Annotated in this window: 50 protein-coding genes and 1 other RNA gene (2 of these 51 cut by a window edge); 22 read left to right on the forward strand and 29 right to left on the reverse strand. The window is 64.6% G+C overall.

The genetic code is table 11. From position 1 onward, the window contains the following. The 5 genes from ABQJ48_RS02725 to ABQJ48_RS02745 all read right to left on the reverse strand — a co-directional run. Nucleotides 1-285, reverse strand: the beginning of a protein-coding gene (locus ABQJ48_RS02725) for a 3-ketoacyl-ACP reductase (RefSeq protein ID WP_367835775.1). 456 nt of this gene lie to the left of the window's left edge; 285 of the gene's 741 nt are visible here — the first part of the coding sequence; its start codon is at nt 283-285; its stop codon lies off the left edge, out of view. A gap of 209 nt (nt 286-494) precedes the next feature. Then, nucleotides 495-1,676 carry an acetyl-CoA C-acetyltransferase gene (locus tag ABQJ48_RS02730; RefSeq protein WP_367835776.1) on the reverse strand — a complete coding sequence of 394 codons (1,182 nt, stop codon included), beginning with the start codon at nt 1,674-1,676 and terminating at the stop codon, nt 495-497. A 132-nt stretch (nt 1,677-1,808) separates the two neighbouring features. Then, nucleotides 1,809-3,608 carry a class I poly(R)-hydroxyalkanoic acid synthase gene (gene phaC / locus ABQJ48_RS02735; protein WP_367835988.1) on the reverse strand — a complete coding sequence of 600 codons (1,800 nt, stop codon included), beginning with the start codon at nt 3,606-3,608 and terminating at the stop codon, nt 1,809-1,811. Nucleotides 3,609-4,226: 618 nt separating this feature from the next. Further along, nucleotides 4,227-5,090: a peptidoglycan editing factor PgeF gene (gene pgeF, locus ABQJ48_RS02740; RefSeq protein WP_367835778.1), complete on the reverse strand. Its 864-nt coding sequence runs from the start codon at nt 5,088-5,090 to the stop codon at nt 4,227-4,229. Further along, a complete protein-coding gene (locus tag ABQJ48_RS02745) occupies nt 5,087-6,361 on the reverse strand; it encodes an RluA family pseudouridine synthase (RefSeq protein WP_367835779.1) in 1,275 nt (424 codons plus the stop codon). Before ABQJ48_RS02745 ends, pgeF begins: the two co-directional genes overlap by 4 nt. A 38-nt stretch (nt 6,362-6,399) precedes the next feature. On the opposite strand from ABQJ48_RS02745, the gene ABQJ48_RS02750 reads away from it, so the two are divergent. Further along, nucleotides 6,400-7,260: an outer membrane protein assembly factor BamD gene (locus ABQJ48_RS02750; RefSeq protein WP_367835781.1), complete on the forward strand. Its 861-nt coding sequence runs from the start codon at nt 6,400-6,402 to the stop codon at nt 7,258-7,260. Between the two features lie 98 nt (nt 7,261-7,358). Here the strand turns inward: ABQJ48_RS02750 and rlmD are convergent, their stop codons facing one another. The 6 genes from rlmD to surE form a co-directional block, all read right to left on the reverse strand. Next, nucleotides 7,359-8,789: a 23S rRNA (uracil(1939)-C(5))-methyltransferase RlmD gene (rlmD, locus tag ABQJ48_RS02755; RefSeq protein WP_367835782.1), complete on the reverse strand. Its 1,431-nt coding sequence runs from the start codon at nt 8,787-8,789 to the stop codon at nt 7,359-7,361. A 131-nt stretch (nt 8,790-8,920) separates the two neighbouring features. Then, nucleotides 8,921-9,697 carry a 3'-5' exonuclease gene (locus ABQJ48_RS02760; protein WP_367835784.1) on the reverse strand — a complete coding sequence of 259 codons (777 nt, stop codon included), beginning with the start codon at nt 9,695-9,697 and terminating at the stop codon, nt 8,921-8,923. Nucleotides 9,698-9,701: 4 nt separating this feature from the next. Further along, nucleotides 9,702-10,781 (reverse strand): RNA polymerase sigma factor RpoS, encoded by a 1,080-nt coding sequence (gene rpoS / locus ABQJ48_RS02765; protein ID WP_367835785.1) that lies wholly within the window; start codon nt 10,779-10,781, stop codon nt 9,702-9,704. Nucleotides 10,782-10,792: 11 nt separating this feature from the next. Further along, complete coding sequence (locus tag ABQJ48_RS02770) at nt 10,793-11,728, reverse strand: peptidoglycan DD-metalloendopeptidase family protein (protein WP_367835786.1); 936 nt, start codon at nt 11,726-11,728, stop codon at nt 10,793-10,795. A gap of 5 nt (nt 11,729-11,733) precedes the next feature. Continuing rightward, entirely contained in the window at nt 11,734-12,843 is a 1,110-nt protein-coding gene (locus tag ABQJ48_RS02775) for a protein-L-isoaspartate(D-aspartate) O-methyltransferase (RefSeq protein ID WP_367835788.1), read from the reverse strand. Then, a complete protein-coding gene (gene surE / locus ABQJ48_RS02780) occupies nt 12,840-13,598 on the reverse strand; it encodes a 5'/3'-nucleotidase SurE (protein WP_367835789.1) in 759 nt (252 codons plus the stop codon). Before surE ends, ABQJ48_RS02775 begins: the two co-directional genes overlap by 4 nt. 364 nt (nt 13,599-13,962) lie before the next feature. Between surE and ABQJ48_RS02785 the strand changes: the two genes are divergently transcribed. Further along, on the forward strand, nt 13,963-14,937 hold the full coding sequence (locus tag ABQJ48_RS02785; protein ID WP_367835791.1) for an NADPH:quinone oxidoreductase family protein: 975 nt from the start codon (nt 13,963-13,965) through the stop codon (nt 14,935-14,937). A gap of 121 nt (nt 14,938-15,058) precedes the next feature. Here ABQJ48_RS02785 and ABQJ48_RS02790 read toward each other — a convergent pair whose 3' ends face one another. The 8 genes from ABQJ48_RS02790 to ffs all read right to left on the reverse strand — a co-directional run bounded on the left by ABQJ48_RS02790 (nt 15,059) and on the right by ffs (nt 23,530). Next, complete coding sequence (locus ABQJ48_RS02790) at nt 15,059-15,883, reverse strand: ABC transporter permease (protein WP_367835792.1); 825 nt, start codon at nt 15,881-15,883, stop codon at nt 15,059-15,061. 35 nt (nt 15,884-15,918) lie between these two features. Beyond that, a complete protein-coding gene (locus tag ABQJ48_RS02795) occupies nt 15,919-16,731 on the reverse strand; it encodes an ABC transporter ATP-binding protein (RefSeq protein ID WP_367835793.1) in 813 nt (270 codons plus the stop codon). Nucleotides 16,732-16,866: 135 nt separating this feature from the next. Next, nucleotides 16,867-17,904: an ABC transporter substrate-binding protein gene (locus ABQJ48_RS02800; protein WP_367835794.1), complete on the reverse strand. Its 1,038-nt coding sequence runs from the start codon at nt 17,902-17,904 to the stop codon at nt 16,867-16,869. A 101-nt stretch (nt 17,905-18,005) separates the two neighbouring features. After that, nucleotides 18,006-19,238, reverse strand: coding sequence for a CaiB/BaiF CoA transferase family protein (locus ABQJ48_RS02805; protein ID WP_367835795.1), 1,233 nt, complete (start codon nt 19,236-19,238; stop codon nt 18,006-18,008). Between the two features lie 91 nt (nt 19,239-19,329). Further along, on the reverse strand, nt 19,330-19,926 hold the full coding sequence (gene recR, locus ABQJ48_RS02810) for a recombination mediator RecR (protein WP_367835797.1): 597 nt from the start codon (nt 19,924-19,926) through the stop codon (nt 19,330-19,332). Between the two features lie 251 nt (nt 19,927-20,177). Continuing rightward, on the reverse strand, nt 20,178-20,504 hold the full coding sequence (locus ABQJ48_RS02815; RefSeq protein ID WP_007182071.1) for a YbaB/EbfC family nucleoid-associated protein: 327 nt from the start codon (nt 20,502-20,504) through the stop codon (nt 20,178-20,180). 66 nt (nt 20,505-20,570) lie between these two features. Continuing rightward, complete coding sequence (locus tag ABQJ48_RS02820; protein ID WP_367835798.1) at nt 20,571-23,171, reverse strand: DNA polymerase III subunit gamma/tau; 2,601 nt, start codon at nt 23,169-23,171, stop codon at nt 20,571-20,573. Nucleotides 23,172-23,431: 260 nt separating this feature from the next. After that, nucleotides 23,432-23,530, reverse strand: an RNA gene (ffs, locus tag ABQJ48_RS02825) — signal recognition particle sRNA small type. 441 nt (nt 23,531-23,971) lie between these two features. Between ffs and trxA the strand changes: the two genes are divergently transcribed. The 6 genes from trxA (at nt 23,972) to ABQJ48_RS02855 (ending at nt 31,265) form a co-directional block, all read left to right on the forward strand. Next, nucleotides 23,972-24,298, forward strand: a complete 327-nt coding sequence (trxA, locus tag ABQJ48_RS02830; RefSeq protein WP_006048864.1) for a thioredoxin TrxA — start codon at nt 23,972-23,974, stop codon at nt 24,296-24,298. Nucleotides 24,299-24,546: 248 nt separating this feature from the next. Continuing rightward, nucleotides 24,547-25,815 carry a transcription termination factor Rho gene (rho, locus tag ABQJ48_RS02835; RefSeq protein WP_006048863.1) on the forward strand — a complete coding sequence of 423 codons (1,269 nt, stop codon included), beginning with the start codon at nt 24,547-24,549 and terminating at the stop codon, nt 25,813-25,815. Between the two features lie 465 nt (nt 25,816-26,280). Beyond that, nucleotides 26,281-27,114 (forward strand): M90 family metallopeptidase, encoded by an 834-nt coding sequence (locus tag ABQJ48_RS02840; RefSeq protein WP_367835799.1) that lies wholly within the window; start codon nt 26,281-26,283, stop codon nt 27,112-27,114. A 261-nt stretch (nt 27,115-27,375) separates the two neighbouring features. After that, nucleotides 27,376-27,642, forward strand: a complete 267-nt coding sequence (locus ABQJ48_RS02845; protein ID WP_367835800.1) for a type B 50S ribosomal protein L31 — start codon at nt 27,376-27,378, stop codon at nt 27,640-27,642. Between the two features lie 483 nt (nt 27,643-28,125). Further along, nucleotides 28,126-29,883, forward strand: coding sequence for an ArnT family glycosyltransferase (locus ABQJ48_RS02850; RefSeq protein WP_367835801.1), 1,758 nt, complete (start codon nt 28,126-28,128; stop codon nt 29,881-29,883). Nucleotides 29,884-29,885: 2 nt separating this feature from the next. Beyond that, nucleotides 29,886-31,265: an MATE family efflux transporter gene (locus ABQJ48_RS02855; RefSeq protein ID WP_367835802.1), complete on the forward strand. Its 1,380-nt coding sequence runs from the start codon at nt 29,886-29,888 to the stop codon at nt 31,263-31,265. Nucleotides 31,266-31,293: 28 nt separating this feature from the next. Here ABQJ48_RS02855 and ABQJ48_RS02860 read toward each other — a convergent pair whose 3' ends face one another. Together ABQJ48_RS02860 and ABQJ48_RS02865 are read right to left on the reverse strand one after the other, a co-directional pair. Beyond that, nucleotides 31,294-31,740, reverse strand: a complete 447-nt coding sequence (locus ABQJ48_RS02860) for a carboxymuconolactone decarboxylase family protein (RefSeq protein ID WP_367835803.1) — start codon at nt 31,738-31,740, stop codon at nt 31,294-31,296. Continuing rightward, complete coding sequence (locus ABQJ48_RS02865) at nt 31,692-32,195, reverse strand: MerR family transcriptional regulator (RefSeq protein ID WP_367835804.1); 504 nt, start codon at nt 32,193-32,195, stop codon at nt 31,692-31,694. The genes ABQJ48_RS02860 and ABQJ48_RS02865 overlap by 49 nt, the downstream gene beginning before the upstream one ends. A gap of 297 nt (nt 32,196-32,492) precedes the next feature. Between ABQJ48_RS02865 and ABQJ48_RS02870 the strand changes: the two genes are divergently transcribed. Together ABQJ48_RS02870 and ABQJ48_RS02875 are read left to right on the forward strand one after the other, a co-directional pair. Then, entirely contained in the window at nt 32,493-33,065 is a 573-nt protein-coding gene (locus tag ABQJ48_RS02870) for a ComEA family DNA-binding protein (protein ID WP_367835806.1), read from the forward strand. A gap of 90 nt (nt 33,066-33,155) precedes the next feature. Further along, entirely contained in the window at nt 33,156-33,695 is a 540-nt protein-coding gene (locus ABQJ48_RS02875; protein ID WP_473094087.1) for a YidB family protein, read from the forward strand. A gap of 215 nt (nt 33,696-33,910) precedes the next feature. Here the strand turns inward: ABQJ48_RS02875 and clpB are convergent, their stop codons facing one another. Further along, nucleotides 33,911-36,508 carry an ATP-dependent chaperone ClpB gene (clpB, locus tag ABQJ48_RS02880; RefSeq protein ID WP_367835810.1) on the reverse strand — a complete coding sequence of 866 codons (2,598 nt, stop codon included), beginning with the start codon at nt 36,506-36,508 and terminating at the stop codon, nt 33,911-33,913. Between the two features lie 331 nt (nt 36,509-36,839). Between clpB and ABQJ48_RS02885 the strand changes: the two genes are divergently transcribed. Further along, nucleotides 36,840-37,382: a group III truncated hemoglobin gene (locus ABQJ48_RS02885; RefSeq protein ID WP_367835812.1), complete on the forward strand. Its 543-nt coding sequence runs from the start codon at nt 36,840-36,842 to the stop codon at nt 37,380-37,382. Between the two features lie 175 nt (nt 37,383-37,557). On the opposite strand, the gene ABQJ48_RS02890 is transcribed toward ABQJ48_RS02885, so the two are convergent. From ABQJ48_RS02890 to ABQJ48_RS02915, 6 genes are all read right to left on the reverse strand, one after another. Then, nucleotides 37,558-38,034: a molybdenum cofactor biosynthesis protein MoaE gene (locus ABQJ48_RS02890; protein ID WP_367835814.1), complete on the reverse strand. Its 477-nt coding sequence runs from the start codon at nt 38,032-38,034 to the stop codon at nt 37,558-37,560. A 37-nt stretch (nt 38,035-38,071) separates the two neighbouring features. Beyond that, a complete protein-coding gene (moaD, locus tag ABQJ48_RS02895) occupies nt 38,072-38,329 on the reverse strand; it encodes a molybdopterin converting factor subunit 1 (RefSeq protein WP_367835816.1) in 258 nt (85 codons plus the stop codon). A 26-nt stretch (nt 38,330-38,355) separates the two neighbouring features. Further along, nucleotides 38,356-39,654 (reverse strand): molybdopterin molybdotransferase MoeA, encoded by a 1,299-nt coding sequence (locus ABQJ48_RS02900; protein WP_473094088.1) that lies wholly within the window; start codon nt 39,652-39,654, stop codon nt 38,356-38,358. A 281-nt stretch (nt 39,655-39,935) separates the two neighbouring features. Next, entirely contained in the window at nt 39,936-41,387 is a 1,452-nt protein-coding gene (gene thrC, locus ABQJ48_RS02905) for a threonine synthase (protein WP_367835820.1), read from the reverse strand. A gap of 8 nt (nt 41,388-41,395) precedes the next feature. After that, on the reverse strand, nt 41,396-42,727 hold the full coding sequence (locus ABQJ48_RS02910) for a homoserine dehydrogenase (protein ID WP_367835822.1): 1,332 nt from the start codon (nt 42,725-42,727) through the stop codon (nt 41,396-41,398). Between the two features lie 95 nt (nt 42,728-42,822). Next, nucleotides 42,823-44,070 carry a pyridoxal phosphate-dependent aminotransferase gene (locus ABQJ48_RS02915; protein ID WP_367835824.1) on the reverse strand — a complete coding sequence of 416 codons (1,248 nt, stop codon included), beginning with the start codon at nt 44,068-44,070 and terminating at the stop codon, nt 42,823-42,825. A 645-nt stretch (nt 44,071-44,715) separates the two neighbouring features. On the opposite strand from ABQJ48_RS02915, the gene ABQJ48_RS02920 reads away from it, so the two are divergent. Next, nucleotides 44,716-45,090 (forward strand): Mth938-like domain-containing protein, encoded by a 375-nt coding sequence (locus ABQJ48_RS02920; protein WP_367835826.1) that lies wholly within the window; start codon nt 44,716-44,718, stop codon nt 45,088-45,090. 337 nt (nt 45,091-45,427) lie between these two features. Here the strand turns inward: ABQJ48_RS02920 and ABQJ48_RS02925 are convergent, their stop codons facing one another. After that, entirely contained in the window at nt 45,428-45,568 is a 141-nt protein-coding gene (locus tag ABQJ48_RS02925; protein ID WP_367835828.1) for a hypothetical protein, read from the reverse strand. Here ABQJ48_RS02925 and ABQJ48_RS02930 point away from each other — a divergent pair. The 10 genes from ABQJ48_RS02930 to ABQJ48_RS02975 form a co-directional block, all read left to right on the forward strand. Beyond that, nucleotides 45,567-47,288, forward strand: coding sequence for a glycosyltransferase family 39 protein (locus ABQJ48_RS02930; RefSeq protein WP_367835830.1), 1,722 nt, complete (start codon nt 45,567-45,569; stop codon nt 47,286-47,288). The genes ABQJ48_RS02925 and ABQJ48_RS02930 overlap by 2 nt on opposite strands. A 25-nt stretch (nt 47,289-47,313) precedes the next feature. Further along, entirely contained in the window at nt 47,314-47,685 is a 372-nt protein-coding gene (locus tag ABQJ48_RS02935; protein ID WP_367835832.1) for an SMR family transporter, read from the forward strand. Nucleotides 47,686-47,905: 220 nt separating this feature from the next. Further along, nucleotides 47,906-49,057, forward strand: a complete 1,152-nt coding sequence (locus ABQJ48_RS02940; RefSeq protein WP_367835834.1) for a DegT/DnrJ/EryC1/StrS family aminotransferase — start codon at nt 47,906-47,908, stop codon at nt 49,055-49,057. 6 nt (nt 49,058-49,063) lie between these two features. Then, nucleotides 49,064-50,107: a glycosyltransferase gene (locus ABQJ48_RS02945; RefSeq protein ID WP_367835836.1), complete on the forward strand. Its 1,044-nt coding sequence runs from the start codon at nt 49,064-49,066 to the stop codon at nt 50,105-50,107. Beyond that, nucleotides 50,104-51,039, forward strand: a complete 936-nt coding sequence (locus tag ABQJ48_RS02950; protein WP_367835838.1) for a formyltransferase — start codon at nt 50,104-50,106, stop codon at nt 51,037-51,039. The genes ABQJ48_RS02945 and ABQJ48_RS02950 overlap by 4 nt, the downstream gene beginning before the upstream one ends. Then, a complete protein-coding gene (locus ABQJ48_RS02955) occupies nt 51,036-52,082 on the forward strand; it encodes a bifunctional UDP-4-keto-pentose/UDP-xylose synthase (protein ID WP_367835840.1) in 1,047 nt (348 codons plus the stop codon). Before ABQJ48_RS02950 ends, ABQJ48_RS02955 begins: the two co-directional genes overlap by 4 nt. Nucleotides 52,083-52,092: 10 nt before the next feature. Then, nucleotides 52,093-52,986, forward strand: coding sequence for a polysaccharide deacetylase family protein (locus ABQJ48_RS02960; RefSeq protein ID WP_367835842.1), 894 nt, complete (start codon nt 52,093-52,095; stop codon nt 52,984-52,986). A 141-nt stretch (nt 52,987-53,127) separates the two neighbouring features. After that, nucleotides 53,128-53,589 carry a peroxiredoxin gene (locus ABQJ48_RS02965; RefSeq protein WP_367835844.1) on the forward strand — a complete coding sequence of 154 codons (462 nt, stop codon included), beginning with the start codon at nt 53,128-53,130 and terminating at the stop codon, nt 53,587-53,589. Between the two features lie 353 nt (nt 53,590-53,942). After that, complete coding sequence (locus ABQJ48_RS02970; protein ID WP_367835845.1) at nt 53,943-55,829, forward strand: PhoH family protein; 1,887 nt, start codon at nt 53,943-53,945, stop codon at nt 55,827-55,829. A 202-nt stretch (nt 55,830-56,031) separates the two neighbouring features. Then, nucleotides 56,032-57,201 carry the 5' portion of a C40 family peptidase gene (locus ABQJ48_RS02975; protein ID WP_367835846.1) on the forward strand. Its footprint extends 84 nt past the window's final position, so only the first 1,170 of its 1,254 coding nucleotides appear in the window; the start codon lies at nt 56,032-56,034; its stop codon lies off the right edge, out of view.

Below are 57,201 nucleotides of genomic sequence, written 5' to 3' on the forward strand. Positions count from 1 at the left end.
GACGTCGCGCGTGATGCCGGCGTTGTTCACCAGCACGTCGATCTCACCCACTTCGGACTTGACCTTTTCGAACGCGGCCTTGGTCGATTCCCAATCGCCGACATTGCCTTCGGATGCGATGAAATCGAAGCCCAGCGCCTTCTGCTCTTCGAGCCACTTCACGCGGCGCGGCGAGTTGGGGCCGCAGCCCGCGACCACCTTGTAACCTTCTTTATGCAGCCGCTGGCAAATGCTCGTGCCGATGCCACCCATGCCGCCCGTTACGTACGCAATTCGCTGTGTCATAAACCACACTCCATTATCGTTTTCGAGGTGCCGACCGGCCACCCCGGCCGGCCACCTCTTCCTCGCCTGTTGCCTGCTCTTCGCTACCGCCGGGCGAGCGGCCGTCGAGGCCGCTGCTCACACCACCCGCCGCCAGCCTCGATGCGGCGCGCGACAACCTGCCCGATGCCGGTTCTGCGCCGCCCGGCGACGCCGGATCGGCGGCGTGCTCAGGCGCGCTCGAGCGCCAGCGCGACACCCATCCCGCCGCCGATACACAGCGACGCCAGGCCTTTCTTCGCATCGCGCTTCTGCATTTCGTGCAGCAGCGTGACGAGAACCCGGCAACCGGATGCGCCGATCGGATGGCCGATCGCGATCGCGCCGCCGTTCACGTTGATCTTCGACGTGTCCCAGCCCATCTGCTGATTCACGGCGCACGCCTGCGCGGCGAACGCTTCGTTGATTTCCATCAGGTCCAGTTCGGCCGGCGTCCAGCCCGCGCGCTCCAGACAGCGGCGCGAAGCCGGCACCGGGCCCATGCCCATGACCTTCGGGTCCAGACCCGAGGTCGCGTAAGCCGTGACGCGCGCAAGCGGCGTGAGGCCGAGCGCCTCGGCTTTTTTCGCCGACATCACCAGCACGGCCGCCGCGCCGTCGTTCAGACCCGACGCGTTGGCCGCCGTGACCGAGCCTTCCTTCGAAAAGGCCGGCTTCAGGCCCGCCAGCGATTCAGCGGTGACGCCGTGGCGCACGAACTCGTCCGTCGCGAAGCGCAGCGGCTCGCCCTTGCGCTGCGGGATCTCGACCGGCACGATCTCGTCGTCGAAACGGCCGGACTTCTGCGCGGCTTCCGCCTTGTTCTGCGACAGTGCCGCGAACGCGTCCTGCTGCTCGCGCGTGATGCCGTATTCCTTCGCGACGTTTTCCGCCGTCACGCCCATGTGATACTGGTTGTAGACGTCCCACAGGCCGTCGACGATCATCGAGTCGATCAGCTTCGCGTCGCCCATGCGAAAGCCGTCGCGCGAGCCGGGCAGCACGTGCGGCGCGGCGCTCATGTTTTCCTGACCACCCGCCACCACGATGTCCGCATCGCCCGCAATGATCGCGTTGGCCGCGAGCATCACGGCCTTCAGACCCGAGCCGCACACCACGTTGATCGTCATGCCGGGCACGGCCGTGGGCAGGCCCGCCTTGATCAGCGCCTGGCGCGCAGGATTCTGGCCGGAGCCGGCCGTCAGCACCTGGCCCATGATCACTTCGCTCACCTGCTCCGGCTTCAGACCGGCCCGCTCCAGCACGGCACGGATCACCGTGGCGCCGAGTTCGGGCGCGGCGAGCTTCGCCAGCGATCCACCGAATTTACCTACTGCCGTACGGGCGGCCGATACGATCACTACATCAGTCATTTCGATATCCTCCGGGCACGTCGGCCGAATGCGCCGCAGCCCGTCAAGTTAAAAATTTCGTTGTTCCAACGCTCTTGCCAATCAGACGCCCACTTACCTATTGCCAACCAGTGCACTTCAAGCGCGTTCGAGCTACTCCCGTTGCCGGACGTAACGTCCCGGCGCCGGCTCGATCACCGGAAACTCCGCCGAGCCCGCCGTGGCGCGCGGCTTCACCTTCTTGCCGCCGTACTGATCGAGCCATCGGGTCCACTCAGGCCACCAGCTGCCGGGCACCTCGGTCGCGGCGCCAAACCATTCGTCGGGGCTCGCTGGCAACGACTTGACGTCGCCTTCCAGCGTCCAGTAACTGCGCTTATTCTTCGCGGGCGGATTGATCACGCCGGCAATATGGCCCGACGCGCCGAGCACGAACTTCATCGACCCGCTCAAGAGCGATGCCGACGCATACGCGGTTTGCCACGGCACGATATGGTCCTCGCGTGACCCATAGATGAAGGTCGGCACGTCGATCTTCGACAGGTCGATCGGCTCGCCGCAGGTGGTCAACGCACCGGGCTCGCGCAGACGGTTCTCCAGATACGTGTTGCGCAGATACCAGCAATACATCGGGCCCGGCAGGCTGGTCGAGTCGCTGTTCCAGTACAGCAGATCGAACGGCATCGGCGTGCGGCCCTTGAGGTAATTGTCGACGACGTAGTTCCACACCAGATCGTTCGGGCGCAGGAACGAGAACGTGTTGGCGAACTCGATGCCGCGCATCAATCCGGGCGGCACACCGTTCTTGCCGCCGATGGTCTGCTCGCGCATCTGCACATGCGCCTCGTCGACGAATATGTCGAGCACGCCGGTGTCGGAAAAGTCGAGCATTGCCGTGAGCAATGTCATTGACGCCGCCGGGTGTTGACCGCGCGCCGCGGCCACCGCCAGCGCGGTGGCGAGCATCGTGCCGCCGACGCAAAAGCCGAGCGTGTTGATCTGGTCGCGCCCGCTGATCTGGCTGACGGTGTCGATCGCGGTGAGCACGCCCTCGCCGATGTAGTCGTCCCACGTCTTGTGCGCGATCGACTGATCCGCGTTGCGCCACGAGATGAGGAACACCTGGTGGCCCGAATCGAGCGCATGCGCGACGAGTGAATTCTCCGGCTGCAGGTCGAGGATGTAGAACTTGTTGATGCACGGCGGCACGATCAACAGCGGCCGCTCGCGCACGGTCGCCGTGCGCGGCTTGTACTGGATCAGTTGCAGCAGGTCGTTCTCGAACACCACTGAGCCTTCGGTAGTGGCGAGGTTCTCGCCGACCACGAAGCGCGATTCGTCGGTCTGCGAAATCTTGCCGCGCTGCATGTCGGCGAGCAGGTTCATCACGCCTTGCCGCAGGCTGTCGCCCTTGCTCTCCAGCAAGGTCTTTTGCGCTTCCGGATTCAACGCGAAAAAGTTGCTCGGCGAAGCGGCCGCCGTCCATTGCTGGACCGCGAAGCGGATGCGCTCGCGCATCTTCGGTTCGGTGTCGAGCGCGTCGACCATCTCCTGCAGATAGCGCGCATTCAGCAAATACCACGCGGCGGTGAACGCGTAGGCCGGCGTCGCGCTCCATGCTTCGGAACTGAAGCGGCGGTCCTTGAGTTCGGGCGGCTTGGTGGCCGATGTGGCGGCCTGCTGGATCAGCTGCATCGCGTCGCGCGAATAGTCGGTCTGCAGTTTCTGCAGACGTTCAGCGGGAATCGCGGCAGCGGGTAGATTAAGACTGCCGAGCGAAGGCATGGAAGGCAGCGCCCCGGCGGTCAGTTTGGTGAAGTCCGGCATACCGGGAAACGACGGCATCTGCGGCATGGGTGGCGTCTGCGGCATCTGAAAAGGCAGGCCGGTGACGCCGGGAGGCGTGCCGAGCGAACGCCACGCGTTCATCCAGGCGTCGAAGAATTGCTGCATGCCGGGGGCGGATGTCGCGCCGCTCGCACCGGCCTGCTGCGTTTGCTCCGTCGAGGAGTCCGTGCTGGGGGAAGCTGAGGAAGATGAAGCTGCCATACCTGCTTTTGACCGGTAAGTCCTTGCGGACGGGTTGGAGAGGCAGGTTAGTGCGCACGCGCGCGATTGCTCGCGACCTCGTCACGCCCTGTCCCAAGTACGAGGAGCGAGTGAGGAACATTCTTGCTCCCCCTCGCAAGGCATGTCAATGCTTGTTCCCGATTTTGCCGCAGTGCGATAGTTTTTTAATTATCGTTTTCCCTGTGCAGCAGATCGCGCTTCTAAGCCCGTATGACGAATGCATGGCGCGGGGCGAAAAAGCGCCCCTGTTCCAGCGGCTTATGTGCGTTCCTCGGTGCGCGCGCCGACAGTTTTCGCGGCCGGTTTGCGCTAGCGCCAGCGGTTCGGCAGCGCAGCAAAAACGCGTTGTGGGTGTCGGAACAAACCCGTACACGAACTCGCATACGAGCTCCAACACTACCCGTCCGTTGCGTGCCGGCGCGTGCACCATCCACGCGTCGGACGAAGCGTGGCGATGCAGGCGCGCGCATCCTGCGACGCTGCATCGCGCCGCGCGCTGCGCTAGTCCGCGAGCGTCTGCGCCTGAGCGTCGATCCAGATCAGCGCGGCCATGCGGCCAGTCTCGCGGTCGCGCCGATAGGAATAGAAACGTTCGCGTTGCGAGACCGTGCACAGATCGCCGCCGACGATCCGCGTCACGCCCAGCGCGTGCAGACGCAAGCGCGCCAGCGCCGGCAGATCGGCGAGATACTTGCCTGGGTTGTGCGCATGTGCGACGAAGGCGTTGGCAGTGGCATCGCGTCGCGCGCCATCGACACCGTCGAGGAAGGCGTCACGCACATCGCCTCCCACTTCGAACGCATCCGGACCGATAGAAGGTCCGAGGTAGGCATGCAGTTCAGAGGGCTCGACACCGGCGAGTCGTGCGACGCGCCGCGCGGTCTCTTCGACGATGCCCGCCGCCAGCCCGCGCCAACCCGCATGCGCCGCGCCGACCGCGCGACCGGCCTCGTCGCACAACAGCACCGGCATGCAATCGGCCACCATCACCACGCATACGGTGCCGGGACGATCGGTGACGCTCGCGTCCGCCCGCGTCGGTGTGCCCTCGGCGTGCGCCCGTGCGAGCACATCCTCAGCGCGCACGACATCCGCACCGTGAACCTGCGCGAGCCACGCGGCCTCGCTGACGCCGGCGAGGCCGAGCAAGCGCTGGCGGTTTTGCGCGACCGCAGCCGGATCGTCGCCGGTTTTCAAGCCCAGGTTCAGGCCGCCGGGGTGGTCCGCTCCGGCCTGCCAACGGCCGAACGGCGGCTGACTCACACCGCCGTTGCGCGTGGTCACGAGCGCGCGCACCCGCGGCGAGACGTTCCATTCCGGTTGCACGACGTCAGCGAAACTCAGCTGTGGCAAATTCGCGCTCATGCTTGATCGTCCTTCGGGTGGTCGTCCTGATCATCGCGCGCGTCGCCGTGCTCGAGCGCGCCGTCTGCGTGCGCCTCGTCGTCCAGCGACGCTTCGTAGCTGTCCTCCTCATAGTACGTCTCGTCGAACTCGCCCGCTTCGTCGCGCCCCAGACCCAGCGCCGCAGACAGCGCGGCGATGTCTTCGGGCACATCGGCGCGCCATTGCATGGTGCGGCCGGTTTGCGGATGAATCAGCCCGAGCCGCCACGCATGCAGCGCCTGCCGCGCGAAGCCGCCGGGCAGCGGCGTGACCGAGCGCTTGCCGCGCGCGTGGCCGTAGACCGGATCGCCGAGCAGCGGATGGCCGATATGCGCGCAATGCACGCGGATCTGATGGGTGCGGCCGGTTTCCAGATCGCAGTGGATCGCCGTGACCGGCTGACGCTGCCAGATCGCCGAGTCGACGCGGCGAAAGTGCGTGCGCGCGGGTTTGCCCGCCGCGCTGGTCACGACCGCCATGCGCGTGCGCTCGCGCGGATCGCGGCCGATCGGCGCGTCGATCGTGCCGTCCTCCGGCATGTTGCCCCACACCAGCGCGAGATAGCGGCGCTTCACCGTACGCGCCTGCAACTGGCGCACGAGGTCGGTTTGCGCCTCGAGCGTGCGCGCCACGACCATCAGACCGGAGGTTTCCTTGTCGAGCCGGTGCACGATGCCCGCCCGCGGCAGCCCCGCTGCCGCGTCGCCGTAGCGGTACAGCAGGCCGTTGAGCAGGGTGCCGCTCCAGTTGCCGGCCGCCGGATGCACCACCATGCCAGCCGGCTTGTTGATGACGACCAGCGTGTCGTCCTCGTAGACGATGTCGAGCGGCACCGGCTCGGGGGTGAACGCGAGCTGCTCCGGCAGCAGATCGGGCACCAGCTCGATGGTTGCGCCCAGCGGCACGGGCTGGCGGATCTTCGCCGGCTTGCCGTCGACCCGCACCCGCTCGGCTTCGATCCAGCTTTGCAGCCGGTTGCGCGAGAACTCGGGAAACACGCGGGCGAGCACCTTGTCGAGGCGCTCGCCCGCCAGTTCGTCGGGCACCGCGACGCTGCGCGGACTCTCGTCCGCGACCGGGCTCGCCACCGTCGGCACCCTGGCCGGCGCCGCCGCGGCAAGCGCATCGCCGGCGAGATCGTCGTCGAGGGAATCGAGGCCCAACGCGTCGGAGGGGTCGGCGCTTACGCTATAATCTTCGTTGCTATTCCCGGCACCTGTTGCAGCGCCTGGAGTATTTGAGCGGGTCATTGAGTCTGGGTCACCTGGACGTAAAGCTAGACTGGAAAATGCGAGCCTTGAACACCATCACTGAAGCGGCGCTCAATTTGGCGGCCATCAAGAAGGCGGCCCGGAAAGTGGCCGGATACATTGCATGCGCCGCGGCCGTCGCCGTCGTTGCGGCTTGCCACGGCCTGCCGGAGAAGACCGACGAAACGGCAACATGGAATAACAACAAATTATATACGGAGGCGAACGACGCCCTGACCGGTGGTGATTTCGGCAAGTGCGCGAAGTACTTCGAAATGCTCGAAGGCCGCGACCCGTTCGGCCATTTCGCGCAGCAGGCGCAGATCAACGTCGCGTACTGCAACTGGAAAGACAACGAAAATGCCGCCGCCGATCAGGCAATCGACCGTTTCATCCGGCTGCACCCGGATCATCCGGACATCGCTTACGCGTACTACCTGAAGGGCATGATCCACTTCAACGACGACCTCGGTCTGTTCGGCCGCTTCTCCGGCCAGGACATGAGCGAGCGCGATCCGAAGTCGCTGCGCGAGTCGTATGACGCGTTCAAGGTCGTGGTCGACCGCTACCCGAAAAGCAAGTACGCGCCGGACGCTGCACAGCGCATGCGCTACATCGTGAACGCGCTGGCGTCGCACGAAGTCCACGCGGCCGACTACTACTACCGCCGTGGCGCTTATGTCGCCGCGATCAACCGCGCGCAGCTGGCGTTGCGCGAGTACAAGAACGCACCGGCTATCGAAGACGCACTGCACATCATGATGCTGTCGTACCAGAAGCTGAACCAGCCGCAACTGGCCGAGGACACCAAGCGCGTGCTGGCCGGCACCTTCCCGGACAGCCCGTACATCACGGGGCGCGCACGGCCGGGCACGGAGAAATCCTGGTGGCAGTTCTAACGCCCGCCATGCACTGATCACCCGCTGCAAACAGAAACGCCACGACCTCGGTCGTGGCGTTTCTGTTTGCGCGCAGCCTCGCGCCGATCGACCCAGCCTCAGTCGCGCTCGAACAACGCGATCGACTCGACATGCGACGTATGCGGGAACATGTTGACCACACCCGCGCCGACCAGCCGATACCCGGCCTCGTGCACGAGCACGCCTGCATCGCGGGCGAGCGTCGAGGGATTGCACGACACGTAGACGATACGACCGGGCAGCGGTCCGTTGCCGCTTTGCGCGATGTCCGCGAGCGCCTGCGCGACGGCCAGCGCCCCCTCGCGCGGCGGATCGACGAGGAATTTGTCGAAGTGGCCGAGCGCGCGCATGTCGTCGGCGGTGACTTCGAACAGATTGCGGCACGCGAACGACGTATGCCCCGCCACACCGTTCAATCCGGCGTTGGCGAGTGCGCGCGAAGTCAGCGCCTCGCTGCCTTCGATGCCCACCACTTCCTGCGCGATCCGCGCAAGCGGCAGCGTGAAGTTGCCGATTCCGCAAAAGAGATCGAGCACACGATCGGTGCGCGCCGGCGCCAGCAAGCGCAAGGCGCGGCTCACCAGCACGCGGTTGATTGCGTGATTGACCTGGGTGAAGTCAGTCGGCTTGAACGGCATGCGGATGCCGTATTCCGGCAGCGTGTAGTCGAGCTCCACGTCGAGCGGATAGAACGGCGCGACCGTGTCCGGGCCGCCTGGCTGCAGCCAGAACTGCACGTTGTGCTCGTCGGCAAAATCGCGCAGCACCTGTTCGTCGGCGGCGGTGATCGGATCGAGGTTGCGCACCACCAGCGCCGTCACCGACGAACCCACCGCCAGTTCGAGCTGCGGCATGCGATCGTAGATGGACAGCTTGCGGATCATGAAGCGCAGCGGCATCAGCATCGCCGACACGTGCGCGGGCAGCACCTCGCAGGTCTTCATGTCGGCGATGTAGCTGCTTTTCTTCTCGTGAAAGCCGACGCGCATACCGCCCTTCTCCGGCAGATAGCGCACGGCGAGGCGCGCACGATAGCGATAACGCCACGCCGGCCCGTGAATCGGCCGGAACACCGTCTCGGGGCGCAGCCTGGCCAGATGTTGCAGGTTGTCCTCGAGCACGCGCTGCTTGACGGCGACCTGCGCGCGCACGTCCAGATGCTGCATTGAACAGCCGCCGCAGACATCGAAGTAGCTGCACTTCGGCTCGGTGCGCATCACGCTTTCGCGCAACACCTGGACGACCTCGGCCTGTTCGAATTTCGGCTTGCTGCGATGCGTCGAATAGCTGACGCGCTCGCCCGGCAATGCGCCTTCGACGAACACCACCTTACCGGGCGTGCCGTCTTCGCTTTCGATGCGGCCGACGCCGCGCGCTTCCATATCGAGCGAAACGATTTCGACGACCGGCTCATTGCCGGTGATGACGAGCGCTGGCGCCGCCGCGGGCGCCCTGTGGAATTTCGAAGGGCGCTTCGACGAGCGACGGTGGGGGGCAGTTCGGGACACCTGCGACTTCCTGACAAACTTGGGGAAAGGCGAGATTGTAGACGAAGCACCGCGCTCGCCGAGCATTGGCGCCCCACAGCAGCCTGCTACCGACGCTCGATCAGCCGGCGCTCGAGCCGGCCGGCGCCAAGCTATTGCTCGAACGCGGCCAGATACTCGGCCCATTGCGGCGCGATTTCCAGCGCCAGCGCATTCTTGACCAAGTTGATCTCATCAGCATACTCCGCCGCCGAAAAGGCGCCGCGAATCAGCTGAAAACGGCAATACAGCAGGTAGGTATTGACGACGTCGGTCTCACAGTAATTGCGGATTTCCTCGATGCGGCCTTGCTGGTAAGCCTGCCAGACCTGGCTGCCGTCCATGCCCATCTTGCCGGGAAAGCCGCACATCCTGGCGAGCGCGTCGAGGGGCGCGTTGGCGCGCGCCTGATACATTGCAAGCACGTCCATCAGATCGGTGTGGCGCGCGTGGTAACGACTGATGTAGTTGTTCCACTTGAACTCGCGGTCGTCCTCGCCGAGGTCCCAGAAGCGGCTCGCGGGAATGCCGTTGACGAGCGCCCGGTAGTTCAGCACCGGCAAATCGAAACCGCCGCCGTTCCACGACACGAGCTGCGGCGTGTACTTCTCGATCACGCGATAGAACGACTGCACGAGCGCCGTCTCGCTGTCTTCCAGCGTGCCCAGCGAGCGCACCCGGAAGCCGTTGTTGTCACGGAACACGCATGAAATCGCGGCGATGCGTTGCAGGTGATGCGGCAGAAAATCGCCACCGGTCTTTTCCCGGCGCGCGGCGAACGCGTGCTCGGCGACTTCGGCGTCGCTCATCGTGGCAGGCAAACCTTCCAGGCGGCGAATGCCGGCGACATCGGGAATCGTCTCGATGTCGAATACAAGAATCGGTGTCATCAGGTCAGAGAACGGCGTCCTTGCGAACACCATTGGAGGCGAAGAAGCGCTTCAGTCGCACCAGCGCTTCCTGTTGGATCTGGCGCACACGCTCGCGCGTGAGGCCCATTTCGTCGGCCAGCTCTTCGAGCGTGGCCGGTTCGATGTGGTTCAGCCCGAAGCGGCGCTCGATCACATGCCGATGCTTGTCCGACAGCCGTGCGAGCCACGCGCGTGTCAGCGTTTCCAGTTCGCGATGCTGCACTTCCGCATCCGGCGACTGGCTCTGATCGTCAGACAGCAGATCGAGCAGGCTGCTCGCCGGGTCGAGGTCGAGCGGCGCGTCGAGCGATGCGGTGTGCTCGTTCAGCGCAAGAATGTCGGTGACTTCGTCGGTGGTCTTGCCGGTTAAATAGGCGATGTCGTCGATGCTGGCGTCGCGGCGCTCCGCCGCTTCACCGGAATTCATCGAGTTCTTTTCGAGATGCCGCTTCGCGCGCAACACCTGGTTGAGCTCACGAATCACGTGCACCGGCAGGCGCACGGTGCGCGCCTGGTTCATGATTGCGCGCTCGATGCTCTGGCGGATCCACCAGGTGGCATAAGTCGAAAAGCGGAAACCGCGCGTGGGATCGAATTTTTCGATCGCGTGCATGAGGCCGAGGTTGCCCTCTTCGATCAGATCGAGCAGCGGCACGCCGCGATTCAGATAACCCTTGGCGATGCTGACCACGAGCCGCAGATTGCGCTCGATCATCACCTGGCGCGCATCGAACTCACCGGCCTTGGCAAGACGCGAATACTTTTGCTCTTCTTCGACCGTGAGAAGCGGCTTCACGCTGATGCGATTCAGATAATGCTGAATCGTGTCGGCCGTCAGCTCCGCTTGCAGCAGTGCGCGAAAGTCGTCCGCGTCCGGCACGGCTTCGGTCGCGACTTCGCGAACGTCGCCGACTTCGTCTGCGCCCTGGCGTTCGTCGAGATCCTGTTCTTCAGCGATCTCTTCTTCGACTTCCGAAGCGCCGCGCTCGTCCACTGCAGCGGACGAAACCTGGCTGATCGTTTCAGACTCGGCTTGCGGCAGGCGGCGCTTCGATTTCGGCATGGTCGTATCGCTTATTGCGGCGGCAAGTACTTCAGTGGGTCGACAGGTTTACCCTGACGGCGAACTTCGAAATGCAACATCACACGGTCGGCATCGCTATTGCCCATCTCAGCGATCTTCTGCCCCTTCGTTACCGCGTCTCCCTCTTTTACCATCAAAGCGCGGTTGTGTGCATACGCGGTGAGATAAGTTGCATCATGCTTGATGATAATGAGATTGCCGTAACCACGCAGCCCATTTCCGGCATAGACGACGCGGCCATCTGCGGAAGCCTTCACCGGATCGCCCATGGCGCCGCCGATGTTGACGCCCTTGTTGCTCGAATCGTTGAACGTGCCGAGCAGCGGTCCGTGCACCGGCCACGAGAACGCGATGTTACCGGACGCGCCCGCTGCCGACTCGCCCGCGGCGCCGGCAGCGGGCGGCGGCAGCGCCGCGCTGTTGTTGGCGGCCGCGCCGTACAGCGGCGGCGCCGCGACACCGGCAGCCGCGCCCGCCGACGACGGCGCGCTCCCGAGCGGCGCGCTTTGCACCGCGCCGGCGCTGCCGAGCGGCGCGGTGGCAACGCCCGGCGTCAGCCCAGCCGTATTGGCACCCGGCGGTACGACGCGCAGCAACTGGTTCACTTCGATCTGATTCGGGTTGGTGAGATTATTCCACGCCGAAATATCGCGATAGTTCTGGCCGTTCTCCAATGCGATGCGATACAGCGTGTCACCCGGCTTCACGCGATAGTAGCCCGGCGGCGGCGGCCCTAACGGCACCGACGGCTGGGCTGCCTGCGTACTGAGCGCGCCGCCGCCGGAAAGATCGACGACGGGCGCCTGATCGAGCCGGGATGCACAGGCCGTCATCAACAGGGACAAGGCGAGCACGCACGCGCTAGGCTGCGTTACGGTGATTGGGATATTCAGGCTGGTTCTCTGCATCGCGCGCAACATACTCATCGGTGTCAAATCACTCCGGATTTTAAGGGTACAAAGAAAACGCGATCAAGCCGCGACTCGCGCCATTGCGCGGGCCCGACGCGCTCGACCAGCGTCAGCACCTGATTCTGGCCGTCCTGCGAGCCGACCGGCGCAACCAGACGGCCGCCGATCGCGAGTTGTTCAAGTAGTGCATGCGGCACGTCGAGTCCGGCCGCCGCGATCAGGATCGCGTCGAACGGTGCCGCCGACGGCAGACCGAGGCGGCCATCGCCGTAGTGCAGCCGGATGTTCGGAATGCGCAGCGGCCGCAGGTTGATCTTCGCGCGTTCGGACAAGGGCTTGATACGCTCGATCGAATAGACCTCGCGCGCGACCTGGCTTAGCACCGCCGCCTGATAGCCGCAGCCGGTGCCGATCTCCAGCACGTTGCCAAGCGCGCGGCCGGCCGCCGCCAGTTCGATCATCCGTGCGACCACCGAGGGCTTCGAGATGGTCTGGTGATGGCCGATGGGCAGCGCAGCATCTTCGTAGGCCTGGGCGGCGAGACCGGGGTCGACGAACATGTGGCGCGGTACCACCGACATCGCGTTCAAGACCCGCTGGTCGGTCACGCCGTTCGCACGCAGGCGTTCGACCATGCGTTCGCGAACCCGTTCGGAAGTCAACGCCAACGCGCCGCTCAACGCGACGTTCGGCGCGCCCGTGCGTTCGCTCGAACGTGCGGATGAGGTGGATTGCACGGCACCGCGCGCCGGCGCGCCAGACCCGGAAGTCGACGGCCTGGGCGGTGCTTTGACCGACTGCGGCTGCGGCTTCGCTTGCGGCTGTGTCAGCGACGGCGCGGCCTGCGGCTTCGGCGGCGTGATGGCTTGCGGCTTCGCCTGGAGGTTCGTTTGAGGCTTTGCTTGCGGATTCGCCTGGACTACGGTCTGCGCGCTGCCTGGCGCTCGCGACGGCGGCTTGCCAGCGGCCGCGCCGGGCGCATACCTGGCCGGCTGTTGACGCACATTGAGCGCCGCGCTGGCGGCCAGCGCTGCGGCCCGCACTTCGCCCGGACGACCTTCGGGCCGGCGCGGTTCGCGCACCAGGTCCTCGAGGCCGAGCGGAAAGCGCTTGGCGCGCTCGCTGGTCATGAAGCGCCGCTGCTGGCGCGCACCCAGTCGCGCGCCGCGGGCAGCATTTGCGTGTGGGTCAGATCGAGCTGCAGCGGCGTGATCGACACGCGGCCGTTGGCGACCGCATGGAAGTCCGTGCCTTCGCTCGCGTCGCGCGCGCTGCCCGCCGGACCGATCCAGTAGATCGGCTCGCCGCGAGGGTTGGTCTGGCGGATCACCGGCTGCGACGGATGCCGCTTGCCGAGCCGCGTAATCTGCCAGCCGCCCATCTGTTCGTACGGCAGGTTCGGAATATTGACGTTGAGCAACGGATGGCCCGGTAGCGGCTGCTCGAGATAATGCTTGACGATTTCCGTGGCGACTCGCACCGCGTCTTCGAGATGCGTCCAGTCTTTGTCGACCAGTGAGAACGCGATGGCCGGCACGCCGAACATGATGCCTTCAGTGGCGGCCGCGACGGTACCCGAATAGAGCGTATCTTCGCCCATGTTCTGACCGTTGTTGATGCCCGACACGACCAGGTCCGGTGTATGGTCGAGCATGCCGGTCAGCGCGATGTGCACGGAGTCGGTGGGCGTGCCGTTCACGTAGTAAAAGCCGTTGGCCGAGCGCAGGACCGAGAGCGGCCGCGACAGCGTCAGGGAATTCGACGCGCCGCTGCAATTCTGTTCCGGGGCCATCACGGTGACGTCGGCGATCGGCTTGAGCGCTTCGTGAAGCGCGGCAAGGCCTGGCGCCAGATAACCGTCGTCATTGCTGAGTAGGATTCGCATGCGGCGATTGTAACCGAGGAAAGATGGCACGCGAACGTCACCGCGACCGTGCATGCGCAGCATGCGAGGCGCGCGTGTGAAGTCGATGATGGCGCGGCGCGGGCCGCTGACGGTTGCTGCGTTGCGTGGACGCTGCGCCGCTGTCACGCGGCCGTCATGCTGCTGTGGTGGGGCTGTCGTGCTGCTGTGGTATGGCTGCCGCCTCTCGCCCTGCTGCCATACGATTGTCACGTAGTTGTTCTCGCGTCGTTGCCGCGCCGCGGCCGAAAACATGTCCAAACGTGCCGCACCAGACAAACGCACGACCGTACGGATTATTTTAGACTCCGAAACGCCTGCTCACCTCATCGATACGGAAGACACTATGCGCGCAATTCGCTGTAATCAATACGGGCCGCCGGAGAGCCTGGTCATCGAAAATCTGCCGGAACTCGAAGCGCCACCCGGCCACGTGGTGATCGACGTCAAAGCCGCGGCCGTCAACTTCCCCGACGTGCTGATCATCGAGAACAAATACCAGTTCAAGCCGCCGCTGCCCTTCACGCCCGGCTCCGAAGTCGCCGGGGTGGTGCGCGCGGTCGGCGCCGGCGTCACCCAGTTCGCGACCGGCTCGCGCGTGGTCGCGTTCACGGGTTCGGGCGGCTTTGCGGAGCAGGCGCTGGTGCCGGTCACGGCCTGCGTGGCGCTTGCCGACGGCGTCGAGTTCGAACTGGCTGCGGCGTTCACGCTCGCTTATGGGACCTCGCATCACGCGGTGGTCGATCGCGGCGCAGTGCAGGCCGGCGAGACGATGCTGGTGCTGGGGGCGGCCGGCGGCGTCGGATTGGCCGCCGTCGAGATCGGCAAGGCGTTAGGCGCGCGCGTGATCGCGGCGGCGTCGAGCGACGAGAAGCTCGCCGCCTGCATCGCGCACGGCGCCGACGCCACCATCAACTACAGCACCCAGGATCTGCGCGAACGCATCAAAGCGCTCACCGACGGCAAAGGCCCGGACGTCATCTTCGATCCGGTCGGCGGCGTGTATGCCGAGCCCGCGTTTCGCAGCATCGGCTGGCGCGGACGTTATCTGGTCGTCGGTTTTGCGAACGGCGAGATTCCGAAGTTGCCGCTCAATCTGATGCTGCTCAAGGGCGCGAGTGTGGTCGGCGTTTTCTGGGGCGATTTCGCCAAGCGCGAGCCAGAGCGCAATCACGCCGCCTTCCAGCAGATGACCACGTGGATCAGTGAAGGCAAGCTCAAGCCCTATGTGTCCGCGCGCTATTCGCTGGAGGACACTGGCCGCGCATTGCGCGATATGGCCGAGCGTCGCGTGATCGGCAAGGTGGTGGTTACACCGTAGGCGGGGCGTACTCGATCACTGGCTGCGTGCCGCTCGATCGAGCGGCACGCAAAGGCAAAACGGCGCGCGGTCGATTAGACCGCACGCCGTCCTTCTGTCGAGCACCCGCACTTGCGCGCGCCTACAGTTTTTCGGTGTCCCCGGTCTTGGGCTGCCATTTCATCAAGCGCCGCTCGCCGATGCCGACAATCGCGTCGAGCACGAGCGCAAATGCGGTCAACACCAGAATCCCGGCGAACACCGTGTCGATGTCGAAGGTACCCTCGGCCTGCAGAATCAGATAGCCGACGCCGCGCGCCGAGCCGAGGTACTCGCCTACCACCGATCCGACGAAGGCCAGCCCCACCGACGTATGCAAGCTGGAAAACACCCAGCTCATCGCACTGGGCAAATACACGAAACGCAGCAGTTGCTTGCGGTTCGCACCGAGCATTCGCGCGTTCGCGAGCACGACGGGGCTCACTTCCTTCACGCCCTGATAGACGTTGAAGAACACGATGAAGAACACCAGCGTTACACCCAACGCCACCTTCGACCAGATACCGAGGCCGAACCACACGCCGAAGATCGGCGCGAGAATCACGCGCGGCATCGAGTTGGCCGCTTTCACATAAGGATCGAACAATGCGCTCGCGAGCGGCGCAAGCGCGAGCCACAACCCGACGCCAAGCCCCAGCGCCGTGCCGAGCACGAACGCAAGCACCGTCTCGACCAGCGTGACCCACAGATGCAGATAGATCTCGCCGCCCGCGAACCATTCCCAGATCCGCTGCAGCACCTTCTGCGGCTCGCCGAAGAAGAACGCCGCCTTATTCGGATCGTCGAAATAAAAGGCCGGCAGCAGTGTCGGACTCGTGAGCACGTACCAGAGCACGAAGCACAGCACGAGCAGCAGCCATTGCCAGATCACCAGATTCGCCCGGCTTGGGCGTAACGTCTTCCACATGACTCGGTTTGCCTTGGACGATTGGATCGACGCGGTTACACCGCGCTCAGTTGCTGCTGGTAGCCTTTGAGTACTTCGTCGCGCAGCACGCTCCAGATCTGCGCATGCAATTCGACGAAGCGCGGATGCGCGCGAATTTCGGCGACGTCGCGCGGACGCGGCAAGTCGATCGTGAATTCGCCCATCGGGTGCGTGCCCGGTCCGGCCGATAACACCACCACGCGATCGGACATCGCGATGGCTTCGTCGAGATCGTGCGTGATGAACAGCACCGCCTTGCGTTTGGCGGCCCACAGGTCCAGCAATTCGTTTTCCATCAGCTGACGCGTCTGGATATCGAGCGCCGAGAACGGCTCGTCCATCAGGATGATGTCGGGGTCGAGAATCAGCGTCTGCGCCATGGCGACGCGCTTGCGCATGCCGCCCGACAGTTGATGCGGATAACGGTCGCCGAACCCGCCGAGGCCGACCCGCTTGAGCCACTCGTCGGCTTTGACGCGCGCTTCGGCGGCCGGGACGCCGTGAAACGCGAGACCGGCGATCACGTTGTCGAGCGCCGAGCGCCACGGCATCAACGCGTCGGCCTGGAACATGTAGCCGGCGCGCCGGTTGATGCCCTCGAGCGGCGCGCCGAACACGCTGACCGTGCCCGAGGACGGTGCGAGCAAGCCCGCACCGATGTTCAGCAGCGTGGATTTACCGCAGCCGGTCGGGCCGACCACCGACACGAACTCGCCAGGCGCAATGCGCAGCGTGGTGTCCTTGACCGCCGTATAGCGCTGCGCGCGGTTATCGCGCGCAGCGAACGTGCAGGTGATGTTTTCGAGCGCCAGAGCGGCAACGGTCATCGTTCGGCTCGCTTCTTCCAGATCGGTTTCGGGTAGGTGATGTCGTCGCGGCGGGTATGGCCGACGCACGGCCAGCATAGCGGCACTTGCCTGGCGCTTCGGATTCGCGCTGCACCGCTGCGCGTCAAGCCCGCATCAGGCCTTGACGGTGGTCAGCGCCTTCTTCACGAAGTCGTTGGTCCACGCCTTCGACACATCGATCGGCTTGCCCTGCACATTCGGATCGAATGCCTGCAACGTCTTGAGCGACGTCGCGGGACCGTCGGCGGGCATCAAGCCATCGGGCGACATCGCTTCCTTGACATGCTGCCATGCATCCAGATACAGCGCGCGGTCGCCGAGCAGATAGCCTTCCGGCACGGTGTTGATCAGCTCGCTGCCGCTCGACGCCTGCAGCCACTTCAGTGCGCGCACCATGGCATTGGTCAGCGCCTGAGTAGTGTTGGGATTCTTCGTGATGAAGCTTTGCGACGCATACAGGCAGCCCGCCGGCATATCGCCGCCGAACACGCTGCGCGTATCGGCGAGCGTGCGGGTATCCGACACCACGCGGACTTCGCCCGCGCGTTCGAGCTTGGTGATCACCGGGTCGAGGTTGGCAATCGCGTCGATCTGCCCTGACTGCAGCGCGGAGATCGCACCCGCGCCCGCGCCCACGCCGATGAACGCAACGTCTTTCGCGCTCAGCCCGGCCTTCGCGAGCACGAAGCTCGCCATGATCGCGGTCGACGAACCGGGCGCGGTCACGCCGATCTTCTTGCCCTTCAGATCCGCGATGGACTTGTAGTTCGGCATGGTCTTCTTCGACACGGCCAGCACGATTTGCGGTGCACGTCCTTGCAGCACGAACTCGCGGAACATCTGCTTTTGCGCCTGCAACAGCAGCGTGTGTTCGAACGCGCCCGATACCACATCCGCGCTGCCGCCGACCGCCGCCTTCAAGGCTTGCGAGCCGCCCGCGAAGTCCGAAATCTCGACTTCGAGCCCTTCGTCCTTGAAGTAATTGCGACGCTCGGCAATCGTGAGCGGCAGGTAATAGAACAGGTTCTTGCCGCCGACCGCGATGGCCACTTTGGTCGTCTCGGGTTTGCCCTGCGCGAAAGCGAACGGCGTGGCCGCGAGCGTGGCGCCCGCGAGCGCGGCGCTACCGGCGAGAAAGGTTCTGCGTTGCATGGTCTGTTGTCTCCAAACTTTTGTTGTCCGGTTCTTTTCAGCTTGTGGTGCAGCTGTTCTATCGCTGCGCTGTTTCCCGGGGCGCTGACGTGCGCCGCGTTTCACACGATCTGTTGCGCGTGCAACCTCGCGATTTGCCCAGCATCATAACCTAGCGACTGCAGGACTTCATCCGTATGTTCACCCAGCTCGGGACCGAGCCAGCGGGTCTCGCCCGGCGTCGCCGAGAGCTTCGGCGTGACCGCCGGCAACGTGATTTCGCGGCCGTCCTGCCACTTGAAGCGCTGGATCATCTGCCGCGCGATGAACTGCGGGTCCGTGAACATGTCCGCCACGCTGTAGATGCGGCCAACCGGCACGTCGGCCGCATTGAGCACGTCGAGCGCTTCGTCGATGGTGTGCGTGGCAAGCCACGCGGCGATCGCGCCGTCGATTTCCTGCGTGCGCGGCACACGTCCGTCGTTATGCGCGAGCCCCGGATCGTTAGCCAGATCGTCGCGCCCGATTGCCACCATGAGGCGCTTGAAGATCGGATCGCTATTGCCGCCGATCACGATGCTACCGTCGCGGCAAGGATACGTATTCGACGGCACGATGCCCGGCAGCGACGCGCCGGTGCGCTCGCGCACCATGCCGTACACGCCGTACTCGGGCACCACGCTTTCCATCATGTTGAAGACGGCCTCGTACAGTGCGACGTCGACCACCTGCCCCTTGCCGCCGTTCACCTGCTTGTGATGCAGCGCCATCAGCGCACCGATCACGCCGTGCAGCGCGGCGATCGAATCGCCGATCGAAATGCCGATCCGCGGCGGCGGCAAATCCGGGTAGCCGGTGATATGACGCAAGCCGCCCATCGATTCGGCGATCGCGCCGAAGCCAGGGCGGTCGCGATACGGGCCGCTCTGGCCGTAGCCGGATAAGCGCACCATCACGAGGCCGGGGTTTTCGGCGCACAGCACGTCGTAACCGAGCCCGAGCTTCTCGAGCAAACCGGGCCGGAAATTTTCGACGACGATATCCGCTTCTTTCGCGAGACGCCGCACGATCTCCTTGCCCTCTTCGGCTTTCAGATTGACCGTGACGGACTTCTTGTTGCGCGCCTGCACGGCCCACCATAGCGACGTGCCGCCGACCTCGGGATACAGCTTGCGCCACTTGCGCAGCGGGTCGCCGCCTTTGGGGTCTTCGATCTTGATGACCTCGGCACCGAACTCGCCGAGAAAACGCGCGGCGAACGGGCCGGCGATCAGCGTGCCGAGTTCCAGCACCTTGACGCCGGCAAGCGGGCCTTGCGGCGCGGCGCTCGTGCCTGATTCAGGGGTGGCGTTCATAGGTCTCCTTTGTCTTGGGTCCTGGCGTGCACGGTCGCGATCTATTGCGCTCGGGGTGCGCAGCGCTCAGGTCAGCCGCATGCCGAGGCCGCTACATCGAACGGCGATCGAGCATCGCGCGGGCAATCGTGCCGGCATCGACATATTCGAGTTCTCCGCCCACCGGCACGCCGCGCGCAAGACGCGTGACGGCAAGACCGCGCGCCTTGAGCGTCTGCCCGAGATAATGCGCGGTGGCCTCGCCTTCGTTGGTGAAATTGGTCGCGAGCACGACTTCCTTGACCACGCCATCCGACGCGCGCTTCACCAGCCGGTCAAAATGGATCTCCTTCGGGCCGATACCGTCGAGCGGACTCAATCGCCCCATCAGCACGAAATAGAGGCCGCGATAGGTCATGGTCTGTTCGAGCATGACCTGGTCGGCCGGCGTTTCGACGACGCATAGCAGCGTCGGATCGCGGTCTTCGTCCAGGCAGACTTCGCAGATCTGCGCTTCGGTAAAGGTGTTGCACTTCTCGCAGTGCTGCAGGTGCTCGGTCGCGAACAGCAGCGCGCGACCGAGTTTCTCCGCGCCCTCGCGGTCATGCTGCATCAGGTGATACGCCATGCGTTGCGCGGACTTGGGCCCGACTCCGGGCAGTGCGCGCAGCGCTTCGACGAGCGCCGACAAGGCGGAAGGTTGTTTCATGCGGATCGGCGTCGAAGTGGGTAGTGCCCGTCTAGGCGTGTGGTGATGCGGTGGGTCCGGTCAAACCGTGATCGGCATGGCCGCGGCCCTGGCGTGAGCAACCGCATTGACCGTGCAAGTTGGACCCGGCATTGACCGACGCGAGTGAGAATGCAACTCCAGGCAGCGCGATGCCTTCGCGAGCCGGGCCCGCGCGTGTCGCACGCGCCACGGCGACGGCTGCGCCGGCGCTTGCCTATCTCACGCGTCGTTCAGAACGGCAGCTTGAAACCCGGCGGCAACGGCAAGCCCGAGGTCATGCCGCCCATCTTTTCCTGGGCGGTGGCTTCGGCCTTGCGCACGGCGTCGTTGAACGCGGCGGCGACCAGGTCTTCCAGCATGTCTTTGTCGTCGGCGAGCAGGCTCGGGTCGATCGACACCCGGCGCACGTCGTTCTTGCAGGTCATCGTCACCTTCACGAGTCCGGCGCCCGACTGGCCCTCGACTTCGATCAGCGCAAGTTGCTCCTGCATCTTCTTCATGTTTTCCTGCATCTGCTGAGCCTGCTTCATCAGCCCGGCGAGTTGGCCTTTCATCATGGACATGCTCCTTCTTGATAGCGTGAAATCGAAAATCGAGCGCGCTACAGTAGCTAACGCGGCAAATCAGTGGGCCGACGACGCGCCGTTCGCGGCGGCGTCCGGGGTAATCGGCCGAATCGAACCGGGCACGATGCTCGCGCCGAACTCGCGGATCAGCGACTGCACGAACGGATCGGCGCCGATCTCGCGCTCCGCTTCCTGCTGACGCTGCGCGCGCAGCGTGGCGTCGTGCGCGGCGGCGGTGCGGCGCGCCGCACCGACCTCCACCAGCACGTCGACGTTCTGGCCAAGCCTCTCGGCAAGCGCGCTTTTCAGTTTTGCGACCTGCGACGCCTCCGCGTACTGCGGCACTGGCACGTTCAGCTTGAGCGTGTTGCCTTCGAGCGCCATCAGTTCGCTGTTGAATGCGAGTTGATACGAAATGCCCTTGAGCGGCAATTCGACGGCGAGCGCGGGCCAGTCGCCTGTGAAGCCGAGCGGATCGAGGGGTACGGCGGGAGGCAGCGGACGCGAGTCGACCGTTGGAGCGGGCGCGGCCGACGCCGTGGCGCTCGCGCTCATGTGGACGTCGTCCGGACCGCGGTCGAATGCGGGCAGGTAGTCGTCGTCCGGCGGGCCAAAGTAGCCGTCGTCCGATGCGCTGAGCGGCATGTAGTCGTCGGGCGGCATGTCGTCCCATGGCGGTGCCGACGCGCTGCCCTGCTCCGCGCGGCTATTCGCGGACGCCGACGACGCTGCCCGAGCGGCCGGGGCAGCATCCTGCTGCGGCGCGCGACGCGCAGCGCCAGGCGTCGGCACCGGAACGGCTGGGCGCGACGCGGCGGCGGGCTTCGACGCCACCGGCGCGGCAGGCTTACCAACCGCTGCCGGGGAAGCGCGGCCACGGTCCGACGAAACTTTCAGGCCAGCGCTGCGCAACACATCGAGCGCGGCGCTCGCACCGCCTGCGCGGCGCGGCGCCGTTTCGGCCGCGGATGGCGGCGCTTGCTGCGAGGCGGTCGCCTTTTCACCGCGCGATAGACCGGCGGTAGACGCCGCGGCCTGCGACGGCGCGGGCGGCGCGGCATCGATCGAAGGGGCTGCTAAGCCATCGCTTTTGAGTGCACTGTCGAGACCAGCGTTCGGCGCGGCTGGGTTCGAGATGGCATCGGCGGGCGCGTCGTCCCACGGAGCCAACGCGGGGGCTGCACTAGCGGCGGCCCCCCGCGGCAGCGACTTCGGTGCATCCGCAGTCTGCATCGACTCGACGGTGCCTGGAGTTTGCGCACCGAATGCTTGCGATGCTGGCGTGTCCGGCGCGCAATCTGCAGAAACCGGCCGGATGCCCGTTGCCTCTGAACTTTCCTGCCTGGCGGACGACACACCGCCAACTGCGCGACCCGATTGAGCGGCGGTGGTCACGAACGCCTGATCACCCGGCGCTTCGCCGGCGCTCACCGGCGCAGCGGCGGCCGTCACGGTCGAGCCCGGCGCGGCCCGCAATGCCGCCACCGTTGGGGCACCGGTGCGCTTCGCACCCGCCGCTGCCGTCTGACCGGCAGCGCGCGTCCCACCCGCCGGGTTGCCGCCACCGCCAGTTGGCGCCGGCTCGAACGCCAGCATGCGCAGCAGCGTCATTGTGAAGCCGGCGTATTCGTCAGGCGCGAGGCTCAGTTCGCTTCGGCCGATCGTCGCAATCTGGTAGAACAATTGCACCTGCTCCGCGCTGAGGGCTTCGGCAAAGCGGCGCACATCCGCGGCTTCCGGCCACTCGTCCAGCACCGACGACGGCGCGAACTGCGCCCACGCAATACGGTGCAGCAAACTCGCCAGGTCCTGCAGGGCCGTCGAAAAGGACAGGCTGCGCAGCGCCATCTCGTCCGCGACCGCCAGCACCGAGGCGCCGTCGCCCTCTGCGAGCGCGTCGAGCAGACGGATCAGATAGCTCTGATCGAGCGCGCCGAGCATGCCGCGCACCGCCTCTTCATTGACCTGATTGGCCGAATAGGCAATGGCCTGATCGGTCAGGGACAGCGCGTCGCGCATCGAGCCGTCGGCGGCGCGCGCGAGCAGGCGCAGCGCCTGGGCGTCGAAAGGCACCTTCTCTTCGCCGAGAATATGCTCGAGGTGCGACACGATGTGGCCGGCGGGCATCTGCTTCAGATTGAACTGCAGACAGCGCGACAGCACCGTGACGGGAATCTTCTGCGGATCGGTGGTGGCGAGGATGAACTTGACGTGCGACGGTGGCTCTTCCAGCGTCTTAAGCATCGCGTTGAACGCATGGTTGGTGAGCATGTGCACTTCGTCGATCATGTAGACCTTGAAGCGCGCGTCAACCGGCGCATACACCGCGCGCTCGAGCAGCGCGGCCATTTCGTCGACACCGCGATTGCTCGCCGCGTCCATCTCGACATAATCGACAAAGCGCCCTTCGTCGATTTCACGGCACGCGCGGCACACGCCGCAGGGCGTGGAGGTCACGCCGGTCTCGCAATTGAGCGCCTTGGCGAAGATGCGCGACAGCGTGGTTTTGCCGACCCCCCGTGTGCCGGTAAACAGATAGGCATGATGCAGACGGCCGCCGTCGAGCGCGTGCGTGAGCGCGCGCACCACGTGCTCCTGTCCGACGAGCGAAGCGAAATCCTTCGGCCGCCATTTGCGTGCGAGAACTTGATAGGTCATCCGGAAATTGTATCAGTAACGATGCCGCGCAAAACCGAATCGAAACGATGCGCGAACGGGTGTCCCGGCTTCATTGAAGCAGGCTAAAAGGCCGATAGAAAAAAATGGATGAAGTGCGCGAATGGCAATCGGGAAGCGACGGCATGCAGCCGGGCAAGCGACGCAACGGCAAATGGGAAACGGGAAACATGGCGAACATCGCGGAAGAACCCGCGGAGACCAGTATAAGAACAGCGGAACAACAGAGGGGGAAAAAGGAAGGTGACGAGCCCGACCCTCGGCACTGGTGGAAAACGGCTGTGGCTGCTTCGTTCCCGACCTGACCAGGTTGACCATCCCTCCATGCGAGGAGGCCCGTCACGAAACATTCTATCATCGCTTCTCGCATCGCGCGACTGTTGATGCGAGCAACAGGCGTCGACGCGCCGAATCACCCGGCCCGACCCGTCCGGGCGTCACGCACTTGAGTTCGCGTCGCCAGTCGCCACATAGCCTTCGTCGCAACTGTTCAACACGGTGGAACGCGCCCGCAATGCAGTGGCCCTTAAGCTGCAACCCCGGCCCCGCTGCCATGACGCGTACTATCGCCCCCGGCAACGCATAGCGAATTAAGCTAAACTGGTATTCGGATGACCCGCACGCGTGAAGCTTCAACATATTCCCAGGACAAGGCGGCAGCTTTTCCGGTGTTTGTGTCGGCAGGTTCCGGGTGTGGCAAAGCGAACGGAAGTTTCCCTAGATTTTGACGTATCGTGGCGAGCAATTCAGGCGGGCCTCGAACCGATAGAGGTATTCATACAATGAGCGAACAAATCAAGCATATTAGCGACGCATCTTTCGAACAGGACGTCGTGAAATCCGACAAACCCGTGCTGCTCGATTTCTGGGCTGAATGGTGCGGCCCGTGCAAGATGATCGCGCCGATCCTCGACGAAGTCGCGAAGGATTACGCAGATCGCCTGCAAATCGCCAAGATCAATGTCGACGAACATCAGTCCACGCCGGTCAAGTTCGGCGTGCGCGGCATCCCCACGCTGATCCTGTTCAAGAACGGCGCGGTCGCCGCGCAGAAGGTCGGCGCGTTGTCGAAGTCGCAGCTCACCGCGTTCCTCGACGGCAACCTGTAAAACTGCGCCACTCGGCGCGCGGCGAGTCGGCGAGACTCATGAGCGCGTCGAATCGGGCGTGTTGCGCGCGTGTTGTCACGCGGCAACACGCCCCACAGGAAAGATGCCCAGCCGCCGCACTGGCGGACATTGGCCTGTGCTATGCTAGAATCCGCAAAACGTCAAAAAGACGTGTAAGTCCTTGAGCGGTTCCGCTCACTCTCCTCCCAGATTTCATTTCGTCGCACCTTCTCCTGCGGGTTCTCCGTATGCATTTATCCGAGCTTAAGACTCTGCACGTGTCCGAATTGATCGAGATGGCCAATGGCCTCGAGATCGAAAGTGCGAACCGCCTGCGCAAGCAGGAACTGATGTTCGCCATTTTAAAAAAACGAGCCAAAACGGGCGACACGATCTTCGGCGACGGCACGCTGGAAGTGCTGCCGGACGGCTTCGGCTTCCTGCGTTCACCGGAAACCTCGTACCTGGCCAGCACCGATGACATCTACATCAGCCCGTCGCAAATCCGCCGCTTCAATCTGCATACGGGCGACACCATCGAAGGCGAGGTGCGCACCCCGAAAGACGGCGAGCGCTATTTCGCGCTTGTAAAGGTGGACAAGGTCAACGGCCAACCGCCGGAAGCCTCGAAGCACAAGATCATGTTCGAAAACCTCACGCCGCTGCACCCGAACAAGGTGCTGCTGCTCGAGCGTGAAATGCGCGGCGAGGAAAACGTCACGGGCCGCATCATCGACATGATCGCGCCGATCGGCAAAGGCCAGCGCGGCCTGCTGGTCGCGTCGCCGAAGTCGGGCAAGACGGTGATGCTGCAGCACATCGCGCACGCCATCAAGCAGAACCATCCCGACGTCGTGCTGTTCGTGCTGCTGATCGACGAGCGCCCGGAAGAAGTGACGGAAATGCAGCGCTCGGTGGCCGGCGAAGTCATCGCCTCCACGTTCGACGAGCCCGCCGCGCGTCACGTGCAGGTCGCTGAAATGGTGATCGAGAAGGCCAAGCGCCTCGTCGAAATGAAGAACGACGTGGTGATTCTGCTCGACTCGATCACGCGTCTCGCGCGCGCCTACAACACCGTGGTGCCGGCCTCCGGCAAGGTGCTCACGGGCGGTGTCGACGCCAATGCGCTGCAACGTCCGAAGCGCTTCTTCGGTGCCGCGCGCAATATCGAGGAAGGCGGTTCGCTGACCATCATCGGCACGGCGCTGATCGAAACCGGCAGCCGCATGGACGACGTCATCTACGAAGAGTTCAAGGGCACCGGCAACATGGAAGTGCACCTGGAGCGCCGTCTCGCCGAAAAGCGCGTTTATCCGTCGATCAACCTCAACAAGTCCGGTACGCGCCGCGAAGAACTGCTGATCAAGCCCGAGGTCCTGCAAAAGATCTGGGTGCTGCGCAAGTTCATTCACGACATGGACGAAGTCGAGTCGATGGAATTCCTGCTCGACAAGATCCGCCAGACAAAGAGCAACTCCGAGTTCTTCGACATGATGCGTCGGGGCGGCGGCAGCTGAACGTTGCGCGTGCGCAAGCGCATCAGCCGCAGCATCGCAAAAACCGCTCGCCAGAAACGAGCGGTTTTTTTTCGACCGCGTACATCGCTTTTTGGGCCAGGCCCGTTCAGCGAAGTTTGCGCGCTAACAGCCGGTCGGTCGCAGGTCGGGGCTCGTCAGCGGCCTCACTGCGATGTTCTACGACTTAGCTCGGGCAGCGTCGCAAGGCATTGCATCGAACTCGCCTCGCCGAGTTCCGGAATCCGTACAATCTTGTGTTCCAGGCCGCGCTCGCCACGCCGACGCCAGGTTTGTCGGCGGCGGCCCCGCGTCCGAAGCGCGCGTCCACATCCGCGGGATGGATGGTTGCGCAGCAGGCACGCTATCCGGCTTCGCTGGACGGCATCGATTTTCTGATCGGCATAGCGACTTGCGGCGGCCTTTTCGCCGCATGGCAACAACAGATCGACGAAGGTTCATCAGGCGATGCTTTCGAAACTCACTCAATGGCTGGGCTCGCGCCGCCGCGACCGCGCGCTGCGCGACTACGCGATCGACGACGCGCTGTGGCAAGCCACGCTCGACGGCCTGCCGTTCCTCGCGCACCTCGACGCGCCCGACCTCGCGCGGCTGCGTGAACTCACCAGCCTGTTCATCGCGCAAAAGGAATTCTCGACCGCCCACGCGCTCGAACTGACCGACGCAATGACCGTGGCGATCGCTGCGCAGGCATGTTTGCCGGTGCTGAATCTGAGTCTCGATCTGTACCGCGGCTGGGTTGGGGTCATCGTCTATCCCGGCGAATTCGTGATCCGCAAGACGGTCGAGGACGAGGACGGCGTGGTGCACGAGGTCGAGCAAGATGCCAGCGGCGAAGCGTGGGAAGGCGGCCCGGTGGTGCTGTCGTGGGAAGACGCCCAGATGACGGACGGCACCGACGCGTACAACGTCGTCATTCATGAATTCGCGCACAAGATCGACATGCTGAATGGCGAAGCGGACGGCCACCCGCCGCTGGTGCGTCGCTGGCATGCGCCGCTCGACTCGCAGGCGTGGGCCGTCGTATTCGACTCCGCGTACGACCAGTTCTGCGCCCGCGTCGATGCGGTGCCGCAGCGTCGCTGGGCGCGCTTCGAGCGCGAGTCGCTGATCGATCCGTACGCGGCGGACCATCCGTCGGAATTTTTTGCCGTGTGCAGTGAGGCGCTGTTCGTGACCCCGCGGGCATTCGAAGCACAGTATCCGGAGCTTTACCGGCTGCTCGCACGCTATTACCGGCAGGATCCTGCACGCGTCGGCGTAGCGTTCACGCCCGCCTGAGCGTGCGCTTGTCCGCGGTCATGCGTCAGGTCGGCTGCGCACGGCCGGAAGCACGAATGGGCGCAGGCTTCGGCAGCCGGCACGAGCGCCGCGCAAACGCCCGCTTTGCTGCTGCCACAAAGCTGGCAGAAAAGTCGTCAAGCGACTGATTTTCTGGCATAATCGCCGTTTTTCGACCATAGGCAAGTGGCTCGCGCCTAGATGCGGTTTGCACTGTGCGGCTGCACGCGGGTTGGCTACCGCCAGATTAAAGGAAAGACCATGAAAGAAGGCATTCACCCGAATTACCGCGAAGTCCTGTTCATCGACATGTCGAACGACTTCCGGTTTGTGACGCGCTCGACCATCCAGACGCGCGAAACCGCCGAATTCAACGGCAAGACCTACCCCCTCGCCAAGATCGAAGTGTCGTCGGAATCGCATCCGTTCTACACCGGTCAGCAAAAGATCATGGACACGGCAGGCCGCGTCGAGAAGTTCAACAAGAAATTCGGTGCACGCGCTACCGGCAAGGCAGCAGCGAAGTAATACCCGCCTGGTCGCTGGCTTTAGCCGGCAGCGAAGCAGAAAAAAGGGCAGCGCGAGCTGCCCTTTTTTTGTCGGCCGAGTTGGCGGCTTCGCTTATGGCCTCGCCTGTGGCCTTGCTTATGGCCTTGCTTATGGCCTCGCCTGTGACCTTGCTTGTCGCCCTGCGTGCGGCCTTCTTTTGACCTTGTTTCCAAGCCTTCTGCGCTCTCTCGATATCGCCTCGTTCGCAGCCTGATGCACCTGATGCACCTGACGCACCTGACGCACCGGCTCGAACAATGGCCGATGTCATGCCCGCGGCACCCAGCGCAGCTGCGCTCGCCGTGCACGTGTTACAGGCTTCGCAACGGCGTTGCCGACCGTTACCAGCCGTGACGCGCAGCGCACCGCACGACTACAATGCCGGATGCTCAAGACGGGCCATCCTGGTCCGACATACAGTCCGGTCATGGCCGCACCGCTTATCCAATTTCCACACACCGCATGAGACCTGTCGTTCGCCTCACTGCCTCTGCGACCAGTGCCCTGCCGCGCTGGCTGCTGCTGGCCATCTGTATCGTCTACGCATCGTTTGGGCTGTTCGGCCGCGATCCGTGGAAGAACGAGGACGCAGCCGGCTTCGGAGTCATGTGGACCATGGCGAACGGCGGCGCCCACGACTGGCTGCTGCCCAATCTGGTCGGCAAATATCTGACCGAGGACGGACCGCTCGGCTACTGGCTCGGCGCGAGCGCGATCCGCGCGCTCGCGCCGTGGGTCGATGCGAGCAACGCGTCGCGCGTGTTCACCGGTCTGCTGTTTTGCGCGGGCTGCGCGTTCGTCTGGTACGCGGCCTATCTGCTCGGCCGGCGCGCCGAAGTGCAGCCGTTCAAGTACGCGTTCGGCGGCGAGCCGGAACCGCGCGATTACGGCCGCACGCTCGCCGACGGCGCGCTGCTGATCCTGCTCGCCTGCTTCGGCCTTGCCGAACGCGGCCACGAAACCACGCCGCAACTCGCGCAGTTCGTCGGCATCGCGATGCTCGTGTACGGGCTCGTGCGGATGATCAACAAGCCGATTCAAGGCGCGCTGATCTGGGGCCTCGCGCTCGGCCTCGTCACCCTCGCGAGCAGCCCCGTGCTGGTCGGCGCGTTGCTGGTCGGCACGCTGGCGATGTCGCTGATCGTGCGCGAAGCGCGGTCGCGCTGGCTGCCGCTTGCCGGTCTGCCGGTCGCGCTGCTGGTGTCGGTGTCCTGGCCGATCGCCGCCCTCGCCGCTTTTCCTGACGACGCCGTCTGGTACCTGAATCAATGGGTGCACGTCAGCGTGAGTTCGTTCGCCGGGCCGCCGGGCCGCGTCGCCGCCTACGCGCTGAAAAACCTGCCGCTCTTCACCTGGCCGGCATGGCCGCTCGCGCTATGGTCGTGGTTCAGCTGGAAAGGTCTGCGGCGCGCGCCGCATGTGGCCATTCCGCTCTCGGTGATCGGGCCGCTGCTGGCACTGGTGATCCTGCAGAGCCATCAATCCAACCGCCTTTACATGCTGTTGCTGCCACCGCTCGCGGTGCTCGCCACCTTTGCGCTGCCCACGCTCAAACGCGGCGCGATCAACGCGATCGACTGGTTCGCGCTCCTAAGCTTCACGATCCTCGGCAGCTTCGTCTGGCTCGTGTACGTGGCGGGCCTGACCGGATTTCCGCATCCGCTTGCGCGCAACCTCGCGCGCCTCGCGCCCGGCTTCGTGCCGCAGTTCAAGATTTTGTCGTTCGTCTGCGCGCTCGCCGTCACGCTGTGCTGGTTCGTGCTGGTGCGCTGGCGTCTCGCGCGTCATCCGAAGGTATTGTGGCGCAGCGTGGTGCTCTCGAGCGCCGGTACGACGCTGATGTGGGTGCTGCTCATGACGCTGTGGCTGCCCGTCGTCAACTACAGCCGGACCTACAGCGACGTCGCGCAACAGATCGCGAGCCACCTGCCGGACGACTACACGTGCATTTCGCCGGTGCGCCTGGGAAATGCGCAGATCGCCACGTTCGCGTATTTCGGCGACATGCACTTCTCGTTCGACCAGGACTGCGACGTGATCCTGCGTCAGGACTCGACGGAGTACGGCGAACCGAGTGCGATGCCCGACTACATCTGGAAACTGGTGTGGCAAGGCCGCCGCGCGGCCGACCGCGATGAACGCTTCCGTCTGTACGTTCGGACCGACCGGCCGAAGCCGCCGGTGGTCAAGCGCCGCAACTGGCACAAGAAGCCCGGCTGACCATGTTGGCCGACGTACGGAAAATCGCCGCGCTCGCGTGGCCCGTCCTGATCGGCCAGTTGGCGATCATCGCGTTCGGCGTAATCGACACCGCCATGGTCGGCCGGTATTCGGCGGTCGATCTGGCCGCACTCGGCCTCGGCTCGTCGATCTACATTTCCGTCTACATCGGCCTGACCGGCATTCTCACCGCGCTGCAACCGATCGCCGCGCAGTTGTACGGCGCGCGCCGCTATGCGGAGATCGGCGAGGAAGTGCGCCAGTCGCTGTGGCTCACGCTGGCGCTGACCGTGATCGGCTTTCTGATCTTGTTTTTTCCGGAGCCCGTGCTGCATGTCGCACGCGTGCCCGACGCGCTGCATGAACGCACGGTCGCGTATCTGCGGATTCTCGCCTTCGGTCTGCCGGCCGGCCTCACGTTTCGCGTCTACAGTTCGGTGACCAATGCCGTCGGCGAACCGCGGCTCGTGATGATGCTGCAGATCGGCGCGCTACTGCTCAAGGTTCCCCTCAACACGTGGTTCATCTTTGGCGGTTTCGGCGTGCCGGCGCTCGGCGGTCCGGGTTGCGCGCTCGCCAGCACCGCGATCAACTGGGCGCTGGCGATGCTCGGCATGGTGCTGCTCACGCGTGTCGACGTGTTCAAGCCGTTTGCGATCTTCGCGCACTTCTGCTGGCCGAGGTGGCGACGCCAGGCGGCGCAACTCCGGCTGGGCATTCCGATGGGCCTGTCGTATCTGATTGAAGTCACGTCTTATACGTTCATGGCGCTGTTCATCGCGCGGTTCGGCACGACGACGCTCGCTGGACATCAGATCGCCGGCAATATCGGCGCGGTGCTGTATATGACGCCGCTGTCGATCGGCATTGCTTCGTCAACGCTGGTCGCGCAGGCGCTCGGCGCGCATCGTCCGCAAGCGGCGCGCACGCTGTCGCGTCACGGGATCCTGATGGCGGTCGCGATCGCCTGCTGTTATGGCGCGGTGGTGCTGGTGCTGCGGCCGTACATCATCGAAGGTTATACGCCGAACTCGCAGGTCGCGGCAGCGGCGCTGCCGCTGGTGCTGATCGTCGTGTGCTACCACCTGTTCGACGCGTTGCAGATCACTACCGCATTCGTGCTGCGCGCGTACAAAGTGGCGGTCGTGCCGACCGTCATCTACGCGGTGGCGTTGTGGGGCGTGGGATTGGGCGGCGGCTATCTGCTCGGCTTCGATGTGAGCGGCGTCACGCCGACGTGGCTAACCGGCGCGCGCGGCTTCTGGGTCGCCAATACCGCGAGTTTGGCGATTGCCGGACTCGGTTTGCTGATGTACTGGCGGATGGTGAGCAAGCGGTATTTGCGCGGCGCCGTTGCCGTCTCGCGGGATTCGGCGGGTTGAGATCGGCAGGTCCGCCCGGCGCGGCCGATTAAATTGCCGGCGCCGCCTGCGCCTTCTCGTCTCGCCGCTTCGGCTGCGCCCTCTCACTCTCGCCATCGTGCCGCTCGAAAATTTCCCGCGCGGCGAACAGCGCGTTCAGCGCCGCCGGAAACCCCGCATACAGCGCCATCTGCATGAACACTTCGACGATCTCCTCGCGCGTGCAGCCGACGTTCAACGCGGCTTCGATATGCACTTTCAGCTGCGGTTGCGCGCAGCCCAGCGTCGCGAGCGACGCAATGGTCGCGATTTCGCGCGCGCGCAGATCGAGCTGCGGCCGGCTGTAAATATCGCCGAAGCCGAACTCGATCAGCAGCCTGCCGAAATCCGGCGCGATCGGCGCGAGCGCGGCGATCACCTGTTCGCCGGCCGAGCCGTCGATCTCCTTCAGCTTGTCCCAGCCTCGGGTGTAGCGGTCGTTGTATGCGTAGTCCATGGTGAGTCCTCGTCGGAATGTGAATGCGTTGAGCCGGTGTCGATCTGCCGTGCCGGGTTCCCCGCGACGGCGTTCTGCCCCGCTGCTCGAGCCGTTTCGTAGTACGCGATCTTGTCGACGATCGCGCCAAGGTTGCTCTGCAACTCGGCGATGCGCGCCCGAACCGCATCGCGGTGCGCCACCAGCAAGTCGCGGCGCGCACCCACGGTGGCCTGGCCTTGTGCACGCAGTGCCGCGAACGCTTGCATCCCGGCGATCGGCATGCCGGTCGCCTTTAGACGCATCACGAACCGCAGCCAGTCGAGATCGGCGGGCGAATACAGGCGATGGCCCGCCTGCGTGCGCCCCACCGGGCGAATCAGCCCGGCCTGTTCGTAATAGCGCAGCGTGTGCGTCGACACGCCGATCGTTTCGGCGACCAGGCCGATCGTGAGTGCAGTGGGAAGTTTCGACATGACGGACTCAGGTTAGGACTTCGAGTGCACTCTAAGTCAAGCACTCGCCGTTGTCATGGGTCCGGCTCGCCCTTTTCGTGGCGCGCGAGATGACGGATGGACCCGGAAAAGCCCGATCGCGATGCAAAAGGTTTAAGAATTGTCCGCGCTGATTTACTTGTCACCCATCGGCCGGTATAACTCGTCGGCGTTCGCAAATAGCGGCGCACGAATTGTTCTATGCTTGAGCGCAGCGCCTGTCGACAGGATGCGTCGCCGCTGCCCGGCTTATTTTTGCCCTTTAATGGAGTGCTTGCCATGCTGAAGAAGCTTTTGATGCTTTGCGTTGCGTTGGCTTTGTCGCTGTCGGCCGGATTCGCGGCGGCCGTCGAAGTGAATTCCGCCGATCAGGCGGCGCTCGAATCGGTCAAGGGCATCGGCCCGGCGCACGCCAAGGCCATCATCGACGAACGCGCGAAGAACGGCCCCTTCAAAGACGCCGATGATCTGGCCGCCCGCGTCAAGGGCATCGGCACCAAATCGGTCACCAATCTGGAAGCAGCTGGCCTGACGATCAACGGCTCATCCGCGCCGCCGGCCGGCGCGAAACCTGCCGCGAAGGTGAGCGGCATGGCGAGCACCAAGGCCGCGCCTGCGGCGAGCTCGGCAGCGCCGGTCACGACTGCGGCCACGGCTGCGCCGGCGCAAGCGTCGGGCGCCAAAGCGTCGAAACCGAAGAAGATGAGCAAGACCGCGGCGTCGGAAGCGGCGGCTTCGGCCCCGGCGGCCGCGCCCATGGCGAATGCGCCCGCCGACGCTTCCGGCGCGAAGGCCTCGAAAAAGGCAAAGAAAAGCAAGGCCGCTTCGGCTGCCGCGGCTTCCGGAGCATAGGCCCACTGACCCACAAACGCATCAACGGCGCACACCGGGGCGGGCGACGGCATAGCAAGGCGTCATGGATACCCGCATGAGCCTCGCGCCATGCCCGTATCGAAGCGGCCCGCCCGCCTTCCCACTGCGCCGCGCGACCGCGCGGCGTTTTCACCCGCCGGCCCGTCAAGCACGTGTCGGCTTTCAAGAGAGACAGTCATGAGCCTACTCGACACCCTTGGTTCCATGCTTGGCAAATCGCCCGAAAGCGGCGGCCAGCAAGCGCTGATCGTAGCCGCACTCGAATTCGTCAATAGCCAGCCGGGCGGCCTGAACGGGCTGATCTCGCGCTTTAACGAGAAGGGCCTGGGCGATGTCGTGTCGTCGTGGGTCGGCAACGGCGAGAATCAACCCATCGCGCCCGATGCGCTGCACAGCGTGCTCGGCTCGGACACCGTCGCCAACCTCGCGGCCAAAGCGGGCGTGCAGCCGGATCAGGTGACCGGCCTGCTGTCGCAGATCCTGCCGCACGTCGTCAACGCCGCGACGCCGGAAGGCGAAGTGCCGGCCGAGGGCAAGCTGAACGCGACCACCGTGCTCGGCGCGCTCGGCGGCCTGTCGGCGCTGTTCGGCAAGAACACCAACGCGTAACGACGCGGGAGCCGCGCGCGAGCGCGGGCTGCGGACACAAAAAGAAGCGGCAACGAAGGGTCACTTTCGTTGCCGCTTTTGCGTTGCTGCTTTTACGTTACTGCTTTTACGTTACTGCTTTTGCATTGCCGCTTTTGCGTTGCTGCTCGTGATCGTCGGCCGGCAAGCGGCTGCGCTACCGCCGCTTGCGTCTGGCCGTCGAACCCGCGTTTCACTCAATGCACGACGCGCTCGAACACCAGCTTGCCGTCTTCCATTTCCACCGGAATCACGTCCTTCGGACCGAACTTGCCGGCGAGAATCAGCTTGGCGACCGGATTCTCGATCTCCTGCTGGATCGCCCGCTTCAACGGCCGGGCGCCGAACAGCGGATCGTAGCCGACCTTGCCGACGTGCTCGAGCGCCGCATCCGACACCACCAGCTGCATGTCGAGCTTCGCGAGCCGCTCGTGCAGACGCTGCAGCTGGATGCGCGCGATCGACTGGATGTTCGAGCGGTCGAGCGCATGGAACACCACGACGTCGTCGATCCGGTTCAGGAACTCGGGCCGGAAGTGCAGCTTTACCTCTTCCCAGACCGCGTCCTTGATCGCTTCCTGCGGCTCTCCGACCATCGACTGGATCACGTGCGAACCGAGGTTCGAGGTCATCACGATCACCGTGTTCTTGAAGTCCACGGTGCGTCCCTGGCCATCGGTCATGCGGCCGTCGTCGAGCACTTGCAGCAGGACGTTGAACACGTCCGGATGCGCCTTCTCGATTTCGTCGAGCAGGATGACGCTATACGGCTTGCGGCGCACGGCCTCCGTCAGATAACCGCCTTCCTCGTAACCCACGTAGCCGGGCGGCGCGCCGATCAAACGCGCGACGCTGTGCTTCTCCATGAATTCGCTCATGTCGATACGGATCAGATGATCTTCCGAATCGAAGAGAAACGCCGCCAGCGCCTTGCACAGTTCCGTCTTGCCGACGCCGGTCGGTCCGAGGAACAGGAACGAACCGTACGGACGGTTGGGGTCCGCGAGGCCCGCGCGCGAACGGCGAATCGCGTCGGCCACCGCACTGATCGCCTCGTCCTGACCGACCACGCGCTCGTGCAGTTTTTCTTCGATCTGCAACAGCTTTTCGCGCTCGCCTTGCATCATTCGCGAGACCGGAATGCCGGTGGCACGCGACACGACTTCGGCGATCTCTTCCGCGCCAACCTGCGTGCGCAACAGCCGTGGCCGCTGCGGACTGTTCTGCTCCTCGGCCTCGGCCCGCGTCACTTCCTTCAACTGCGCCTCGAGTCCCGGCAGCTTGCCGTACTGCAGCTCGGCGACCTTCTCCAGCTTGCCTTCACGCTGCAGGCGTGTGATTTCCGCACGCGTTTTCTCGATCTCTTCCTTCAGCAGCGCGCTGCCCTGCACCGCGGCTTTTTCCGCGGTCCAGATTTCTTCGAGGTCGGAGTATTCGCGATTGAGCCGCTCGATTTCCTCCTCGATCAGCTGCAGGCGCTTTTGCGACGCTTCGTCCTTTTCCTTCTTCACGGCTTCGCGTTCGATCTTCAACTGGATCAGACGCCGGTCGAGCCGGTCCATCTCTTCCGGCTTCGAGTCGATTTCCATCTTGATCTTCGACGCCGCTTCGTCGATCAGGTCGATCGCCTTGTCCGGCAGGAACCGGTCAGTGATGTAGCGATGCGACAGTTCCGCCGCCGCGACGATGGCCGGGTCGGTGATGTCGACGCCGTGATGCAGTTCGTACCTTTCCTGCAGCCCGCGCAGGATCGCGATAGTCGCCTCCACCGTCGGTTCGTCGACCAGCACCTTCTGGAAGCGCCGCTCGAGCGCGGCATCCTTCTCGATGTACTTGCGGTACTCATCGAGCGTGGTGGCGCCAACGCAATGCAGCTCGCCGCGCGAGAGCGCCGGCTTGAGCATGTTGCCCGCGTCCATCGCGCCTTCTGCCTTGCCCGCGCCGACCATCGTGTGGATTTCGTCGATGAAGACGATGGTCTGGCCCTCGTCCTTGGCGATATCGTTGAGCACGGCCTTCAGCCGCTCTTCGAATTCGCCGCGATACTTGGCGCCGGCCAGCAACGCGGCCATGTCCAGCGACAGTACGCGCTTGCCCTTCAGCGTCTCGGGCACTTCGCCGTTGACGATGCGCTGCGCGAGCCCTTCGACGATCGCGGTCTTGCCCACGCCCGGCTCGCCGATCAGCACCGGGTTGTTCTTGGTGCGGCGTTGCAGGATCTGGATGGAACGACGGATTTCGTCGTCGCGGCCGATCACCGGGTCGAGCTTGCCGGCCTGCGCGCGCTCGGTCAGGTCGATGGTGTATTTCTTGAGCGCCTCGCGCTGGCTTTCGGCGTCCTGGCTATGCACCTGCGAGCCGCCGCGCACCGCGGCAATCGCGCTTTCCAGCGACTTGCGCGACAAGCCATGCTGACGCGCGAGGCGTCCGGCTTCGCCCTTGTCGTCGGCAACCGCGAGCAGGAACATTTCGCTCGCGATGAACGTGTCGTTGAGCTTCTGCGCTTCCTTGTCCGCCTGATTCAACAAGCCGGTCAACTCGCGGCCGATCTGCACGTTGCCGTCGGTGCCCTGTACTTGCGGCAGACGGGTCATCGCATCGGCGAGTGCGGCTTGCAGCGACTGAACGTGCACGCCGGCGCGCGAAAGCAGCGAGCGCGCCGAGCCATCCTGCTGCGCGATGAGCGCGGACAGCACATGAACCGGTTCGACGTATTGATTGTCATGGCCGACGGCCAGACTCTGCGCATCCGCCAGTGCTTCCTGGAATTTAGTGGTGAGTTTGTCGATTCTCATCAAGAGACCTCCAATTTCGATTACCACCAAAATGAGGCGTTTTAATTAGGTTTCAAGCGTTTTTTTGCGCCCGATTGCAAGAATTTAACATTTGAGCGAAACAACTGTCCGCGCCCCGTTTCTGGTCGACGGCGCGGAACGCTGGCCGCGGGCGCCGCAGTGAGTCATCCGTAGAGTCGGTCACTGTCATAACGCGGATCACGATAAGCGCAAGCCGCGATCCTGGAATGAGCGCGTCAATGCGAGGGTTGCCGTGGGGCGCCGCTTCGCCCTAAGATGCAGCCAGAACGCATGTTTTGGCCGCCTAACGCGGCTTTAATCTGGAATCAGCATGAATCCGTCTTTCCCAGCCGCGCCGGACGTCGAGCGCGTCGCCGAGCCCACCGAGGCCAATATCCGCGAACTCGTCTACGGTTTCTACGACCGTGTGCGCGCCGATGCGCTGCTCGGCCCGGTCTTCGAAGCAAAGCTCGCCGGCCGCTGGGACGAGCATCTGCCGAAGATGTGCACGTTCTGGGGCTCTCTCGTGCTGGGCGCGAAACAGTACCGCGGCAACGTGCAGCAAGCGCATCAGCCGCTGGAAGGCGTCGAGCCACAGCACTTCAGCCGCTGGCTGTATCTGTTTCTGGATACGGTCGAATCGCGGTACCAGCCCGCCGCGGCGGTGCGCTTCATGGAACCAGCGCTGCGTATCGCGCAAAGCCTGCAATTGAGCCGCTTCGGATGGGACTACAAGGTTTTACCCGAGCAGCAGGCGCTGCTTGAACGGGTGGCGCCCAAGCGTCGCGCGGATGACGGCGGCGCGCCCGAGCCACAACGTCCGGCCGGCGAGCCGTTTCCGGCGCGGATCATCGGGCGCTCGCGCGACGAATGAGCGGACCCGGATGCAGTCGAATTCCGTTCGGCACGTTGCAGTGCCTCTGAATGTCGCCGAGTGCTTTGGCCAGCTTTTGGCTGAGGTGCCTTCCGTCGAACTGCGCTCCCGCTGCACTGGGCGCAACCGGCTTCTGCAAAACTGCAGCCCGCTTTGACGGCTACGCGGCCCGCGCCTATTCGGGGGTTCCATTCCCTGAATCGATGCCCCAACGGGCGAGCGCGGCGTCGTCGGTGACGCGCGCATCGACCCAGCGCTCGCCGGCTTCGGTCTTCTCTTTTTTCCAGAACGGCGCCTGGGTCTTCAGATAATCCATCACGAACTCACATGACGCAAACGCGTCGCCGCGATGCGCGGCCGTGGTCGCGACCAGCACGATCTGGTCCAACGGATACAGCTTGCCGACCCGATGCACGATCAGCACTTCGATGCCCGGCCAGCGTTCGCACGCGCTGACCACGATCGCTTCCAGCGACTTCTCGGTCATGCCTGGATAATGCTCGAGCTCCATCGTCTCGACGGAGCTGCCGTCGTTCAGATCGCGCACGGTGCCGATAAAGCAGGCGACCGCGCCGATTCTCGGATTCCGCGCCCGCAATGCGGCGAGTTCGGCGCTGACGTCGAAGTCTTCTGTCTGGACGCGAACGGGCATGGTCGGCTCCCTGTTGACGATCTGGCGGCGTTGCCGCCTACCCGCCGGTGACGGGCGGAAAAAACGCGACTTCACAGCCCTCCGTGATCCGGGTACCGGCTCCGGTCATCACGTGGTTGCACGCCATGCGCAGCGCGCGGCCTTCGGCGAGCGTGTCGGCCCAGACTCCGCCACGCACGCGCAGCCACGCGCGCACGTCGCCGACGGTCGCGATGCCGTCGGGCAGTTCGACCGTTTCGTCGGCCAGATTGAGCGCTTCGCGCACGCTCGCAAAATAGCGCAGTTCGATCTTCATCGGGATGCCGCCGGCTTCGGCCGGCCTCAATTCAGTAATTCGGAAAAGGGAATGAAGCGCACAGTCTCGCCCGCGCGGATCGCATGGTTCGGCGGATTGTCGATCAGGCCGTCGCCCCACACCGTCGAGGTCAGCACGGCAGAACTCTGATTCGGGAACAGATCGAGGCCGCCTGCCTCGTTGAGCCGCGCGCGCAGGAATTCGTTGCGGCGGTCGGCCTTGCTTTGCGTGAAGTCCGCGCGCAACGACAGCGTGCGCGGCGCGACCGTCAGCGCGCCGGCGAGACTCAGAACGAACGGACGCACGAACAGCACAAAGGTCGCGAAGCTGGAAACGGGGTTGCCGGGTAGACCGATGAAGAACGTTTCAGGCGTGGCCGCTGTCGCTGTCGCTGTCGCTGCCGACGCCGACGCCGACGAATCCGCATCCGCATCCGCACCCGCATCCGCATCCGCATGGGCCGCCGCACGGCGCACCGCGCCGAACGCGAGCGGCTTGCCCGGCTTCATTGCGATCTGCCACATCGACAGACGCCCTTCCGCCTCGACGGCGGGCTTCACGTGATCTTCCTCGCCGACCGAAACGCCGCCGCAAGTGAGGATCAGATCGTGGCCGTCGGCGGCTTCACGCAGCGTCGCGCGGGTCGCGTCGAGCTGGTCGGCGACGATGCCATAGTCGGTCACTTCGCAGCCAAGCTTTTCCAGCAGGCCGCGCAGCGTAAAGCGGTTCGAGTTGTAAATCGCGCCCGGTTTCAGCGGTTCGCCCGGCATGGCGAGTTCGTCGCCGGTGAAGAACACCGCGACTTTGACGCGGCGACGCACCTGAAGCTGCGCGCAGCCCACCGATGCGGCGAGCCCCAACGCCTGAGGCGTGAGCCGCGTGCCGGCCGGCAGAATGATGGAGCCGCGGCGGATGTCCGCGCCTTGCGCGGTCATCCATTCACCGGCTTGCGGGGTATGAAGAATCGTGACGGCGTCGCCAGCCGCCTCGGTTTGCTCCTGCATGACGATCGCGTCGGCGCCCGGCGGCACGGTTGCGCCGGTGAAGATACGCGCCGCGGTACCGGGCGCGAGCGGCGTGGGCGCGTGCCCGGCCGGAATGCGTTGCGATACAGGCAAGCGGCTGCCGCCCGCGCCCGCCAGGTCCGCCGTGCGAATCGCGAAACCGTCCATGGCGCTGGTGTTCATCGGCGGGACGTCGAGCGGCGATATGACGTCGGCCGACAGCACGCGGTTCAGCGCGTCCAGCGTCGGGATGGATTGCGTGCCGACGATCGGGCGCGCGGCGCCAAGCAGGGTCGCCAACGCTTCGGCAGTGGCGAGCATGGGAGCGCGGGGCGTTGGTGTGGACATCTCTGATTTCGAAGCCGCGGATTAAAAGAACATTGTAGCGGCCGATGCCGTCGGCCTGGCGTCGTGCCGGAGTTCTGCAGGCTCACACTCTCCGCCTCCCCCGCCGAGCCGCAGGAGCGCCGGGGGGATTGCGGCAGCTTGCGCTTCTTGTAGCGCGCACAGCGAACTGCGCGGCGAGCGCTGGCTGACACCCGGTCTACCCATCCAGCAGACGCTCCTGAATGCCTGTCGACCCGGCTCGGCGCAATACAGCCTCACTCGCCCGTATGGGCGACGATAAAGTCCTTCACACGCTGAGCATCCGCCGGCAGCACCTCGAAGCGCTGCGGCAACGACTCCAGGCCTGAAAACGCCGCCGGCCGCTCCGGTTCGCGCAACAGCGCTTCGCGGATCGTCTCGCCGAACTTGATCGGTTGCGCGGTCTCCAGCACGATCATCGGAATGCCCGGCTGCAGATGTTCGCGCGCCACCTTCAGGCCGTCGGCCGTGTGCGTGTCGATCATGGTGTCGTAGCGCTGGAACACGTCGCGGATCGTCTCCACGCGGCTGTCGTGGCTGCTGCTGCCGGACACGAAACCAAATTCCTTCACGCGCGCAAAATCGCCGCTCGCCGCAAGATCGAAACCGCCCTTTTCCTCGACATCGCGGAACAGTTGCAGAACCCGCGCCGGATCGCGGCCCAGCAGATCGAACACGAAGCGCTCGAAGTTCGACGCCTTCGAAATGTCCATGCTCGGGCTGCTCGTGTGGTACGTCTCGGCGGCCTTGCGCACGCGATAAATACCGGTGCGAAAGAATTCGTCGAGCACGTCGTTTTCGTTGGTGGCGACCACCAGCTTTTCGACGGGCAGACCCATCATCCGCGCGATGTGACCCGCGCAGACGTTGCCGAAATTGCCCGACGGCACCGTGAACGACACCCGCTCGTCGTTCGACTGCGTCGCCGCGAAATAGCCCTTGAAGTAGTACACGACCTGCGCGACGACGCGCGCCCAGTTGATCGAATTGACCGTACCGATCTTGTACTTAGCCTTGAACGCATGATCGTTCGACACCGCTTTGACGATGTCCTGCGCGTCGTCGAACACGCCTTCAACAGCGATGTTGAAGATGTTCGGGTCCTGCAGGCTGTACATCTGCGCGGTCTGGAATGCGCTCATTTTCCTGTGCGGCGACAGCATGAACACGCTGATGCCGTGCTTGCCGCGCATCGCGTACTCGGCGGCGCTGCCGGTGTCGCCCGAGGTCGCGCCGAGAATGTTCAGCGTTTCACCGTTTTTGGCCAGCGCGTACTCGAACAGGTTGCCGATCAATTGCATCGCCATGTCCTTGAACGCGAGCGTCGGCCCGTTCGACAGTTCCAGCAGCGCGAGCGGCGCGCCGTTTTCGACGCCCAGCACTTTCAGCGGCGTGATCTGCGCGGCGCTTTCGTCGTCGCGCACGTTGCAGTAGGTCGCGGCCGTGTAGGTCTTGCGGGTCAGCGCGCGCAGGTCTTCGGCGGGAATGTCGTCGGTGAACTTCGACAGGATCTCGAAGGCGAGGTCCGCGTACGGCAGCTCGCGCCAGCGCGTCAGTTCGTCGGCGCTGACGCGCGGGTATTCGGCAGGCAGGTACAGGCCGCCGTCTTTCGCGAGACCGCCCAGCAGGATGTCCGAAAAAGTGTGGCGCTCGCCGGCTCCGGCGCCGCGCGTGGAAAGATAGTTCATAGTTCGGCCTAGTTCAGCGCTTCCATGCGCAGCTTCGTGACTTGCGACACAACGGTCTTGAGCGCTTCGATCGTCCTGATCGCCGCGTTGACGTGCTTTTCCACCGTTTCGTGCGTGATCAGGATGATGTCCGTTTCGCCCTTGCCGTTCGCGTCGACCTGCTCCGATTCCTTTTGCAGCAGCGCGTCGATCGAGATGCCCGTGTCGGCGAGAATGCGCGTGATGTCGGCCAGCACGCCGGTCACGTCCGCCACCCGCAGACGCAGGTAGTAGCCGCTCGTCACTTCTTCGATCGGCAGGATCGGCGTGTTGGACAGGCTGTCGGGCTGGAACGCGAGGTGCGGCACCCGATGCTCCGGATCCGCCGTATGCAGGCGCGTCACGTCGACCAGGTCGGCCACCACCGCGGAGGCCGTCGGCTCGGCGCCGGCGCCCTTGCCGTAGTAAAGCGTGGCGCCGACCGCGTCGCCATGCACGACCACCGCGTTCATCGCGCCCTCCACATTCGCCAGCAGACGCTTTTCCGGGATCAGCGTGGGGTGCACGCGCAGTTCGATGCCCTTGTCGGTGCGGCGCGTAATACCGAGCAGCTTGATGCGGTAGCCCAGTTCCTCGGCGTATTTGATGTCGATCGCCGCGAGCTTGCTGATGCCTTCGACATACGCGCGGTCGAACTGCACCGGCACGCCGAACGCGATCGCACTCATGATGGTCGCCTTGTGCGCAGCGTCCACGCCTTCGATGTCGAAGGTCGGATCGGCTTCGGCATAGCCGAGCTCCTGTGCGGCTTTCAGCGCGGTCGCGAAATCGAGTCCGCGGTCGCGCATCTCCGACAGGATGTAGTTCGTGGTGCCGTTGATGATGCCCGCGATGTACTGGATGCGATTGGCCGTCAGCCCTTCGCGCAGCGCCTTGATGATCGGAATGCCGCCCGCCACCGCCGCCTCGAACGACACCATCACGCCATTGGCATGCGCCGCTTCGAAGATCTCCGTGCCGTGCACCGCCAGCAGCGCCTTGTTGGCGGTGACCACATGCTTGCGGTTCCTGATCGCGCGCAGCACGAGATCGCGCGCCACGGTGGTGCCGCCGATCATCTCGGCCACGATATCGATCGACGGGTCGTCGACCACCGCGTTGAAGTCATCGGTCAGCGCGACGGTGCCGGCTTGTGCGCCGAGCGCCGCCGTCGCCTTCGCGGGATTGCGCACGGCAATGCGGGCAATCTCGATGCCGCGGCCCGCGCGGCGTCTGATTTCTTCCTGGTTGCGGCGCAGTACCGTGAAGGTGCCGCTGCCTACCGTGCCGAAGCCCAGCAGTCCAACTTTGATCGGTTCCATGCAGCGTATGTTTTCGAGTAGATGATTGAAAGGAAACGGGTGTCGGGAGTGGCGCGCCCGGTGCGGTGCCTGCCGCTTGGCGCGCCACCCAGGTGTTAGGCCGTATGACGCTTGCGATAGCCGTCAAGGAAGCGCGCAATCCGGTTGATCGAATCCGCGAGGTCGTCGACGTTCGGCAGAAACACGACGCGGAAGTGGTCCGGTGTCTTCCAGTTGAAACCGGTGCCCTGCACGAGCAGCACGCGCTCTTCGAGCAGCAGATCGAGGATGAACTGCTGGTCGTTCTGGATCGGATAGATTTTCGGATCGAGCCGCGGGAACATGTACAGCGCCGCTTCCGGCTTCACGCAGCTGACGCCCGGGATCGCCGTCAGCATGTCATACGCGAGTTCGCGTTGTTTGTACAGGCGCCCGCTCGGCACGATCAGGTCGTTGATGCTCTGATAACCGCCGAGCGCCGTCTGGATCGCGTACTGGCCGGGCACGTTCGGGCACAGCCGCATCGACGCGAGGATGCCGAGCCCCTCGAAATAGTCGCGGGCGTTGCGGCGGTTCTCGCCGGTCAGGCCCGAGATGAACATCCAGCCCGCGCGATAGCCGCACGAACGGTAGCTCTTGGACAGGCTGTTGAAAGTGACCGTGAGCACGTCTTCGGAAAGCGCCGCCATCGACGTATGGAGCTTGCCGTCGTAGATGATCTTGTCGTAGACCTCGTCGGCGAAGATCACGAGGCCGTGCTGGCGCGCGATTTCGATCAGGCCGAGCAGCAGTTCGTTCGAGTACAGCGCGCCGGTCGGGTTGTTCGGGTTGATGACCACGAGCGCGCGGGTGTTCGGGGTGATCTTCGCGCGAATGTCGTCGAGGTCGGGCATCCAGCGGTTCGACTCGTCGCACAGGTAATGCACCGGCGTGCCGCCCGCGAGGCTCACGCCAGCGGTCCACAGCGGATAGTCGGGCGCCGGCAGCAGCACTTCGTCGCCGTCGTTGAGAAGGCCCTGCAGCGCCATCACGATCAGTTCCGACGCGCCGTTACCGATGTAGATGTCGTCCAGCTCCACGCCGTGCACGCCCTTTTGCTGCGTGTAATGCATGATCGCCTTGCGCGCGGCGAACACGCCCTTCGAGTCCGAGTAGCCGGACGAACCCGGGAGGTTCAGGATCATGTCCTGAATGATTTCGTCGGGTGCTTCGAAGCCGAACGGCGCGAGATTGCCGATGTTCAGCTTGATGATGCGGTGGCCCTCTTCTTCGAGCCGTTTCGCATGTTCGAGGACGGGCCCGCGAATGTCGTAGCAGACGTTCAGCAATTTGTTGGATTTGAGAATCGGTTTCACGGCGGGCACTTCATCCTGTTGATGGCTGGGGCGAACCGGCGCTGGCTGGATACGCGAGGCAGGCCAGTTCGCCGATACGGGGAATTCGGGCGCGCAGGGCCGGCGACGGCTGCCAGACGCGGATGGGGGCGCCATTCGGGGCCGCTGCGCTTCGCAGCTGCAGCGCTTTTTTCGGGCACGGTTGGGTGCCGCTTGCTTCTAGGTCAGTTGCAACCATGCCAGTTGCTTTCACGCCGCTCGTGAGCCGTTTTCGCGCCCCGTTGCTTCGGCCGCGGCGCCCGTGCTGCGCGCGCTTGGCACATTGCGCCCAGGCAGTGAAGCCGGATCAGGCGCAACGCACGGTCAGAATGGGCAAACGAACGCACCCGGGCCAAAACCCGGCAAAAATCTGGCGAAAGCGGGAAAAACCAAAGCAGGTAACCGTGGATTGCGCCGTTGCGCATAGCGCAGCTTGTGGCGGCACATGAGCGAAGGGCGCGGCAAGGCGGCCAAAAAGCTATAATTTAGCGGATTTTGACCGACTTCCGCAATGCGCCAACCGCATCGGCAAGCGTTTTCGGTCCTCTTCGTGCCCACTCGCGTCGAACTGCCTGCTTCGCTCCGTCCGATCAGACTATCCGCACGCATGATGTCTCACGACTTCGGAAAACCAATTTGAAACTACATCAGGACTCCAGCGGCGCGCTCAATACCGTCACCGGCTATGGCGCCGACTACGTCGAAATCAATCTGGTGCGCCATCAGGGCAGCATTCTCGTGCTGCCGGACGCACCGGTCATCCCCTGGCCTGTCTCCGCGTTCGACCAGTTGAGCGCCGAGCACTTCGCGATGCTGATCGAAGCCGCGCCGGAAGTGGTCGTGTTCGGCAGCGGCGAGCGGCTGCGCTTTCCGCACCCGCGCCTGACCGCCGCGCTGACGGGCAAGCGCATCGGCGTGGAAACGATGGATTTCAAGGCCGCCTGCCGCACCTACAACATTCTGATGGCCGAAGGCCGTAAGGTCGCAGCTGCGTTGCTGATCGAAGGGTAGTGACGGGCCTCGCGCCGCGCCGGTGCTGCTGCAGCAGCGCCGTGTCGCCGTGTCGCCGTGTCGCCGTGTCGCCGTGTCGCCGTGTCGCCGTGGCGCTGTGCCGCCGACCAGTTTCGCAGCGGCGGCATGCCGTTGCGCGCCGCCGCGCAAGCGTGCGACAGGCCGCTCGTGGCGCCGCATTGTCGCCCGCCCTTGGCCGCGTCACGGTTGATCACGTACACTGCGCGCCACCGGTGCGGTGTGCACGAGCCAGCCCGGCGGGTGCGTCGCCGGTCCGGGCATCGATTGCCCGGCCACGTTACGCTGCGCGGCGACCGACGCACCCGCGACCGGCCGCTTAGGCCGTGCGCGGCTCGCGATGCGCCGCAGCGCCGCCCGCAGCACCCGCAAATGGCCGCCGCCGCGCATAGCCGGTCGCCATTTCCAGACAACACCGCTTCGCCGCGCACGCGGTGTCGCCCAACAGGTTGAAATCCATGAACGATACGCCGTCGAGGCTACCGCTCAATCGCACCATGATCCTGCTGCTGGTGCTGGCCCTCGCCGTAATCTGGTTCGTGCCGCTCGGCTGGCGCCACCTGCTGCCGAGCGACGAAGGCCGCTACGCCGAAATGGCGCGCGAGATGTTCGTGACCGGCGACTGGATCACGCCGCGCTACAACGGCTACAAATATTTCGAAAAGCCGCCGCTGCAAACCTGGGCGAATGCGCTCACGTTTGCCTGGTTCGGCATCGGCGAATGGCAGGCGCGCCTGTACACCGCGCTGACGGGGTTTGCGGGCGTGCTGCTGATCGGTTTCACGGGCGCTCGCGTGTTCAATGCCGCAACCGGCGTGTTCGCCGCGATCGTGCTGGCGTGCTCGCCGTACTGGAACCTGATGGGCCATTTCAACACGCTCGACATGGGTCTGTCGTTCTGGATGGCGCTCACGCTGTGCGCATTGCTGCTCGCGCAGCGCCCCAATCTGCCGGGCTCGAGCGTGCGCGGCTGGATGTGGGTGTGCTGGGTGTCGATGGGGCTGGCGGTGTTGTCGAAGGGACTCGTGGGCGTCATCCTGCCGGGCGCGGTACTCGTGCTCTACACGGCGATCGCGCGTGACTGGGCGCTGTGGAAGCGCCTGCACCTGATCGGCGGCCTGATCCTGTTCTTCGCGATCGTCACCCCCTGGTTCGTACTGGTTCAGCAGCGCAATCCCGAGTTCCTGAACTTCTTTTTCGTCGTTCAGCAGTTCAAGCGCTATCTGACGCCCGAGCAGAACCGCCCCGGCGCCTTCTACTACTTCGTGCCGGTGCTGCTGGTGGGCTTTCTGCCGTGGCTCTCGGTGGCACTGCAAAGCGTGCGCCACGCGTGGCGCCAGCCGCGCCAGCCGAACGGTTTCGCGCCGGTCACGCTGATGTTCGTGTGGATCGGCTTCATCTTCCTGTTCTTTAGCGCGTCGCACTCGAAACTGCTGTCCTACACGCTGCCGATCGCCCCGCCGATCGCGCTGCTGATCGGCATGTACCTGCCGCTCGTCACACGCGAGCAGTTGCGCCGGCACCTGGCCGGCTACGCGCTGTTTCTGGTCGCAGCCGCGTTCGCCGCGCTCTTCATGACGCGCTTTGGCAGCGCGCGCAATCCGGCTGCCCTGTATGCCGAGTACCGCACCTGGGTGTTGGCTGCGCTCGGCGTCGCGTTCGCGCTGACGCTCGCCGCGATGTGGCTGAACCGCCGCAGCCGGGCCGGCAACCTCGGCGCGATTGCCTGCTTCGGCGCGGCCTGGCTGCTGCTCGGCACGATCGCCGGCACGGGTCATGACGTGTTCGGCCGCCTGAGCTCCGGCGCGCCGCTCGCCCCGGCGATCAAGGCCGAGCTCGCGAAGCTGCCGGCCGATACCCCGTTCTACTCGGTGGGCGTGCTCGACCACACCCTGCCGTTCTACGTCGGCCACACGACGATCATGGTCGAGCACCCCGACGAACTGGCATTCGGCGTCTCGGTAGAACCACAGAAATGGATACCGTCCGTCGACGCATGGATGGAACGCTGGAAAGCCGAGCGCTATGCGCTCGCGCTGATTCCGCCCCCCACCTACGATCGGCTGGTCAAGCAAGGCCTGCCGATGCAGGTGATCGCGCGGGATTCGCGCCGGGTGGTGGTGATGAAGCCGCTCGCGCCGTCCGGCGCGCCCGCGGCGCTGGAAAAACCGCAACCCTGACCCCATCTGAGGACCCAACCGTTCGATGAACCCGATTTCCCTCTTTTGCATCCTCGCCGGCGTGACGCTGAACGCCGGCGCGCAGTTGCTGCTCAAGGCCGGCACCAATGCCGTTGGACACTTCGAATTCACCCGTGCGAACATCCTGCCCATCGGCTGGCGGCTCGCCACCCAGCCGCCGATCGTGGGCGGCCTCGTGTGCTATGTGGTCAGCCTGGTCGTGTGGGTGGTAGGGCTGTCGCGGGTGGACGTGTCGATCGCTTATCCGATGCTCTCGCTCGGCTACGTCGTCAACGCGTTCGCCGCGTGGTATCTGTTCGGCGAAGTGCTGTCGGTGCAGAAGCTGATCGGCATCGGCATCATCCTGATCGGCGTGTTCGTGGTGGCGCGCAGCTAACCAGGAGGCGACCGCGGCAGCGCATCGCCGAACAAGCTCCGTTGCGGTTTGTCGTGCATTGCGTTTTGCGTTCCACGAGTAAAACCTGAAAACCCGCCAGGCATGACCCTACTATTGCGTGCAGTTACCCTTTTTCAGCGCAGGCTTGGGTTTGCGCGTAGTTTGTGGTTTACTTCGCGCCCTTTTCGTTTTGCGCCCTTATCAATCGAGCGAAGCATTCATGAGCCAGTCAACAGTCCCGTTTTTGCCGTTTGTCAAACCTGAGATCGATGAGGAAACGATCGAGGGCGTCGCCGACGTGCTGCGCTCCGGCTGGATCACCACCGGCCCGCAGAACCAGAAATTCGAAGCGGCGCTGTCCGAATTCTGCGGCGGCCGTCCGGTGCGCACGTTCAACTCCGGCACGGCGACGCTCGAAATCGGGCTGCGCATCGCCGGCGTGGCCGCGGGCGACGAAGTCATCACGACGCCGGCAACGTGGGTCTCGACCAGCAACGTGATCCTCGAAATCGGCGCGACGCCCGTGTTCGTCGACATCGACCCGCTCACGCGCAACATCGACCTCGACCTGCTCGAAAAAGCCATCACGCCGCGCACCAGGGCGCTGCTGCCGGTGTATCTGTCCGGCCTGCCGGTGGATATCGACCGGCTCTACGCGATCGCCCGCGCCCACGGGCTGCGCGTGATCGAGGACGCCGCGCAGGCGTTCGGCTCTACGTGGCGCGGCGAGCGCATCGGCAAGCTTGGCGACATCGTGTCGTTCAGCTTCCATGCGAACAAGAACCTGACCTCGATCGAAGGCGGCGCACTGGTGCTGAACAACGAGGAAGAGGCCGTGCTGGCCCAGAAGTACCGGCTGCAAGGCATCACCCGCACGGGCTTTGACGGGATGGACTGCGATGTGCTCGGCGGCAAGTACAACCTGACGGACGTCGCCGCGCGCGTCGGCCTCGGCCAGCTTGCACACCTGGAGCGCTTTCTCGCGCAGCGCAGGAAGCTCGCACACGCCTACTTTGCGGGCTTCGAAGGCGCAGCGGCGGTGAAACTGGGCGTCGGCCTGCCGTGGCCGGACTTCGAGAACAGCAACTGGCACATGTTCCAGATCACGTTGCCGCTCGAGAAACTGTCGCTCGACCGCGCCGGCTTCATGAGCCAGTTGAAGGAGCGCGGCATCGGTTCAGGCGTGCACTACCCGGCCATCCATCTGTTCACGCTGTATCGCGCGCTCGGCTATAAGGAAGGCATGTACCCGCACGCAGAGCGCTTCGGCGCGAGCACCGTCACGTTGCCGCTCTTCACGCTGATGAACGAAGGCGACGTGCAGCGCGTGTGCCGCGCAGTCAACGAAATTTGCGAACAATACGGAAAATAAGCGGAAATGAGTTATTCGGAACATCGCGCCGCGGCGCCGGAAGTGTCGATCATCATTCCCGTGTTCAACGAGGAAGCCGGGCTGGCCGCGCTCTTCACGCGCCTGTATCCCGCACTCGACGCACTCGGCACCGGTTATGAAGTCATTTTCATCAACGACGGCAGCCGCGACAGATCCGCCGCCCTGCTCGCCGAGCAGTTCCGCGCGCGCCCGGACACGACCCGCGTGATCCTGCTGAACGGCAATTACGGGCAGCACATGGCGATTCTCGCGGGCTTCGAGCAATCGCGCGGCGAGATCGTCATCACGCTCGACGCCGACCTGCAGAATCCGCCGGAGGAAATCGGCAAGCTGGTGTCGAAGATGCGCGAAGGCTACGACTACGTCGGCACGATTCGGCTGCAACGCCAGGACAGCCTGTGGCGCCGCAAGGCATCGCGCGCGATGAACCGGCTGCGCGAGCGCATCACCCGCATCAAGATGACCGACCAGGGCTGCATGCTGCGTGCGTATAGCCGGCACATCATCGACACGATCAATCGCTGCGGCGAGATCAACACGTTCATTCCGGCGCTCGCGTACACGTTCGCGCAGAATCCGGTGGAAATCGAAGTCGCGCACGAAGAGCGCTTCGCCGGCGAATCGAAGTACTCGCTGTACTCGCTGATCCGCCTGAACTTCGACCTCGTGACCGGCTTCTCGGTGGTGCCGCTGCAATGGCTGTCGTTCATCGGCGTGATTCTGTCGCTCGGTTCGGCGGCGCTGTTCGTGCTGCTGCTGATTCGCCGCTTCATCATCGGCGCGGAGGTGCAAGGTGTGTTCACGCTGTTCGCCATCACCTTCTTCCTGCTCGGCGTGATCATTTTCGCGCTCGGCCTGCTGGGCGAATACATCGGCCGCATTTATCAGCAGGTGCGCGCGCGGCCGCGCTATCTGGTGCAGACCATTCTCGAACAGCGCGACGGCACGACCTTCGCCGAAACGCCGCGCCAGGCCGTGGTACAAGCCGTGCACGCGGGGCCGATGGCCGATCCCGGGCCCACGCCATGAAGCCGCGCGCTATCGTATTCGCGTATCACAACGTCGGGGTGCGCTGCCTGCAGGTGCTGCTCGCGCGCGGGGTCGACGTCACGCTGGTCGTCACCCACGAAGACAACCCGAACGAGAACATCTGGTTCGCCAGCGTCGCGTCGGTCGCCGCCGAGCACGGCATCCCGGTCGTGACGCCCGGCGATCCGCAGAGCCCGGCGCTGCGTGCCGCGCTCAGCGCCGAGCGGCCGGACTTCATCTTTTCGTTCTATTACCGCCACATGCTGCCGGTCGACTTGCTCGCGCTCGCCGCACGGGGCGCGTACAACATGCACGGCTCCCTGCTGCCGAAGTACCGCGGCCGCGTGCCGACCAACTGGGCGGTGATCCACGGCGAAACCGAGACCGGTGCGACTTTGCACGAGATGGCCGCCAAGCCCGACGCGGGTGCGATCGTCGCGCAAACGCCGGTGCCGATCCTGCCCGACGACACGGCCGCGCAAGTGTTCGACAAGGTCACGGTCGCCGCCGAGCAGACCCTGTGGCGCGTGCTGCCGGCCTTGCTGGCGGGCGAAGCGCCGCATCTGCCGAACGACCTCGCGCACGGCAGCTATTACGGGGGACGCAAGCCGGAAGACGGCCGGATCGACTGGACGCAGCCCGCGCAGCAGGTCTACAACCTGATCCGCGGAGTCGCGCCGCCCTACCCCGGCGCTTTCACCGAACTCGCAGGCCATCGTTTCGTCATCGCCCGCGCGCGCCTGACAGCGCCGGGCGCGCTACGCGCGGATTTGCCGCCGGGCCTGCACGTAAGCGATAATGCCGTTTTCGCGATCTGCGGCGACGGCCGCGCCATCGCCATCCACGAATTGCGGCACCAGCACGACGGCAGAGAAACTGTCGTCACCCCAGCCGAATTCTCCCAGCTCATCCCAATTCCCCGACATTCATGAAAAAAGTCCTGATTCTGGGTGTGAACGGCTTTATCGGCCATCACCTGTCCAAGCGCATTCTCGAAACGACCGATTGGGAAGTCTTCGGGATGGACATGCAGACCGAACGCCTGGGCGACCTCATCAATCATGAACGGATGCACTTCTTCGAAGGCGACATCACGATCAACAAGGAGTGGGTCGAGTATCACGTCAAGAAGTGCGATGTGATCCTGCCGCTCGTCGCGATCGCGACCCCGGCAACCTACGTCAAGCAGCCGCTGCGCGTGTTCGAGCTGGACTTCGAGGCGAACCTGCCGATCGTGCGTTCGGCCGTCAAGTACGGCAAGCACCTGGTGTTTCCGTCGACCTCCGAGGTCTACGGCATGTGCACGGACGAGCAGTTCGATCCGGAAGAATCGCAGCTTTCGTACGGCCCGATCAACAAGCCGCGCTGGATCTACGCGTGCTCGAAACAGCTGATGGACCGCGTGATCTGGGGTTACGGCATGGAGGGGCTGAACTTCACGCTGTTCCGTCCGTTCAACTGGATCGGCCCGGGCCTCGACTCCATCTACACGCCGAAGGAAGGCAGCTCGCGCGTGGTCACGCAGTTCCTCGGCCATATCGTGCGCGGCGAGAACATCAGCCTCGTCGACGGCGGCGCGCAAAAACGCGCGTTCACGGATATCGACGACGGCATCGGCGCGCTGATGAAGATCATCGCGAACAAGGACGGCATCGCGACGGGCAAGATCTACAACATCGGCAACCCGACCAACAATTTCTCGGTGCGCGAACTCGCGCACAAGATGCTGACGCTCGCCGCCGAATTCCCGGAATACGCGGCGACGGCCAAACAGGTGCAGCTGGTGGAAACGTCGTCGGGCGCGTATTACGGCGCGGGCTACCAGGACGTGCAGAACCGTGTGCCGAAGATCGACAACACGATGCAGGAACTCGACTGGGCGCCGAAATCGACTTTCGACCAGGCGCTGCGCAAGATTTTCGAAGCGTATCGCGGCCATGTCGGCGAAGCGCGCGCACTCGTCGAACAGCAATAAGGGCTGATCCTTGGCTCGTATCGTCCTGAAGATCGACGTCGACACGCTGCGCGGCACCCGCGAAGGCGTGCCGAATCTCGCGCGCATCTTCGACCGCTTCAAGGCCCGCGCCACGTTCCTTTTCAGCCTCGGCCCCGACCACACCGGTTGGGCGATGCGCCGCGTGCTGCGGCCGGGCTTTCTCAAGAAGGTGTCGCGCACCTCGGTGGTCGAGCACTACGGGCTCAAGCAGTTGATGTACGGCGTGCTGCTGCCGGGTCCCGATATCGGCGCGAAGGCGGCCGCCGAGATGCGTGCGATCCACGAAGCCGGCTTCGAATGCGGCATTCATACGTGGGATCACGTGTACTGGCAGGACAACGTGCGCTCGAAAGACCGCGCGTGGACTACCGCGCAGATGCAGAAGAGCCACGAGCGTTTCGTCGAAGTGTTCGGCGCCCCGCCGGTCACGCACGGCGCGGCGGGCTGGCAGATGAACGCGCACGCATTCGAGCAGATCGACGCGTGGGGCATGCGCTTTGCGTCCGACGGGCGAGGTCACTCGCCGTATCTGCCGGTTGTAGACGGCAGGACGCTCACCCATGTGCAGATGCCCACCACGCTGCCCACGCTCGACGAAGTGCTCGGCGTGGACGGCGTCGACGAGCGCAGCGTCGCGCAGTGGCTGCTCAGGCACACCGCCAACAATCCGCACGACCAGGTGTTCACGCTCCACGCCGAACTGGAAGGTCAAAAGCTCGCGCCGATCTTCGAACAACTGCTGGAAGGCTGGCGCGCGCAAGGCCATACCTTCGCGACCATGGGTGATTACTACGCCACGCTAGACCGCAGCTCGCTGCCATCGTACCCTGTTACATGGGGTGAGATTCCAGGGCGCTCCGGCGAGCTGATCGTCCAGCCTTGACTGGCCGGCCAAAGGCCCACCCTAACGAGCCGGCCACCGCGCAGGATCACGCCGTCCACGTGCCGACCTCCCCGCAAGCCTCGATGCCAGGCCGACGCCGCAGCAGCAGTCCGGCGTCGGCCATAACAACCGGAGAACCTCGTGTCTATCGCAGTCGATCAACCCATCCCCGACTTCACCGCCCCCGCTACCGGCGGCGAAATCACGCTGTCCAGGCTGCGGGGCAAGAAGGTGGTGCTGTACTTTTATCCGAAGGACAACACCCCAGGCTGCACGACGGAAGGTCTGCAATTCCGCGACCTGTATCCGAAGTTCCGGAAGGCCGGCGCGGAAATCGTTGGCGTGTCGCGCGACAGCCTGCGCTCGCATGACAATTTCAAGGCCAAGCTCGAACTGCCCTTTCCGCTTGTCTCGGACCCGGAAGAACAGCTGTGCAAGCTCTTCGATGTCATCAAAATGAAGAAAATGTATGGCAAAGAAGTCCGGGGGATTGAACGCTCAACCTTCCTCATCGACGCCGATGGCGTGTTGCGCAACGAGTGGCGCGGCGTGAAGGTGCCCGGTCACGTCGACGACATTCTGGCGGCTGTACAAGCGCTCTGAGCCGCGTTATATTGGCCTGCAATGAGTGCCTGTCCACCCCACGTTTTTCTCCGCTGCGCCAGACCTGACGGTCGCTGTCCCGGCTTCACCGGGGCCGTGCGGGTCGTGAAGCGCAACGTGAGCACCGAAGGCGAGCCGCTTGCCCCGTACGCCGGGGCGGCGGCTTTTTTAATGGCGCGCAACCGTTCGTTCACTCGGCCGCGCACTTGCAAGGAGCCGATCGAAGACCAGGCGAACCGGCATCTCTAGACCGAATGCGCGCCTCCGGGCGCAAACTGCGTGCGCCTCCACTGGCACCGGCAGAATGCGACAGGCGGCGCACGATATGTGACCCGATAAATTCGAGGGAAACCATGCCTTTGCCTACTCCCCCCAGCAAGCTCGGCAATCTTCTGCCACCTGACGAATACAAGGCGAAACCGGCCGCGCCGGCGCGCTCCGCCGCGAAAAAACAGGCAAGCCCCGGGGAATCCGCCGAGTCGGCCGATTACGGCCGCGCGAACGTCGCAACGCCGATGTCGCATGCGGCCAATGCCGCCACCACGCTGCGGACCGTGCCGGTTTCGTCGTCCGCCGCGGCCGACGCGTCCTCCGCACAAGCCGCCCCCACGCGTGACACAGGGACCACCCGCCGTCGATCGAAGCAGACCGCCGCGCTATTGCAGCCCGTGCAGCCCCTGCAGCCGGTCCCGGCGGCTCATCCGCAAAGCGAACCCGCGGCTGCCCCGCAGCCGGCGGTCGCACGCGCGCCCGGTACCAAACAGCCCGCAGCCGACACACCCGTTGCCGCCGCGCCGGCCGCGCGGGGCACAAGCAGGAAACGCAGCACGGCCGGCGAGCCGGTCGAAGTCCAAAAGCTCTTTGTGCTCGACACCAATGTGCTGATGCACGATCCGAGCTGCCTGTTCCGTTTCGAGGAACACGACGTCTATCTGCCGATGATGACGTTGGAAGAGCTCGACAATCACAAGAAAGGCATGTCGGAAGTCGCGCGCAACGCTCGCCAGGTGAGCCGTACGCTCGACGCGCTGGTAGCGAACGCGGGCAACATGTCCGACGGCATTTCGCTCGCGCGCCTGGGCAGCCGCGAGGCGTCCGGGCGCCTGTATTTCCAGACCAGGCTCACCGCGATCGAGCCGGTCGAAGGTCTGCCCCAAGGCAAGGCCGACAACCAGATCCTCGGCGTAGTGCGCGCGCTGCAGCGTGACCGCGCCGATCGCCAGGTGGTGCTGGTGTCGAAAGACATCAACATGCGCATCAAGGCGCATGCGCTCGGCCTGCCCGCCGAAGATTACTTCAACGACCAGGTGCTGGAAGACAGCGACTTGCTGTATTCGGGCATCCGCGCGTTGCCGCAGGACTTCTGGACCCGGCACGCGAAGGGCATGGAGAGCTGGCAGGACACCAAGACCGGCACCACCTACTACCGCGTGACCGGGCCGCTGTGCGCATCGATGCTGGTCAACGAATTCGTTTATCTGGAGCCGCAAAACGGCGAGCCCACGTTTCATGCGCTGGTGCGCGAGTTGAACGGCAAGACGGCGCTGCTGCAAACGCTACGCGACTACGGCCACCACAAGAACAACGTGTGGGGGATCACCGCGCGCAACCGCGAGCAGAACTTCGCACTGAACCTGTTGATGAATCCGGAAATCGACTTCGTCACGCTGCTGGGCCAGGCCGGCACCGGCAAGACGCTGGTCGCGCTCGCCGCCGGCCTCGCGCAGGTGCTCGACGACAAGCGCTACAACGAAATCATCGTGACGCGTGCCACAGTGCCGGTCGGCGAAGACATCGGCTTTCTGCCGGGCACGGAAGAGGAAAAGATGCAGCCGTGGATGGGTGCGTTCGACGACAACCTCGAAGTCCTGCAAAAGACCGACGACGCCGCCGGCGAATGGGGCCGTGCCGCGACTCAGGAATTGATCCGCTCGCGCCTGAAGGTCAAGAGCATGAATTTCATGCGCGGTCGTACGTTCGTGGACAAGTATCTGATCATCGACGAGGCGCAGAACCTGACGCCAAAGCAGATGAAAACGCTGGTCACGCGCGCGGGCCCCGGCACGAAGATCATCTGTCTGGGCAATATCGCGCAGATCGATACGCCTTACCTGACCGAAGGCAGTTCCGGTTTGACGTATGTGGTCGACCGCTTCAAAGGCTGGGCGCACAGCGGGCATGTCACGCTGGCGCGCGGCGAGCGCTCGCGACTTGCTGATTACGCGTCGGAAATTCTTTAAGTTCCAGCCGGTTAGCTGCTGCAGCAGGCCGCGCCCGGGCTTCCCGGGTGCGGCTTTTTTAATCCGCGTCCCGCTGAGGCAACACTTAGCGCATGGACTTCAAGTAATTTATCAACAATTCTTGCCGCGGCTATGGCGTGCGGGCTACCATCCGGGGATCGTCCGCCCGAAAACGAGCGCTCAGCGCTCGCCTCGCCTCTCAATGCGCCGACTCGCGTTTTCGCTGCTGCCCGTCCTGCTGCTCGCCGCCTGCGCCGGCGCGCCGCAGAAGAGCTCGCGCGGTTCCGGCAACTCGATCGTGGTGGCGAACGGTGCGTATCGGGAGCCGCCGCCGGGTTTGCCGCATTTCGTCGACCACAGCATCGGCCGCGAAGAAATCTCGATTCAGGCGATGAGCCTCGTCGGTGTTCCATACCGTTGGGGAGGTAATACGCCCGATAGCGGTTTCGATTGCAGCGGATTGGTTCGCTATGTCGTGCTGCGCGCGGCATCGGTGAACCTGCCGCGCACCACCGCCGAGATGAGCGGACGCGGCGAGACGATCGAACCGGATGAGATCGCGCCCGGCGACCTGATTTTCTTCAATACGACCGGACGCGCGCACTCGCACGTCGGCATCTACGTAGGCAAGCTGCGCTTCGTCAATGCGCCGTCTACTGGCGGCACGGTGCGGCTCGACTATCTGACCAATCCCTATTGGGCGAAGCGCTTCGACGGCATCCGCCGCATGGCTGGGCCGGCCGCCGCCCCCGCGCCGTTCGATACGCCCAGCTATCAGGCTGCAGCGCCGCAGTCGCCCGAACCGGTTGGGCGCGTGACGCGCTCGGCGCCCGCCTATGCCGGCGCCGGCGGGATGGCCGCCGCGCGGGCAAGCGAGCCGTCCTCGGCAGGCGCGGGAGTCGGTGACGCCCGCTCCACTGGCTACACGGCCGGGTCGCCGCAATCGCAATGGCCCTCTCAGCAGCAAGCAGTCCGGGTTGCAACGATGCGCGAGGCATCGTCGAGCATGGCCTCGCGGGCGACTTCGGCCGCGGGTCTGGCTACCGCAGGCGCGCCGACAGCGCAAGCCGATCCCTTCGAACCACCGCCGCCCGGCATGAGCGCCGCGCAGATGCAGGCGCGCGCGGCCGGCGCTGTCGCGCCGATCGTAGCGCCAGCCGCTCAGGCAAGCGCGTACGCCCCCGGGGCCGCGGCATCCGGACAAACCGCAACGGCCGCCAGTGCCGCATCGCCAGGCGCAGCTACGCGCACGTCCGACGCGATCGACGCCGCCGCCGATGCGTTCGAGCCGCCGCCGCCCGCCTCCGTCGCCGCACGCCAGGCTAACGAGGCGCGGCAAGCCGATAGCAACGGCGGCGTGCAGATCATGCGA

It is taken from the genome of Paraburkholderia suaedae (genome assembly GCF_040812055.1).
Lineage (GTDB): Bacteria > Pseudomonadota > Gammaproteobacteria > Burkholderiales > Burkholderiaceae > Paraburkholderia.

Excerpts from the sequence above, each read along its gene's own strand:
- ABQJ48_RS02955 (WP_367835840.1), top strand. The coding sequence starts at position 51,036 with ATGAAAAAAGTCCTGATTCTGGGTGTGAACGGCTTTATCGGCCATCAC.
- ABQJ48_RS02815 (WP_007182071.1), bottom strand. The coding sequence starts at position 20,504 with ATGATGAAAGGCCAACTCGCCGGGCTGATGAAGCAGGCTCAGCAGATG.
- clpB (WP_367835810.1), bottom strand. The coding sequence starts at position 36,508 with ATGAGAATCGACAAACTCACCACTAAATTCCAGGAAGCACTGGCGGAT.
- ABQJ48_RS02930 (WP_367835830.1), top strand. The coding sequence starts at position 45,567 with ATGAACGATACGCCGTCGAGGCTACCGCTCAATCGCACCATGATCCTG.
- ABQJ48_RS02785 (WP_367835791.1), top strand. The coding sequence starts at position 13,963 with ATGCGCGCAATTCGCTGTAATCAATACGGGCCGCCGGAGAGCCTGGTC.
- ABQJ48_RS02840 (WP_367835799.1), top strand. The coding sequence starts at position 26,281 with ATGCTTTCGAAACTCACTCAATGGCTGGGCTCGCGCCGCCGCGACCGC.
- ABQJ48_RS02820 (WP_367835798.1), bottom strand. The coding sequence starts at position 23,171 with ATGACCTATCAAGTTCTCGCACGCAAATGGCGGCCGAAGGATTTCGCT.
- ABQJ48_RS02910 (WP_367835822.1), bottom strand. The coding sequence starts at position 42,727 with ATGGAACCGATCAAAGTTGGACTGCTGGGCTTCGGCACGGTAGGCAGC.
- ABQJ48_RS02800 (WP_367835794.1), bottom strand. The coding sequence starts at position 17,904 with ATGCAACGCAGAACCTTTCTCGCCGGTAGCGCCGCGCTCGCGGGCGCC.
- surE (WP_367835789.1), bottom strand. The coding sequence starts at position 13,598 with ATGCGAATCCTACTCAGCAATGACGACGGTTATCTGGCGCCAGGCCTT.
- ABQJ48_RS02945 (WP_367835836.1), top strand. The coding sequence starts at position 49,064 with ATGAGTTATTCGGAACATCGCGCCGCGGCGCCGGAAGTGTCGATCATC.
- ABQJ48_RS02775 (WP_367835788.1), bottom strand. The coding sequence starts at position 12,843 with ATGACCAGCGAGCGCGCCAAGCGCTTTCCGCTCGGCCTCGAGGACCTG.
- ABQJ48_RS02940 (WP_367835834.1), top strand. The coding sequence starts at position 47,906 with ATGAGCCAGTCAACAGTCCCGTTTTTGCCGTTTGTCAAACCTGAGATC.
- ABQJ48_RS02860 (WP_367835803.1), bottom strand. The coding sequence starts at position 31,740 with ATGGACTACGCATACAACGACCGCTACACCCGAGGCTGGGACAAGCTG.
- thrC (WP_367835820.1), bottom strand. The coding sequence starts at position 41,387 with ATGAACTATCTTTCCACGCGCGGCGCCGGAGCCGGCGAGCGCCACACT.
- trxA (WP_006048864.1), top strand. The coding sequence starts at position 23,972 with ATGAGCGAACAAATCAAGCATATTAGCGACGCATCTTTCGAACAGGAC.
- ABQJ48_RS02805 (WP_367835795.1), bottom strand. The coding sequence starts at position 19,238 with ATGAACGCCACCCCTGAATCAGGCACGAGCGCCGCGCCGCAAGGCCCG.
- rpoS (WP_367835785.1), bottom strand. The coding sequence starts at position 10,781 with ATGCCGAAATCGAAGCGCCGCCTGCCGCAAGCCGAGTCTGAAACGATC.
- ABQJ48_RS02790 (WP_367835792.1), bottom strand. The coding sequence starts at position 15,883 with ATGTGGAAGACGTTACGCCCAAGCCGGGCGAATCTGGTGATCTGGCAA.
- ABQJ48_RS02745 (WP_367835779.1), bottom strand. The coding sequence starts at position 6,361 with ATGACCCGCTCAAATACTCCAGGCGCTGCAACAGGTGCCGGGAATAGC.
- ABQJ48_RS02865 (WP_367835804.1), bottom strand. The coding sequence starts at position 32,195 with ATGTCGAAACTTCCCACTGCACTCACGATCGGCCTGGTCGCCGAAACG.
- ABQJ48_RS02845 (WP_367835800.1), top strand. The coding sequence starts at position 27,376 with ATGAAAGAAGGCATTCACCCGAATTACCGCGAAGTCCTGTTCATCGAC.
- ABQJ48_RS02760 (WP_367835784.1), bottom strand. The coding sequence starts at position 9,697 with ATGACACCGATTCTTGTATTCGACATCGAGACGATTCCCGATGTCGCC.
- ABQJ48_RS02950 (WP_367835838.1), top strand. The coding sequence starts at position 50,104 with ATGAAGCCGCGCGCTATCGTATTCGCGTATCACAACGTCGGGGTGCGC.
- moaD (WP_367835816.1), bottom strand. The coding sequence starts at position 38,329 with ATGAAGATCGAACTGCGCTATTTTGCGAGCGTGCGCGAAGCGCTCAAT.
- ABQJ48_RS02900 (WP_473094088.1), bottom strand. The coding sequence starts at position 39,654 with ATGCTCGCCACTGCCGAAGCGTTGGCGACCCTGCTTGGCGCCGCGCGC.
- ABQJ48_RS02925 (WP_367835828.1), bottom strand. The coding sequence starts at position 45,568 with ATGGATTTCAACCTGTTGGGCGACACCGCGTGCGCGGCGAAGCGGTGT.
- ABQJ48_RS02970 (WP_367835845.1), top strand. The coding sequence starts at position 53,943 with ATGCCTTTGCCTACTCCCCCCAGCAAGCTCGGCAATCTTCTGCCACCT.
- ABQJ48_RS02935 (WP_367835832.1), top strand. The coding sequence starts at position 47,314 with ATGAACCCGATTTCCCTCTTTTGCATCCTCGCCGGCGTGACGCTGAAC.
- ABQJ48_RS02850 (WP_367835801.1), top strand. The coding sequence starts at position 28,126 with ATGAGACCTGTCGTTCGCCTCACTGCCTCTGCGACCAGTGCCCTGCCG.
- ABQJ48_RS02885 (WP_367835812.1), top strand. The coding sequence starts at position 36,840 with ATGAATCCGTCTTTCCCAGCCGCGCCGGACGTCGAGCGCGTCGCCGAG.
- ABQJ48_RS02875 (WP_473094087.1), top strand. The coding sequence starts at position 33,156 with ATGCCCGTATCGAAGCGGCCCGCCCGCCTTCCCACTGCGCCGCGCGAC.
- ABQJ48_RS02770 (WP_367835786.1), bottom strand. The coding sequence starts at position 11,728 with ATGAGTATGTTGCGCGCGATGCAGAGAACCAGCCTGAATATCCCAATC.
- ABQJ48_RS02750 (WP_367835781.1), top strand. The coding sequence starts at position 6,400 with ATGCGAGCCTTGAACACCATCACTGAAGCGGCGCTCAATTTGGCGGCC.
- rho (WP_006048863.1), top strand. The coding sequence starts at position 24,547 with ATGCATTTATCCGAGCTTAAGACTCTGCACGTGTCCGAATTGATCGAG.
- ABQJ48_RS02730 (WP_367835776.1), bottom strand. The coding sequence starts at position 1,676 with ATGACTGATGTAGTGATCGTATCGGCCGCCCGTACGGCAGTAGGTAAA.
- ABQJ48_RS02855 (WP_367835802.1), top strand. The coding sequence starts at position 29,886 with ATGTTGGCCGACGTACGGAAAATCGCCGCGCTCGCGTGGCCCGTCCTG.
- ABQJ48_RS02795 (WP_367835793.1), bottom strand. The coding sequence starts at position 16,731 with ATGACCGTTGCCGCTCTGGCGCTCGAAAACATCACCTGCACGTTCGCT.
- ABQJ48_RS02870 (WP_367835806.1), top strand. The coding sequence starts at position 32,493 with ATGCTGAAGAAGCTTTTGATGCTTTGCGTTGCGTTGGCTTTGTCGCTG.
- recR (WP_367835797.1), bottom strand. The coding sequence starts at position 19,926 with ATGAAACAACCTTCCGCCTTGTCGGCGCTCGTCGAAGCGCTGCGCGCA.
- pgeF (WP_367835778.1), bottom strand. The coding sequence starts at position 5,090 with ATGAGCGCGAATTTGCCACAGCTGAGTTTCGCTGACGTCGTGCAACCG.
- phaC (WP_367835988.1), bottom strand. The coding sequence starts at position 3,608 with ATGCAGCAATTCTTCGACGCCTGGATGAACGCGTGGCGTTCGCTCGGC.
- ABQJ48_RS02890 (WP_367835814.1), bottom strand. The coding sequence starts at position 38,034 with ATGCCCGTTCGCGTCCAGACAGAAGACTTCGACGTCAGCGCCGAACTC.